Raw genomic sequence first — 57,671 nt, 5'->3', positions numbered from 1 at the left:
AGTGGTCACTGAGGATGCTTGCGTCTCGGAGCTAGATGCTATTGTTGACGCTTGCTGCAAACTAGAACCATCTGAAACTTGGCTTGAAGCACTAGAACTAGAACTCTCACCACCTTTTACCTGATTAGACTGACAAGCAGCTAATAGTACAACCGTGGACACTAACATCAGTTTACTAATAAATGTTTTCATAACTTCCTCCTGTGCTCTATCTTTGGTCTTAGTATAACATCTTTCCGAGGGCTTGTAAACGCCACCATATTTGGACAAAGCATCCGAGCCAGAAAAAGCCGAATGTTTCCATCCGACTTTTGTTGTTAATCTTTCTGATCAAGAGCACGCAACATTTGGTCAATTTTATTGCCGTACTCAATTGATTGGTCTTTTTCAAAGACCAAATCCGGAATTTTATAAAGAGTTAACTTACGACCAAGTTCTCTCTTAATGGTTCCCGTCGCTTTTTCAAGACCCGTTTGTGCTTTTTGATTATCGGATGCCAAATTACTCATGATTGTGTAGTAAACCTTGGCCATTGACAAATCGCCGACCATCTGAACATCTGTAATGGTCACTCCCTGCACACGTGGATCACGAACTTTCTTTTGCAAAATCTCATTGACTTCGCGCTTGATTTCCATCCCGACACGGTCTGTACGAAAATGATTCGCCATATTCTTTCCTTTCTTAGATGATAGAAAAGCTGAGTTTCCCCAGCTTGAATAATCCAAGTAGATCAAAAACTATTGCTTTAAAACCTACTAAAATCTATTAAATTGTCACTTCCTCGACAAAATCACTTGTCTATGATTTTGACAATGAGCAAATATTATTTTTTGATTTCTTCCATGATGTAAGCTTCAATGGTATCATCAACTTTCAAGTCATTGTAGTTCTCAATCATCAAACCACCCTCTTGGGCATTACCAACTTCTTTCACGTCATCTTTATAGCGTTTCAAACTAGCTAGTTTACCATCAAATACTACAACACCATCACGGATAACTCGAACACTTGAATCACGGGTAACCTTACCACGTACGACCATAAATCCACCGATCGTTCCAACTTTGGATACCTTGAAGGTTTCACGAATGATTGCCTCACCAATGATTTTTTCTTCATATTCTGGATCAAGCATACCTTTCATGGCATCTTCCATCTCTTCGATAACCTTGTAAATGATGCTGTGAAGACGTACTTCAACATCATCTGCTTCAGCTTGGCTACGCGCTTCAGCTGTTGGACGAACGTTGAAACCAATCACAAGAGCATTTGAAGCTTCCGCAAGAGTAATATCTGATTCATTGATAGCACCAACTGCAGAGTGGACGATATTGACACGTACTCCCTCTACTTCAATCTTTTGAAGCGATGATGCAAGAGCTTCAACTGAACCTTGTACGTCAGCCTTGATAATCACATTAACTGACTTAACCTCACCTGCTTTAAGGGTATCAAAGAGGTTTTCAAGACTAACTCGTTGCGTTGCTTGACGCTGTTTGAGAAGGGCACGTTTAGCACGTTCTTCACCTGCTGCACGCGCAGATTTTTCATCTTCATAAACCGCAAAATGATCACCAGCCATTGGCGTTTCGTTCAAACCAGTAATCGAAACCGGTGTAGATGGACCAGCCACCTTGACACGACGACCAAGGTCGTTTGTCATGGCACGAACACGTCCGAAGGTATTTCCGACAACGATTGGGTCTTGAACATTAAGTGTCCCTTGTTGAACGAGGAGGGTTGCAACCGCACCTTTCCCTTTATCCAAATGCGCTTCGATAACTGTACCAATCGCACGAACAGTTGGGTCTGCCTTCAGTTCTTGGATTTCAGCAACCAAAAGAACAGTTTCCAACAATTCATCAATGTTTTGGTTAAACTTAGCTGAGATTTCTACAAATTCAGATTCTCCACCCCAAGCGGTTGAGATAACACCGTGCTCAGCCAATTCACCGATGACACGCTCTGGGTTTGCACCTGGCTTGTCAATCTTGTTGATAGCTACAATGATTGGCACATTAGCTGCTTTCGAGTGGTTGATAGCCTCAATCGTTTGCGGCATGACACCATCATCTGCTGCAACGACTAGGATGGTCAAGTCGGTAACAGATGCACCACGTGCACGCATAGAAGTAAAGGCCGCGTGTCCTGGAGTATCCAAGAAGGTAATTTTCTTACCAGCTTCCTCAATTTGGTAGGCACCGATATGCTGTGTGATACCACCAGCTTCCCCAGTAGCAACACGAGAATTACGTAGGGTATCCAACAAGGTTGTTTTACCATGGTCAACGTGTCCCATGATAGTCACAACAGGTGGGCGTTCTGTCATCTCTTCTTCATTGAGGTAGCCCTCTTCTACGAAGAAACGCTCAATATCTGCGTTATCGACCTCTACCTTTTCTTTCGCTTCAATACCATAATCAACCATGAGGAGTTCGATAGTATCTCCATCCAAAGATTGGTTTTGAGTCGCCATAACTCCCATAAGGAAGAGTTTTTTCACAATTTCAGCAGGTTCACGTTTGATCCGTTTTGCAATTTCTGCGACGGTCATGCCAGCAGTGTATTCAAATTCAGTTGGCAATTCGTGGAACTTGCGTTCTGTGACAGGTTTGGCAGGTTGGTTAGCCTTGCCTTTTTTATTTTTCTTGTTGTTATTCCAGTTACTTGTTCTTTGATTTCTCACTTGATTTTGACTATTTCGATTTCTTTGTTGTTTCCGTGGACCATCTTCTTCGTCACTATTAAAGTCACGTTTTTTATCTGGTCGAGCTTGTTTCTTACGACGGGTATCTACAGTAGTTTCTGCAACTTGCTCTGGTACCGATGCAACAGGTGCAGGCTTCACAAATGGTTTGCTTTCCACAACCGGTTCTTCAAACTTAATTTCTTTTGGCTTCTTAGGTTGCTTTTTAGCTTCCTGAGCCTGACGAAAACGTTCTTCACTGGTACGAGCATACTCCGCATTTTGTTCTGCTTTCAAAGCAGCAGCACGCGCTTTGAAGTCAATTTTAGGTCCTGCTGGTTTTGCAACCTCTCTTTGTTCAAAGCGAGCTGACTGACCTGAACGGTTGTCCTGACGACGGCTGGCACGATTATCGCGACGGTCCCCAAAACGATTGTCCTTTCGTTTATCTGACCCCTGTTCACGTCTATTATCGCGACGGTCATTGCGGTCGTTATTTGGACGACTTTGACCTTGTTGACGGTTGTCACGACGGTCCTGACCAGATTTAGCTTGACCACCTTTACCTTGTGCTCGCTTAGCAGCCTGCTCTTTGGCCCGTGCTTCACGCTCTGCCTTAAAGTTTCGACTCTGTGGACGATGTGGAGCTGATTGTACCGCACTTGCCGCAACTTCTTCTTTTATTACTGGCTGTGTTTCCTTAGCTTTTTCTACCTTAGCTGTTTCCACTTTTGGAGTTTCATCAACCTTCTCAGGTTTGCTAACTTTTGCCGCAACTTTAGTTGCCTCTGATTTTTGTCCCCCAAAGCTTTCTGCAAGGCGTTTAGCACTTGCTTCATCTACGCTTGAAGCATGACTTTTGACTTCAAAACCCAATTCTTGAGCCTTAGCAACAACTTCCTTACTGCTTACGCCTAATTCACGGGCTATTTCATTCAATCTCTTCTTAGACAATGCCTTGTCCTCCTGTTCTATTCCATAATAGACCTCATCTTCTTTGTAAATCCAGCGTCTGTCACTGCAAGAACTTTTCTAGCCTTGCCGACAGCTGCACTCAATTCCAGTGTTGAAAACACTGTTACAACTTCTACTTGATAGGTATGACTTTTATCTGTTACTTTTTTACTTAAATTTCCAGCAGCATCTCCGGCTAAAAACACCAACTTTGCCTGCCCTTTTTGAATAGCTTCAACAACCAGGTCCTCACCCGAAACCAGGCGACCAGCTCGCTGGGCTAAACCTAATAAATTTAAGATTTTCTGTCTCTTATTCGAGTCCAAGTTCTCTCCTCTTGATCTTATGATCAACATAGGCAATTAATTCATCGTAAAATTCTTCGGCCACTTCCATACTAAAGGAACGATCGAAGACACGACGTTTCTTAGCTTGGCTTGCCTCATCATTGTCAAGCTTGATGTAAGCTCCACGACCATTTGCCTTGCCTGTTGGATCGATAAATACTTGACCTTCTTTATTTTTTACAATACGGAGCAAATCCCGTTTGTCGATGATTTCACCGGACACCACAGACTTGCGCAAGGGTATTTTTCTAGCTTTTGCCATGGTTGCTCCTTTTGCCTTATTCTTGTTCTTCTGCGACTTCTTCTACAACTTCGTCTGTTGCATATTGAGTTGCTTCAAAAGCTTCATACTCCGATGCTGACTTGATGTCGATACGGAATCCTGTCAAATGCGCTGCCAAACGAACGTTTTGACCACGACGACCAATTGCCAATGATAACTTATCATCTGGTACAACGACTGTAGCATGCTTACCATCTTCTGTATCAAACAATACTTGGTCAACTTCAGCAGGAGCGAGAGCATTGTAGATAAATTCTGCTTCATCTGCTACCCACTCGATGACATCAATATTTTCCTCAGTCGGAATCATGCGGTCATTCTTAGCATCATAACGAGCTGGGTGGAACTTGCTGGTGATTTTCTTAATATTTGAACCACCACGACCAACGATAGTACCAATAGCATCTACGTTTGGATTATGGCTACGAACAGCCACTTTCGTACGGTCTCCAGCTTCACGGGCAACACTCATGATCTCAACTGTTCCATCGTATACTTCTGGAATTTCCTGTTCCATGAGACGTTTGATCATTTCTGGATGGCTACGGCTGACAAATACATTCACCCCACGACCATTGTCTTCTACCTTGTAGACATAGACTTCGATGCGATCATGAGATTGGAAAACCTCACCAGGAATTTGGTCTTGTTTTGACAATTGTGCTTCAATCGTACCAAGGTTGACATAGATAAAGCGATTATCAAAACGCTCTACCGTACCTGACATAATCTCATTTTCATGTTGCTTGTAGGTATTGAAGGTAATGGCACGCTTTTGTTTACGCATCTTTTCCATGATGGTCTGTTTAGCTGATTGAGCAGCTACACGTCCAAATTCCGCTGGGTCTTCTTGGAATTTAATTTTGTCACCCATTTCATAAGCTGATGAAATAGCCAAGGCATCTTTTAGACTAATTTCTAGTCGGCTATCAAATACTTCATCTACTACTTCACGAACAGTAAATACATGGAAATCACCTTTTTTCTCGTCAAATTCAATCACTGCTGATTCTGATTGACCATAACGGCGTTTATAAGCTGAACGAAGCGACTCTGTAACTGCATCAATGATATCCGCTTTGTTAATACCCATGTCTTCCTCTAAAATACGGAAGGCTTCTAGCATTTCTTTACTCATGTTGTTTTCCTTTTGCGCTCAAAAGGTCCTTTCTTAAAGTCTAATATCTTTATAAAATACTCATGAAAGAGCATTATAACTTAACAGCCAAACGGGCCTTAGCCACCGTCTGGTAAGGAATAGTCACTTCCTTCTTACGAGTTTTATCCATATACTCCATAATCAGGTCTGTTCCATCAAAGGAGAGCAACGTTCCTTCAAAAACCTTGATTTTATCAATTGCCTGATAGAGCTTGACATGGATGTACTTTCCAACCGCCTTCTCAACAGCATCTGCCGTTTTTAAAGGACGTTCCAAACCTGGACTTGTTACCTCCAGCATGTATTGGTCTGGAAATGGGTCTGGCTTGATAGTGTCCAAAATCGGACTGATCTTTTCGGATAAATCTGCTGTATCTTGAAGGGAAATTCCACCCTCCTTATCGACAAAAATCGATAGGACATAGTCACCGCCCATTTTACCATATTCCACATCTACCAACTCGTAAGGAGTTTGAATAGCGGGGGTAATTGCTGCTGTGACCAATTCAATAATTGATGACATAGGCACCTCCTTTTACAATTCTAACCTGCTGCAATCTGCATACAGGGAAAGGGTTGACTGACGTCAACCCCCGTTTCTCTTTATTTCTACTCTGTATTCTATCATAATTTTGAACACCTGTAAAGGAAAACGATAAGACCAAACATTGTAAACGTTATCCATTTTTAATTTCATCTTCTATAACTTGAAATTGGGGAATCTTTCAGTTATACTATCCTTGGAGGTGCATCATGAAAAAAGAAAGTATATTATTCACACTTTGTCTAGTGTTTCTCACCATTACCCTCGCTGTCTTTCTCTTTGTTGATAGCCATTTAACATATGGTTTAGAGTTTCTGAAACCAGTAGCCTATTTACTCGTAGGCTCAGCCATTACCGCCTGCATCATTTATCTGATTCATTTTACCAAAGAAAAATAAGGAGTCCAAATGGATTCCTTATTTGCTTTTCTAATTAAAATCTTGCTTCCACACGATAGATGACTTGACCCTTGTTTGAGAATTTCTCCTCATACTCTGTCATAACGTTGCCTTCCAAACCATCAGCATGCAAATCTAGCCAAACTTGCTTCAAGACCATACCATATTGAGAAAAACTAGCCAGGCTATACTCAAACAGACCACGATTATCTGTTTTGAAGTGGATTTCTCCCTTCTCAGGTAGGATTTCCTTGTAGGTATCCAAGAATGACTTGTAGGTCAAACGGCGTTTCTCATGACGTTTCTTAGGCCATGGATCTGAAAAATTCAGATAAAGCTGATCTATTTCTGCCGGTGCAAAATAGTTGGTCAAACTCGAACCATCCACCTGCAATAATTTTATATTTGGTAAGCCAGCTTCAAGCACACGGTCCAAGGCATAGCTTAACACGGTCATCTGAATATCAATACCTATATAGTTGATATCTGGATTTTGCGCAGCCATACCAGTGACAAAGCGACCTTTACCAGAACCAACTTCTATGTGGATAGGATTATTGTTTCCAAAAATCTCTGCCCATTTCCCCTTACACTCCTCTGGATTGGAGATAACATACTGGGGATTGTTTGCTAGAAGCTCACTCGCTCCCTTACGATTTCTAACTCTCATACTTCCTTATAGAAACTCTGACGGAATTGCCGTAGAGCATAAATTTCTTTATTTGCAGCCAAAACATTGTAGCTTTCTACATGCTTAGCAATTTGGTTTAGATAGCCAAGCTGGCCATACCAATAAACCTTATTTAATACTGTGCTGTTATATTTGTAGCCATAAGCCCGAAGCCACTCTTCCCAGGACTGACGAGGAATATAATGCGTCAAAATATAGGCAACATCCAACATCCGATCCGTTACACAAGCGGTCTCCCAATCTGTCAAATACACCAAACCAGACGTCGTTTCTACCCAGTTACTATGATGCAAATCTCCGTGAACAAATGTTGCCACCTCTTGACGGAATCTTGGTAGATTATTCAATAAATCTTGACAGATAGATTGCAGATAAGAATTCTGTCCCAATCTAGTTGGCGCCTCTTTTTGCCAACGATAAACCAAATCCTGAGGTTCCATATAGGTATAATTCATCTGCAAAGCCTGATTGAGCAAAATGCGAGAATAGTGCATTCTCACCAGTATTTGACGAATCTGTTTACTAGTCATATCTTGACGCTCCAAGGTACGACCATTCAACCACTCCTGCTCTACACGATGCCCCATTCCTACTTCACGATTTGCTGACAAAACGGGTGGTGTAATTTGCTCACGCGCAAGAGCAGACACTATCGGAGGCATCTCATACTTCACAAAGACTGGCGTTCCGTCTGACCGTAGGCCTTTAAACGCTTTGCCACTATTTCCTGCAATAGACTGTAATTGTAGCCCACTGGTATCAAACTGCATGCCTTTCCTCCTTTAAAAATTCCTTACTATTTTACTAATTTTCGTCTATTTAGTCAATCAATTTTTTTAATTTTAGAGGCAAATATATTTCATGCAAGAAAATCCCCACAAGAAGTAAGACGACTACCATCGTATTCTCTTTAGAAAATAGCAGAGCAAAGCCTAATTCCACCAGTAATAGACTGTATAAAATCACTCTAAGCAAATTCTGAAGACCGATTTTCTTGGAATCTTTCTCCAAAGGATACAGTTGTGTTACATATTGATAATCATAGTGCTTGTAAAGCCCCAACAACTGGAAGACAAGCAAATAATGAAAGACTAAAACTAGGCCGATGGATAACCACGATTCTTCGATGGCAAATAGGGACAAAATCGCCAACAACAGTAGACGTATCGTCAAGCCCAAGTAGTCTCCTGAACGCAAGAAAGCCCGTAAGTAGAGATAAAACCAAGTCTGTCTCGACTTGACAAGACGCAAGATTCCATTGAGATAGCTTCTCGGTTTAACAGTCGTGCTGATGCCTTTAACCGTCGTAAACAAGGCAAAGAAACGTAAAATAGACTGTTTCCTTTTTTGTTCATCTTGAATAGCCTTAGACCAGTCCAATACTCCCTGTGACTGATAAGCCACTAATTGGCGCTTGACAAGAAGACATTTTAAAACCAACAAAGCAAGAAGACCAGCTACAATCATCCACACCGGTAAACCCAGTTTCAAATAGATTGGTAACAAAACAAGCTGAACCACCACCTGTATAGAGGACCAAAACAAGACCGTGCGTCTGGCTGCAACCTCGAGTCCTTGCAGAATGTCTTTTTCCTTGGTCAATAAGAAGATTTGATCAGCTTCTTCTAAATAAGTCGCAATTCTTCCAGACAATAGCACCAGTAGACTGATTGCAATAACCACCAAAACAACCGGCAACGGATTCTCAGGGAATGACAACAATAATTGACGGTATTGCAAACTCAAAAAGCCTAATAAAACCATGAGAACCAAAACAAAATGGTCATTCAGAACATAGCGCAGATACTTGGAACAACGATTTAAAAAATCTAGTCGGCGTTGTTGAAACAATTCTTTCATCCAGCCACTCCTTCTTGCGTCAAGGCCAGATAAATTTCATTCAGACTTGCACCATCCATACCAAATGCGCTTTGTAGCTCCTCCAAATTTCCAGTTGCACGGACCTGTCCCTGATGTAAAATCACAAAAGAGTCGCACATTTTCTCAGCTGAGTCAAGAACGTGAGTGGACATGAGGATTGAAGTGCCCTTAGATTTTTCTTCCTCCAAAAGAGCGATTAAATCAGAGATAGCCACAGGGTCTAATCCCAGAAAAGGCTCATCAACAATCAACAGACTCGGCTCCACCATAAAAGCACAAATAATCATGACCTTCTGCTTCATTCCCTTTGAAAAATTGACAGGAAACCAGTCCAATTTCTCATCCAAGCGAAACAGTTTTAACAAGTGCTCAATACGTCCCCAAGCTTGCTCCCAAGATAAATCATAGGCCATTGCTACCACTTCCAAGTGCTCTTTGAGGGTTAGTTCTTCATACAAACTTGGTGTTTCAGGGATAAACCCAATCTTCTTCCGATAATTTTCAGCCCCTTGTAGCAAAGTTAGGCCGTCAATTGCAATCTGTCCTTGATAAGGTGTCAAAAGACCGATAATTTCCTTAATAGTCGTTGATTTCCCTGCACCATTTAAACCAATTAGACCAACTAATTGACCATCCTCAACGGTAAAAGATACATCTTTCAAAACTGGGATATTGACATATCCTCCAGTTACATTTTTTACTTCTAACATACATTTCTTCCTACAATTTGATATAATTATTATAACAAAAATCCTAGAAAGAGGTTGCCATTATGTCGGATTGTATTTTTTGCAAAATTATCTCTGGAGAAATACCAGCTTCAAAAGTCTACGAAGATGACCAAGTATTAGCCTTTTTAGACATCACTCAGGTCACAAAAGGACACACATTGGTTGTCCCTAAAAAACACTACCGAAACGTGCTTGATATGGATAAAGACGCTGCAGCCACACTCTTTTCTGTTGTGCCAACCATCGCTCGTCAGTTAAAAGAAAAACTTGGAGCTAGTGGTCTAAACATCGTTAATAATAACGAGGAGGCCGCTGGGCAAACCGTCTTTCATACACACATCCATCTCTTACCACGCTTTAACAATCAAGATGGATTGAGCATTCAATTTAAAGCCAACGACCCTGACTTCCCAGCCCTGGCTCAACTGGCACAAGAGCTCTATCTAGGAGAATAATATGAAACTTCGTAATATCATTTTAGCCGCAAGCGCCGCTACCGCCAGCTTCCTTGCAGTCACGCATCGGGATAAAATCGCTAAAGAAGTACAGGAAACCAAACAACTTCTATCAGATATTCAACTGAGCAAGAACAATATTCAGGAACAACTTGCCATTATCCAAAGTTTTCAAGAACCCTTGCAGGAAATGGCTTCTGACTTACAATATAAGACTCGAGTCTATCAGCAAAGTATTGCAGGAAACTTGGAAGAAATCCAACAGATTCTCAAAAAATACCAGAATGAGAATAGCACGAGACTAGGCAAAAAAAACAGCGCCACTTCTTAGAGTTCGTGTCAACGTCTCAGCGCAGTGGTTGATTGGGTTTAACAGTCCAGTGGACTATTCGTACCTGAGCCTGAAAACAAAAAAGCGAAGTACATCAGCTGGTCACCTAGAAATAAGAAAGCATTGAGTTATGCCTGCGGCTCATTGCCTCATACTAAAAGCCCATAAAAATAGAGGTTGTTTCCAACCTCTATTTTTATAGGCTTTTATACTCGCTCGTCAAAGTATAGTCGAATGAATTAGCTTTCAGACAAGGAACTGAGGTGCAGGCTGCTAGAACAGCCTAGAGGCTGTTCTAGGTTGGAGATAAGACTTGCGAAGCTAGTTACTTTCGTAGAGTACGGCAAGCCGAAAGTGACGATGTATCAAAGTTAATTCAAATGACTATAATAAAAGAAAAACTGAATGACTACATTATTGTGACCCATTTTCATCACCGAGTACTGGCTCTGTTGAAAAATCGGTTACCTGCTCTTCTGTTGTCACAGTCGTAGTAGCCGATGGACTCCCTATTTCTGGATCCAAGCTTTCTGCCCATGGACTTGCTTCTAACAGCAAGAGATTTGTATATACATCATAAACGTTTATTGGACTTGGCAATCCCATCTGTCCTTCGTAGACCTTCACGTTTGTGACTAAGTCGGTCTTTTCTTCTAAGCCGATAGATTTTTTCAGAATATTTTGCATTTCCAATAGATGTTCACTGGTTGGTAATTGATAATAGATTTCATCAACCATTTGGTCCACACCGCGCAACTGATAGGAATTCAACTTAGAGACCGAGTCTTTATACCCCAAGAGGCTTGGAATTGTCGCAGGACTAATCTCAATGTTGGTTCGCATATTATTGGAGATGGCGGTCAGAATCTTCTTATACTGGGTCAAACCATCTAACTGAAGGAGTTTTTTTATAATAGCCGTGATAACTTCTCGTTGGCGTCTCTGACGTCCGATATCCCCCTCAGGATCATCATAGCGCATCCGAGCATAAACCAGCGCCTGATCCCCATTTACCAACTGTTTCCCCGGCTGGACAATAGAGGTGTAGGCAGGCTCATGTTCTGAAATGGATATAGGGAAGCCAAGAGTATTGTTTACCTCAATACCTCCAACCGCATCAACAAGCTCAACCAGACCATCCATATTTATTTCGATATAGCGGTCAATGGTAATATCCATCATCTTTTCGATCGTGGCAATGGCCATCGGTGCCTGTCCGTAGCTATAAGAATGATTTAGTTTTTCAACCGTTCCTGAAGACTCCCCATTCGCTTCTGCAATCTCAACCATAATATCACGAGTCAAGCTCATCATATTGGTTTCCTTAGTCTTGGGATTAACAGTTACCAAAATCATCGAATCACTACGGCCACCCTCCCAATCTCCCCCGCGGGTCGCTTGGTCCATATCCACCCCCATCAGTAGGATGGTTAGGGGCTCTATCGCATCAATAGGAGTGATTTCTTTTTCTCCATCTAGCTGCTTATAGGTTTTTGAAATAGTACCTGTAGAAAAATTTAACAAGCTGGCCCCATATATTAAGCCGGCACCTAGTGTTAAACCAACAATAGCCAAAGACATTAAGAATATTTTTTTTCCAAGTGTCATCATTCACCAATTAGCTTGCCCATATAATAGAGATCAAGCCACTCTCCTTCATCTGTTCTTGCTCCTCTTACTTGAGTGCCTTCAATTGTAAAACCCATCTTCTGATAGAGATGGACTGCCGCTTGATTGCGAACCTGAACCGTCAATTCCAATCGTTTCAAGATACCCATTTCTTCTGCCCAATGAATCACTTCATCTAGTAAAATGGTCCCCAAACCATGTCCCCAATACTCTTTCCTAATCGCAATAAAAATATTTCCGATATGGCTAATGCGAAACTGCTTAGAGGACTTAACAGAAATTGCGCCGACGACTTCCGAACCAACCTTAGCCAACAGGCACAATTCACGAGGATTTTCAATTCCTGATTCGAAGATGGTCTCCATTTCATCAACACTAAATCGAAAACCAGTCTCATCCATGACCAGATAATCCGTTTCTCTAGCAACTTGATTCATAAAATCAATAAAAACTGCTGCATCAGCTGGTTCAGCTTCACTAAAATACACTTCTTTTTCAGACATTTTGGAACTCCTTCGCTAAATCGCTACTTTGAGCCCCATGAGATTCGACTGTCAATCGTCGACCATCTCCCTCTTTCTCTATACGAATGAGCAAATAGTCATCAAATAGACTGACATCCAGTAATTCTCCCCACTCGATAACCGTTAGACCTCCTCCATAGAGAAAATCATCCAAATCAATCGAGTCAGGGTCATCTCCAATTCGATAAACATCTAAGTGATAGAGTGGCATGGTCCCCTCATACTCTCGCACAATCGTATAAGTAGGACTCTTAATCATCTGTTCAATTTTTAAACCCTTGGCCAAACCCTTGGTCAGAGTTGTTTTCCCAGCACCCAAATCCCCTGATAATACTAGAACTTGATTTGGCTTACAGGCTTTTCCAATTCTCTCACCAATGGCAATCAATTCATTTTCATTCTGACTATACATGTCTTTAATTATACCATAGGCCCAGTAGTTTGTCATAGGTCTACTGGAAATTGTAGACAAATCAACAAAAAAAATCGCAAGCCAGAGCCTGCGATTTTGTTTATTCTACGCTGAAAAGATATGGGTAGACTGGTTGATTTCCTTGATGGATTTCAACCTCAACATCTTCAAATTGTTCTTCTAGCTGCTCAGCAAGAGTTTGAGCGAGTTCCTCATTACCATCTTCACCGATATAGATCGTTACGATTTCACTATCTTCATCGAGCATTTTCTCAAATGTAGCGACAAGTGTTTCCATCATATCTGGATTAGAAACCACAATCTTGCCATCAACCATACCAAGGTTGTCATTCTCATGGATTTCAAGACCATCGATGGTTGTATCGCGGACTGCAGTTGTCACGCTACCACTTTTCACCTCTGCGAGAGATGCCGTCATCGCTTCAAAGTTGCTTTCCAAATCACGACTTGGATCAAAAGCAAGCAAGCTAGTAAAACCTTGTGGTAGGGTCTTAGTTTCCACAACCTTAACCGCAACTTCTGCAACCTCAGCAGCCGTCTGAGCAGCCATCAAGATATTTTTGTTGTTTGGCAACAAGATGACATTGCGGGCATTGACCAATTCAATAGCATTAACAAAATCTTCTGTTGATGGGTTCATGGTCTGACCACCTGAAATCACATAGTCAACACCTTGTGATTTGAAGATTTCTGTCAAACCTTCCCCAGCAGCTACCGCAATAATAGCATACTCTTTTTGTTCAGCCGGTTTTTGGAAACTTTCTTCTTTCTCAACCTGAGCTTCATGTTGCTCACGCATATTGTCCACTTTTACCTTGACCAAGCTACCGTATTGAAGACCTGCCTGCATGACCAAACCTGGATCTTCTGTATGGACATGGACTTTAACGATTTCATCATCGTTGACCACAAGGAGGGAATCTCCAAGGTCGTTGAGGTAGGTACGGAATTCTTCATAATCAAAGTCCTTGACATAAGTAGGACCCTGGCGAAGAGCTACCATGATTTCTGTACAGTAACCAAAGGTAATATCTTCAGTCGCTACATGACCTGCAACTGACTTGTGGTGCTCAGCATTGATCATTTCAGACATAACAGCAGGTGTCGCCTCAAAATCTTCCGAAGCAATATACTCACCCGTCAAAGCTGACAAGAAGCCTTCATAAATGTAAACAAGACCTTGTCCACCTGAATCGACAACACCTACCTCCTTCAAGACTGGAAGCATCTCTGGCGTTTTCTTAAGAGCACGATTAGCACCATCAAGAGTAGCACGCATGATCTCAACCGCATCATCAGTCTCTTCTGCCTTTTTCAAAGCGGCAGTGGCTGCCCCACGCGAAACAGTAAGAATTGTACCTTCAACTGGCTTCATAACGGCTTTATAAGCCACTTCTACACCATGTTGAAAGGCTTGCGCCAAATCCTTACCGTCCAATTCAACCTTGCCTTTAACAGATTGCCCAAAACCACGGAACAATTGCGACGTAATAACACCTGAGTTTCCACGAGCTCCCATCAACAAGCCCTTAGAAAGAATTTGCGCAACTTCTCCAACAGTAGAAGCAGACTTATCTGCTACTTCTTTAGCACCATTGGTAATAGTCATCCCCATGTTGGTACCAGTATCCCCATCTGGAACTGGGAAAACATTGAGTGAGTTCACATATTCGGCTTGTTTATTCAGACGAGTTGATGCTGCCTGCACCATTTCTTGAAATAAACTAGTTGTAATTTTAGACACAATTATTCTCCTACGACTTTGATATTTTGGATAAAGACATTGACGGCATCTACAGAGATACCTAGTTGATTTTCCAAGTTGAACTTAACGCGTTCTTGGATGTTACGAGATACTTCACTGATTTTTACACCGTAGCTCATCACAGTATAAACATCGACTGCAATGCGACCATCTTCCAAGGTCTTAATCACAACACCTTTAGAATAATTTTCTTTTCTCAAAAGTGCTTGAAAATTATCCTTGATCGCAGACTTACTAGCCATCCCAACAACACCGAAAATCTCAGTCGTAGCACCGCCAACAACTGTGGCAATCACGTCATCAGTCAATTCAATCTGGCCGTCTTTTGTATTGATTTTTACAGTCATAATTCCTTACCTCAAATAGTTTTATCACTCCATTTTACCATATTTTCTAAATTCTGTAAAAAACAAGCTTGTGACAGCTGAAATGTACAGAAAAAGGGAGCGGGAAAGAACTCGACTAGTCTAAAAAAGAGTTCGTTTTCCCACCCCCGCACAGTTGATTAGGTCAGATTTGGAGTGTGAAACACGAACAAATCTGCCAATCAACCACTGCGCTGAGATGTTGACACGAACTCTGAGTAGTGGTCCTGGGCTTGAGCCCAGCCCCTTTTCGCAATTAACCTAAACGCTGCTTAGCATCTGCTGCACGTTGGAAAGCTTGTCCGACATAGTTGATACAGAGCATCATCACAAGGATGAAGATAGCTGCTGGCAACCAAATCCATGTCTTGTTTTCCAAAATATCTGCATTGCGGGCATTGGCAATCAAGGTACCCAAACTTGGTACTGTTGATGGTAGACCGAAACCAAGATAAGTCAGCGAAGTCTCGATACCGATATTTCCCGCAAAGTTCAAGGTCAAGTTAACGATAATCAATGAACTTAAGTTTGGTAAAATTTCACGGAACATAATCATGAAGTCGCTTGTTCCCAATGTTTTTGATGCATTGACATAATCCAAGCTTGCCTCTGACAAAGTCCTTGTACGGAATAGACGAGCCTTGGCCGTCCAATAAAAGGCACTCATGATGAGAATGAAGTGATAGATCGTATAGTTCTTGATAACTGTTACGAACACAATGATCAACATAGTCACCGGCAAAATCATGATGAAATCGACAATACGCATCAAGAATCCGTCCAAACGACCACCGTAATAACCAGAAATCAGACCGATAGAGATACCAACAATACTAGTAATAATCGTAATGGTAAAACCGATAACGATCGAGTTACGAGCACCGATAATCAGCTGACCAAAGATATCTTTACCACCTTCATCTGTCCCCAAGATATAGCCGTTAACACCTGGTTCCAAGTAACGTCCCAAAAGGTTGACTTTCATAACTTGTTCTTGATCCAACAGAAGCGCTCCGATAAAGACTGCCAAGAGAACCGTCACTAAGATAATTAATGAGGTCAATGCAAGTCGATCCTTCATAAACTCCCGCGCGATGACACGGAAGCCACCTGGAGGAGTTGAAGCTGATTGTACTTGTTTTTTATTTTCTTTACTCACCTTACTCCTCCTTCTATTTCACACGGATACGTGGGTCTACAATGCTCATGATAATATCTGAAATCAAGGTTCCCAACAAAGTTCCCATACCAAAGATTAACAAGAGGGCCAAGATGACACTGTAATCACGGCTTGAGATAGAGTTGAAGAACAATTGACCAATACCAGGATAGGTAAAGATATTTTCGATGAAGATCGATCCACCAATCAATCCTGTCAATTCATAGCCCAAGAAAGATGCAATTGGCAAGATAGAATTCCGGAAGATATGACGGTTATAAACAACTCTCTCAGGAACACCTTTGGCACGAGCTGTACGAACATAGTCCTGGCTCTTCGCATCGATAATCCCCGTACGAAGATATTGAATAGTGACTGTTGTTGACAAAATTGCCATTGTAATCGCTGGAAGAATCATATGGTGTAAGCGACTGAGAATAGCTGCAAATCCTTCTACACCACCGTCAATCGACCCACGCGTTGGGAACCAACCCAAACTAAAGCCAAACATCCAAAGCATAAGGATGGCAAAAACGAAAGTTGGAGTTGAAAATGTCAAGAAGTTATACACGCCAATGATTTTATCTGCAAGCGAGTTTTGGTAACGACCTGCAATCATACCTAAAGGAAGGGCAATCAAATAAGTCGACACCATCGTCAATAAAGACAACCAAATAGTGTTGTTTAAACGTTGCATGATGACATCAACAACTGGTTGTTTAAAAATAACACTCTGACCAAAATCTCCTTGCAAAAGATTGCCTACCCAGCGGAAATACTGAACAGGGATTGGGTCATAGTAACCTGCCGCAATCCGTTTTTGTTCAATGATTGCTGGATCAATATTGGGGTCAATCAATCCTGTAAAGGGATCCCCCGGCATCATCTTCGCAACAAAGAATGCAATGACACTCAGAATGATAATCTGAGGAATCATCATGAGCAAACGTCGTAATACTGTTTTCCACATCTTAGTTCTTACCTCCTTCTGGAAGGGCTACTTGATGAGTTGCTGAAAAAGCTTTCAAATCGTACACACGACCGTTTTCATCATAGTACTGACCTTGTTTTTCTTGGTACTCCTTCTCTGCAGCCAAACGTTTTTCCTTATTTTTCAAACGATTTACTGGATCAATTGATGGAATCGCAGACAACAAACGTTTAGTGTAAATATGTTGTGGATTATTATAAATATCGTTCTTATTTCCTGTCTCTACGAAACGTCCGCGATACATGATAAACAATTCATCACACATGTGTTGTACAACACCGAGGTCATGGGAAATAAAGAGATAGCTAAGTTTGAACTCATCTTGGATACGTTTCATATAGTTCAAGACCTGTGCCTGAACAGACAAATCCAAGGCAGAAACCGGCTCATCAGCAATAATCAAACGAGGGTTACTAGCCAAGGCACGAGCAACACCGATACGTTGGCGCTGACCACCTGAGAATTCATGAGGATATTTAATCAGGGCTTCTTCATTTAGACCGATTGTATCCAAGAGATGAAGAACCTTTTTCTTTTCTTCATCTGGAGATAAGCGGTCAAAGTTACGAATTGGTTCTGCAATGATGTCCAAAATACGTTTTTTCGGGTTAAAACTTGAAAGAGAATCTTGGAAAATCATTTGAACATCACGATTAAAGTTTCCTTTTTTACCACGTGATTTGTTGGTTACATTTTGTCCTTCATAGATAATCTGACCAGAAGTGGCACGCTCTAAACCGATAATTGCCTTACCAATGGTCGATTTCCCAGAACCTGACTCACCTACCAAACCATAGGTTTTTCCTTCTTCAAACTCAATATTAACGCCATCGACAGCATAGACATGATCCGTCACACGGTTAAAGAAGCCACTACGAATTGGATAATGGACTTTTAAATCTTTTACTTCAATAAATCCCACTATTAGGCCTCCCCTTCAAAATAGAATGTCTCATGGCAGGTACAACGAACAAAGTGATTTGGACCTACCTCGTGCATGCTCGGATTCTCTTCATGAGCCTCTGCTCCAATCCACGGAATACGTGGAGCAAAACGGCAACCCTTACGAACCATTTTTGTAATCGGCGGCACAATACCTTCAATAACATGAAGATTGCCTCCTTCGCTACCTGATTGAGGATTTGACTTCAAGAGCGAACGTGTATATGGATGTTTTGGATTGGTAAAGAGTTCTTCTACTGGCGCTACTTCGACAAACTGACCACCGTACATGACAGCCACACGATCAGCAGTCTCTGCAACTACTCCCAAGTCATGGGTAATCAAAATAATACCCGAACCTGTCTCCGCTTGAATATCATTTAAGAGATCCAAGATTTGTGCTTGAATTGTAACATCCAAGGCTGTTGTCGGTTCGTCCGCAATAATAATTGGGGGTTTACAAGACAAGGCCATCGCAATAATGATACGCTGACGCATACCACCTGAAAGCTCATGTGGATACTGTTTAAATGTCCGCTTAGGATTTGGAATACCTACCTGAGCCAAGAGTTCCAAAACTCGCTCTGTACGAGCATTGGCATCCAAATCAGTGTGATAGAACAGCGCCTCATCAATCTGTGCACCAATCGTCATCAATGGATTCAGAGAAGCCAAGGGATCTTGGAAAATCATACCAATATCATTACCACGTACCGTATTGTACTTAGCTTCATCCATACCAATCAATTCCATATCATTGTACTGGATGCTTCCTGTGATTTTGGTATTCAAAGGGTTATGCAAGCCCATAATGGTCGTTGCCAAAGTTGATTTACCACAACCAGATTCCCCTACAATTGCCAAAATTTCATTTTTTTGCAATGAGATGTCAACACCGTCAACAGCGTCAAAATAATCATCTCCAATACGGAAACCGACGTGTAAATCTTTAATGTCTAAAAGCGGTTTTTCGGTAGCCACGCTTTTTCCTCCTTTATGTGCCAGCTAATCAAGCTCAATCAATTCAATATCCTTATGATTATCAAGTTCATATAATGTTTGATTAACTGACTTTATATAACTACTCTAGAATAACATATTTCTATCAATTATCGTTTGATAGCGGTTACCCAGAAGTAAAAAAAGTACTATATCCAATCATAAATCAAGACCATCCCTATTACTGACTCAATTAGAAATTGAGTAGGTTAATGTGATCCATCTTGAGTTTTTGTTAGTAGTGACTCATTTTTTGTGTACTGAGTCTACTATACCATAATTATCAGAAAATTCCAATAGCAATCTGAAAAAAGCCAAGCAAGTTGGCTTTTTCAGATTCTATTATCTTCTTTATAAAACTATTCTGCCGCTACACCTTTATCAGCTGTAAGTTCGATATTTTCAAAAGCGATACCTTTTTCTGAAGCTGAACCATAGTTAGAATCATAGTTTTTCACACGTTTGTTAAGTGCTGTGATTGACTCAGATTCAAATGTTGGAATAGCAAATGCTTGCTCGTGAGCATATTTTTGCCAAGCCTTATAGTTCTCAACATTTTTCTTATCGTCAAATGATTCTGTTGAGCTGATTGCATTCAACAACTTAGTATTTTCATCAGACACGAAACGTGACATGTTGAAGGCTGCGATTGGACCCCAAAGTCCTGTTGGGTTTGGATCGTAACCTGTTGACCATCCACCAGCATACATATCAATAGCAGCATCATTAGCCTGAACTGAGTTATAGAACGACTTACCTTCAACTGTACGTCCTGTGTAAAGTTCGACATTCAAGCCAACTTCTTTCCACCAAGCAATGTATTGTTGTACGAGCGCTTCGTTAGCTTCCGTACGTTTACGAGCAGCAAAGGTAATCTTGAATTCCTTACCGTCTTTGCCTTCACGGATACCATCGCCATCTACGTCTTTGTAGCCAGCTTCTTCCAAGAGTTTTTTCGCTTTTTCAGGATCGTATGAATAGCCTTCCAACTCTGAATCATGAATATCGCCGAAGAATGAGATAATCAATGAGTTTGCAGGGTGGTAAAGACCATTGTACAATGACTCACCAGCTGTCTTAGTATCAATCGCATAGGCAATTGCTTGACGAAGTTTCACATCATTCATCTTAGCATTTTCATCCATGACGTTTTTCTTAGCAGACTCGTCATATTTACCAAAATTAAATGAAATGTATTCATAAGCTGAGTCCAAAGAACCAACGATATTCAAGTTAGAAGCATCCTTGTATGAATCCAACTGGTCAACAGGCATATCTGCGATGTCATAGTTACCAGCTTTCATTTCAGAAACAATAGTATCTGGAGATACGATGTCAATCTTCAATGAGCTTGTTTTTGGCGTTGTACCTTTGAAGAAGTATTCGTTTGGTACATAAGTGATAGACTCACCGTTTACGATTTCCTTGATTTTCCAAGGTCCCATACCAACAAGTTTAGCTGTACGTGAGTACTCGCTCTTTTCCCAATCTGCAACAGGGATGTCTTTATAGATATGTTCTGGTTGGATATAGGCAGGTACATCACCACCGGCATACATCATAGAAGGTGACATTTCTTTTACAGTCAATTCTACTGTGTAGTCATCAATTTTCTTAAGACCTGAGATATCTGAAGCTGTTCCAGCAACAAATTCATCCATACCCACAATGTTCAAGAATTTATCGTCAAAACGAACACCTGTATAGTCTTTGCTTGCCATTGACTTGATAGTAAAGATGTAGTCATTGATTGTAAATGGCTCACCATCTGACCACTTGTAATCTTTACCTGTCAAACTAACAGTGATTTTCTTACCTTTTACATCAAATTCAGCTTTAGCAAGACCAGAATCATCTAACTTACGATCTCCATCGTAACCAAACATTGAAATATCAACCATTCCACCAAATGTTGAGTCAGTTGTGTTTTCAGTCAACTCGTCAATCAAGAGACCTGATGAAGTTGTAGCTGAAACAAATGCATATTTCAATTGAGCATCTGCGACTGCTGTTCCATCTTGTTTTACTTCAGATGGGAATGACAATTCCTGTTTTGCTGCACCTGATTGTTTTGAACCACAAGCAGCAAGAACTGCTGTCGACAGCAGAGAAATTCCTGCTAAAGCAAAGAGTTTTGTTGTCTTTTTCATAAAACACCTCTGTTTTTCTTTTTCTTTGACACATAATCATATGTCGTTATAGAATTTATTATATCATAAATTTTTCTTAAATAAAGTCTTTTTGTCAGAAAATTTTGTAAAAACATAAATTTTCAGCATTTTCTTATTTTTTACATATTTTTTCCAAATTTTTCTCACATTTCTTGTGATATAATAGAATAAAATAACAGCCAAAGGAATGATTATGCGTAAATTTTTACTAACACTCACTACCGTTATTGCTCTTTTTTTCACTTCCACACCTATTTTGGCAGAAGATTTTTCTGTTGCAGCTAAGCATGCTATCGCAGTTGAAGTAAGTAGCGGCAAAATCTTGTATGAGCAAGATGCCGAAACCAAAGCAAGCATTGCTTCTATCAGTAAGACATTGAGCCTTTACCTGGTCTACGAAGCACTGGCAAAGGGTGAGATCACTTTAGATACTATGGTAGATATTTCTGATTATCCCTATAGTCTCACTTCTAATACAGAATTAAGCAACGTCAACCTTGATGAACGGTCCTATTCGGTAAGAGACCTATTAAACGCTTCTTTAATAACATCATCCAATAGTGCTATTATTGCTCTGGCAGAAAAAATAGCCGGTAGCGAAGCTGCATTCGTGGATCGAATGAAAGCAAAAGTCCAAGAATGGGGAATTACCGACGCAAAGATTGTCAATGTATCCGGACTAGACAATACCGACTTAGGTGAAAATATTTATCCAGGCTCCAGTCCTGAAGATGTAAATATGTTTTCAGCCCTAGATGTTGCTATCATTGCAAGACGATTAATACTCGACTATCCTCAGGTACTCGACATTACCTCACTAAACGCCTACGATTTTGGTGGCTACACTTACTATAGCACCAACCAAATGCTAAGCGATGGTACTCACGCTCGTGGAGGGGTTGACGGCTTAAAAACAGGGACCTCAAACTCAGCAGGTTCAAGTTTTCTTGCAACAACTCAACAAGCTGGTATGCGTATTATCACAGTAGTATTGAATGCCACTGATGGGCTGACCTCTCCAGAAAATCGATTTGTCGCGACAAATGATTTAATGAACTATGTTTATTCTAACTTTTCGCTTGTTACGCTAGTAAAAAAAGGTGAAGCTTTTGAAGATAGTAAAATAAATGTTTTCAATGGCGAAAAAGAAACAAGTCCTGTTGTTGCAGCAGCAGATTTAACTGTTGTTCAACGAAATCAAACTGATAATGTCCCCACTGCAACTTTCACAACGGATATAAAAGAAATTGATGCTCCCCTCAAAGCAGGGACCCTGGTTGGCAAACTGCAACTGAAAGATCAAGATCTCATTGGAAAAGGTTATATTTCCGAGCAAGCTAGTGTCGATATGATTATCCCTAGCGATATGAAAGAAGCATCCTGGCCATTCTCTTGGTGGAATCAATTTGTCCGCTATGTCAATGAAAAATTATAAAAAAATAGTATGTCGAACGATTTTCGACATACTATTTTTTATAGCAGAGTGACATCCGCTATTCCTTATCTACTACTTCAGTGGGGAGTTTGACAGGTTTGAATGGCTTTAAAGCTATTTGAGTCACAAGGTTATCTGAATTACAAAGAAGAGGCTGGGCAAAAAGCTCAACCTCGGTTGGAGAGAGCTTCTACGAAACCCCTAGCTACATATCGTTTTCTTACAGAAAACGACGAGCGTGGAAGGTACGAAATTGTTATAAGGTTATAAAGAAGAGCGACTGCCGTCGCTCCTCATCTCCTACTTCAGTGGGGAGTTTGACGGGCTTGAACAGCTTTAAAGCTGTTCAAGTTCGCGGCAAACTATCCCACTGAACCCTCCATCTCATAGGCAATCAGTCTGTTGAGTTCGACTGCGTATTCCATTGGGAGTTCTTTTGTGAATGGTTCGACAAAGCCCATGACAATCATCTCTGTAGCTTCGGATTCGGATAGGCCACGGCTCATGAGGTAGTAGAGCTGTTCTTCTGAGATTTTTGATACTTTGGCTTCATGTTCGAGGGCCACTTGTGAGTTGTGGATTTCATTAAATGGAATGGTGTCTGATTTGGAAATATCATCCATGATAATGGTGTCACACTCGATGTGGCTGATTGACTTGGCCGAGTTTTTAGCAAAGGTTACTTGACCACGGTAGTTAACTTCTCCACCACCACGGGCAATAGATTTGGACACGATAGATGATGAGGTGTGCGGGGCGTTGTGAATCATCTTGGCACCGGTATCTTGGACCTGACCCTTGTTGGCAAAGGCAATGGACAACATGGTTCCACGTGCCCCTTCACCTTCTAGGTAAACCGCAGGGTATTTCATGGTCGTCTTAGCACCAAGGTTGCCGTCAATCCACTCAACTGTGGCATTTTTCTCGGCACGGGCACGCTTGGTTACCAAGTTATAAACGTTGTCAGACCAGTTTTGAATGGTGGTATAACGCATATAGGCACCCTCGTGGGCAATGATTTCTACAATCGCTGCATGGAGACTTGCTGTTGAGTAGGTCGGAGCTGTACAGCCTTCTACGTAGTGAACGCTTGCTCCTTCATCTACGATGATGAGGGTGCGTTCAAACTGCCCTGTTCCTTCATTGTTGATACGGAAGTAGGTTTGAAGCGGAATATCCAGCTTGACACCTTTTGGTACGTAGATAAAGGTGCCCCCTGACCAAACCGCTGAGTTGAGGGCAGCCAGTTTGTTATCTGACGGCGGAACGAGTTTTCCAAAGTATTTTTTGAAAAGCTCTGGGTGTTCCTTGAGAGCCGTGTCGGTATCCGTAAAGATAATGCCATGCTTGTCGTACTCTTCCTTCATGTTGTGGTAGACCACTTCTGATTCGTACTGGGCAGAAGCTCCTGCCAGGTAAGCACGCTCAGCTTCTGGAATCCCGATGCGTTCAAAGGTTTCTTTGATTTTGTCTGGCACATCGTCCCAGCTACGTGCTGGCTTATCCGACGGTTTTTGATAGTAAACAATATCATCAAAATCCAGTTCAGACAAGTCGGCTCCCCAAGTCTGCATAGGCATTTTCTTAAAGGTTTCGTAGGATTTCAAACGGAATTCCAACATCCATTCAGGCTCGCCTTTGATACGGGACATCTCACGAATGACTTCTTCACTCAAGCCCTTACCAGTCGAAGCCACCAGTTCCACGTTCTCATCATGGAAACCGAATTTGTATTCCCCAAGGTCAATCGGGGTTGGTTCAATTCTTTCTTCTGACATAATATAAGATACTAAGCCCAAAAAGTATGAAAATAGCAGTTACGCTCTCTTAAATACTTGCTGGGCGAGTTCAATTTCATTTCCAATCAGAAACTGAACAATCCTTTCTGTATGATTTTCATTTTTTGTTTATTTATAGTCTTTTAGTTTACTTTTAGTACTAGCTCTAGCTGTCTGGGAGACAGTTAGAGGTTGGAAATGGAGCGAACTAAGTTCGCATCAAAAGCTGCAAGCAATTTCAATCGTCCAGTGGGCTGTTGAAGGTTGGAAATAAGGAAACAGAGTTTCCTCTTGCGTCGAAGTAATAAAAGAAAAACTAAATGACTATATTGATGCTCAGTCAGCACTCTCACTATGTTCGATTGCTTTCTTCAAGACACTAAACTTGGTTGGGACTTGCTATTTGAATTCATGTTTCGCAAAGCGAATGCTAAGTTCTATCAATGACACGAACTACGTTCGCTTCATTTCCAACCTCCAAAGGTTCCCCAAACCTTTGAAGCTAATTCGCTGATTTTGGTATTATCGACCAAAATCGCTCATGTCGCTGTCCCCCTTCATTCAGCACTTTCACTGCGTTCTAGTGCTTTCTTCAGGGCATTCCATGGAAGTGTAGCACACTTGATGCGTTGGGGGAATTTGGCAACACCTGCGAGGAGGGAGGCGTCTCCTAGTTCCTTCTGCCGTGCATCTTCCTGCCCTTGGACCATTTGTGAGAAGATTTCTGCTAGTTCTTGAATCTGACGGATTTCTTTTCCAAGGACAGCCTCGGTCATCATGGAAGCCGACGCGGTTGAAATGGTACACCCAACTCCGTCGAAGGCAATGTCGGCAATCCGACCATTTTCAATCTTGACTGACAGTTCAATCACATCGCCGCAGGTTGGGTTGTGGAGTTCTAACTTTTCCACTCCGTCCAAGCTCCCGCGGTGACGAGGCGACTTGGAGTGTTCAGACACAACTGCCATATAGAGAGAATCTAATCTAGATAGGGCCATTGAAAAACTCCTTTGTCTTGATAATTGCCTCGACCAACTTGTCGCAGTCAGACTTGGTATTGTAGATGTAAAAACTTGCTCGCACAGTGGCTGGTACCTGCAAGTACCTGAGAAGCGGTTGGGCACAATGGTGACCTGCCCGCACAGCAACACCTTCATAGTCCAGAGCAGTTGCCACGTCGTGTGGATGCAAGTCATCCAAGTTAAAGGCGATAACTCCCGTCCGCTTGGACAGGTCCTGACTGCCATAAATGGTCAAACCTGGAATAGCCTGCAATTTTGGAAAGACATAGTCAACCAGCTCTGCCTCGTGGGCCTGGATAGCGTCCATGCCAATTTCCGTCAGGTAATCAATCGCCGCTCCCAGACCAATGGCACCTGCAATATTAGGCGTTCCTGCTTCAAACTTCCAAGGCAATTCCTTCCAAGTGGCTGACTGCTCATAGACAAAGTCAATCATCTCACCACCGAATTCAACAGGCGACATGAGATTGAGCAATTCTTCCTTGCCGTAGAGAACGCCGATTCCTGTCGGTCCCAACATTTTATGACCTGAAAAGGCATAGAAGTCCACGTCTAATTCTTGCACGTTGACGGCCATGTGGGGAACGGACTGGGCTCCGTCCACCACCAAGTAGGCACCGACTTCATGCACCAGCTCTGCTATTTCCCCAATAGGAGCCACGCTGCCTAGGACATTGGATACGTGGGCCAGGGAGACGAACTTGGTCTTGGAAGACAGTAGCGACCGCAGGTGGTCCATGTCTAGCTCGCCGTCTTTTAGGGTCACATAGCGGAGCTTAGCACCTGTTTGCTGACAGGCTTGCTGCCAAGGGATGATATTGGAGTGGTGCTCTTGAACTGAGATTATCACTTCCTGGTCTGGCTGGAGAATTTCCTTTGCAAACTGAGCCACCCAGTTAAGACCGGTTGTCGTTCCTCTGGTAAAGAGAATTTCCTTACTAGACTTGGCCTGGATAAAATCTGCCACCTTCTGCCGAGCCGCCTCGTAGCGAGCCGTTGCCCGTTCCGAAAGGGTGTGAACGCCACGGTGAACATTGGCATTATCCTTCTGGTAATAATCCGCCAGCACATCTAGTACCTGCTGCGGTTTTTGAGTAGTCGCCGCATTGTCCAAATAGACCAGCGGCTCATCGTTAACAACTTGGTCTAGGATTGAAAAATCCTTGCGAATGCGTTCCAAATCCATATCTTATCTCTTTGTTAGTTTTTCTTCAATCACGGCAATCAGTTGGTCACGAACTTCCCTGACAGGAATTTCGGTAATGACTGCGCCAAGGAAACCGCGAACAACCAAGCGTTCAGCAGTTGCTCGGTCCAGACCACGACTCATGAGGTAGTACATGTCTTCTGGATCCACTTGACCGATTGAGGCTGCGTGTCCAGCTGTGACCTCATTCTCATCAATGAGGAGAATTGGGTTGGCATCGGAGCGAGCCTTGTCAGACAGCATGAGGACACGACTTTCCTGCTGGGCATCCGCGCCTTTGGCACCACGAACAATGTGTCCGATACCATTAAAAGTCAAGGTTCCACTTTCTAAGATAACCCCATGTTGCAGGATGTGACCAACCGAATTATGACCATAGTTGGTCACGCGCGTATCCACACCTTGGACCTGACGACCAGATGAAAGGCCGACAACTTTGAGGTTGGCATGACTGCCGTTTCCTTTTAATTCGCTGTCCAAATCGGCAACCACATTTCCTTCGTTGAGCAGACCAATCGCCCAGTCAATCGTTGCATCGTTTCCGAGATAGCCACGACGATTGAGGTAAGTATCCAAATGCTTACCAAGTCGGTCAATAGCCGCAAACTTGATTTGGCTACCAGCAAGAGCAATGACTTCCACGACAATATTGGCTGAAGTTGCAACTGCTCCGTTACCTAGACTTTCAAAACGTTCTAGGTAGTTTAGTTTGGTATTTTTTCCAGCGATGATGAGGACACGTTTGTTAAAGGCAACTGGACTAGTGCTGTCTTGGTAGAAAAGGGCCTCAACTGGCTGGTCGATTTCAACATTATCTGGTACGTAGAGGACCGCTGTTGCGTTAAAATAAGCTGTGTTGTAAGCCGCTAATTTGTGCTCGTCGTAGGCTACAGCAGCGCCGATGTATTTTTCAAGCACATCTGGAATGATGTCCATGGCTGAGGCAAAGTCTGTAAAGACTACACCTTTCTCCACAAGGTCAACCGGCAACTGTTCTAGAACAGTTTGGCTGCCAACTTGGACCAACATAGGATTGTCACCGATAGCTGTAAAATCTGGTACTGCTCCGATTTCATCATTTGTGGCTAGGCTTCCGTCACCAAGGTTCCAGCGGTGAAACTTGACCCGCTCAATAACTGGCAAGTCCAGCTCTGCTATTTTGTCAAAAGCCTTAAGGCGCAGGTCTGTCAACCAAGTTGGTTCTGCCTGCAAGGCTGAAAATTCTTGAATCTTTTCTTTGGTCATGGCTTCCTCCAAAGACTTAAATGTCATCTTCTTTGTAGTCGATGCCAAGCTCAGCTGCAACTTGGACATAACCTTCTTTTTCCAAGCGTTGCGCCAATTCTGGTCCGCCTGAAAGCACGACACGGCCTTCCATCATGACATGGACAACGTCTGGCGTGATGTAGTTGAGCAAGCGTTGGTAGTGGGTGATAATCATGGCACCGAAGCCTTCACCACGCATAGCATTGATTCCTTTTGACACGACTTTAAGTGCATCAATATCCAAACCTGAGTCAATCTCATCAAGAAGGGCAAAAGTTGGTTCCAACATGAGTAATTGCAGAATTTCATTGCGTTTTTTCTCACCACCTGAGAAACCTTCGTTGAGGTAACGCTCTGCCATTTCCTCTTTCATGTTGAGGAGTTCCATTTTTTCATCCAATTTAGTGATGAAATCGCGGACTGAGATTTTGTCTTCATCTTCCTTACCAGCGTTCATTGCGGCACGAAGGAACTCTGCGTTGGTAATGCCTGGAATTTCTGACGGGTATTGCATAGCCAAGAAGAGTCCCATGCGGGCACGTTCATCGACTTCTAATTCTAAAACATTGACACCGTCAAACAGAATCTCACCTTGGGTCACTTCATAACTTGGATTGCCCATGATGGCTGCTGAAAGGGTGGATTTCCCTGTTCCGTTCGGTCCCATGATAGCTGCAATTTCACCTGTTTTAAGGGTCAAATTCACACCCTTCAAGATTTCTTTGCCTTCAATTTCCACATGAAGGTCTTTGATTTCTAATACTGACATGCTGTGCTCCTTTTCATTTTTTCCTCTTCAAAAACCACATTAACTGACCAAGCTAACTAGATACACCGACAAGACTCAACTTTGGCAGTGGGAAAGAACCCGACCATTCATAGAAGAGTTCGTCAACAAGTCTTTATTTCTAGTTGTTGAGCTGTTAACCACTACTGCGCTGAGATATTGACGCCAACTTTGAGAAGCGGTGCTGGGCTTGAGCCCAGCCTCTTTTCTTGTTAATGATGATTTTCAGAGAGTGTTAATCTATAAAATAGTCTTTTCTGACGATTTTATACTCTTCGAAAATCAAAATTATCCGTTGTCAACTTACCTTGATGAGTGAAAAGCTCCAGTGGAGGTTTTCAGCCTGTTACCTTGAAATAAGATAGTAACAGAGTTCTATCTTCGGCTTCGTTTCCTAGGCTACTTTTGATTTTCATTGAGTATTAATTAACCATATCCACTATATTATATCAAAAAAAGAGCCTGACGGCTCTTATCTTGTTTAGAAAGATTCTTATTTTCTTTTTTTCTCTTCGTAGCACTTTTTATACTTTGCGATTTTTTCTTGACGGTAACTACTATTACCAATAAACCGAAGAAGATTGAGCAATGGAGTTCTATTGATACCAAAGATGCCAATCAATTCACAGAGAATCTCAATCCCCAGTCCCATGGTCACCAATAGGAGAATCCCCCCTATTCGACTCGAAACATTGAGCAAAAGAGAGGTCAGGGAGAATAAGAAAGAGATGGCGTAAATCACCAATACAGTGCCACGATGAGTAAGTCCCAGAGAGAGCAATCTATGATGCAGATGCATCTTATCTGCTTCATAGATTTTTTGCCCAGACAATTTTCGACGAATGATGGCTACTACAGTATCCGTAATAGGCACTCCAAGAATAATCATCGGAGTAACCACTGCAACAGCTGTCGAATTTTTCAGTCCTTGAAGGGACAAGACTCCAATCATAAACCCAATGAAAAGGGCTCCTGTATCGCCAAGATAAATGATGGCGGGATTATAGTTATAGGGTAAAAATCCTACAATCGCCGCAACCAAAACAAAGATGGTTAAGGTCAAAAAAATATTGCTATCATGCAAAAAGAAATAAGACACAATTCCCATCGTTGTCAAGGAAATAATCGATACTCCCGAAACCAGACCATCCAGACCATCAATCAAGTTGACTGCATTCGTAATGGAAACAATCCAAAGGACCGTTAATAGAAAAGATAGCCAGACAGGAAATTGAAGGAAAGGTCCTCCAAAAGGAATCTTAAAGCTATCAAAACGAAATTCCGTAAAAATCCAAATGATCGTCGCTGCAGCTAGAATACCAAACATTTTAGGAGCAGGCTTTAGCTCCTTGACATCATCAATGAATCCCGTAAGAACGATAATGCTGGATGCTAGGACCAGGGGCCAGATATAATGCAAGTAAGTGCCATGGTAATTGACACGGGTAACAATTCCTGGTAAAAACCATAGGACAGAAATGGTAAATGCCACAAAGATGGCCAGACCTCCCGCTGAAGGCATGGGTACCTTATTTATCCGCCGTGCATTGGGATTATCGACTGCTCCAACCCTCAGGGACATAAAACGAACCAAGGGGGTCGCAATGGCTGATATGACCATGGTTGTAATAATGACCATTATGTATTTTAGAGCAAAAGGAATCATACTGTCGGAACCTTCCTAAGCTCCTCGATTGCCGCAAGCGGAAGCATCAAAGTTCCGTGTTCTTGTAAAGCAGGTCTGGTCAACTTCGTATCATTGGTAAATTCCAACATTCGTGAGAGAATGTAGCCTGGATACTGCTTGGAACGATTTTCTACATTGATAAGAACGGTCAAGTAGTAGTGACCATCCATTTTATATAATTCCGATTCTTCTACTGGATAATCAACCGTACCAACAAAAGTAAACAGATCCTCTATCGTTGGAAATTCCAAAATATAGTAAATATAGCGCTCCTGCTCCTCTTCACCTGCTTCTTCCTCTTGCTCTACCTCTTCCAAATGACGAACGGCTGTTGCATCCGGTGCACTTTTCTCACGAACGGTTTGCTCCAAACTCTTGAAAAACTCATCTGGAGTCATACTTGCGACATCACCAAGTTCCGACAAATCTGTAAATTCATCGAAATTCAAGCTCTGATCCAAATCAGACTTGGTAACAAAGATGTCCACCCGATCTGGCTTCGGAGTCACACGAAAACTCAGCATACCGCTTTCTCGGAAAGTCATTGGTAAATCCAATTCATCCAAAACTGTATAGAAGAACTCCTCTGTCTTTTCTTGCGGAATGAGAAAGTCCGAAAGTTCCATTCCTCTCTCTTCCAAATCATCTAATTTTATAGTGATTTTCAAGGTTGAATCACTAATTTGCTTTACTTTCATAACTACCTCATTCATTGATTCATCAATTTCTTAAAATTGATTGATCATTTTCAATACTCATACATATCTTCCACCATTATACTAAAACCAAGCTCGAAAGACAAAAGAAAAGCAGGTCTCCCTGCTCTTAAAATAAAAATGTGATAAAGGCATAAACCAATAAAATCGCCCCTAAAATGATGCGGTAGTAACCAAAAACCGTGAAATCATGTTTTTTAACAAAGTCTGTCAAGAAACGAATAACAACTAAGGATACCAAGTAAGCCGTCACACTAGCGACTAACAAGAGCCATACCTGCTCCATATTCAGGCTATTGCCATCTAAGAAATATTTAACAGCCTTCAAGCCACTATAACCAAACATGGTTGGAATCCCAAGGAAGAAGGTAAAATCTGCCGCCACAGATCGGCTGGTCCCTAAAATGATTGCTCCCAGAATGGTCGCACCTGAGCGACTAGTCCCCGGAACGATGCTTAAGACCTGGAAACACCCAATCAACAAGGCAGTTTTATAAGACATTTTCGCTAAGTCCGTCACCTGTGGCTCTACACCTCTGTTACGGTTCTCAATCCAAATAAAGGCAATACCGTAGACAATCAAAGCAATCGCAATCGGTACCATAAAATTGAAGTGCGCTTCAAACCAATTATCCAACGGGACTGCAATTAGGATGGACGGAATACAGGCAATGACAACCTTGGCCCATAATTGCCAAGTCAACTGAATATCACGCTTGGTTTTTCCAGGCTGAAATGGATTCAATTTTTTAAAGTAAATGGTCATAACTGCTAGAATTGCTCCTAGCTGAATGACAATATTAAACATTTCTAAGAAGTTCTTACTTTGATTTAATTTCACGAACTCTTGAACCAAAATTAAATGCCCAGTTGAAGAAACTGGCAACCATTCCGTTACCCCTTCAATGATTCCTAAAAAAATGGCTTTCAACAATTCCAATAGCATAAAAAGCTCCTTTTCATCAATTCTCTACATTATATCATAAAAAAACCCCAAATTTCAAGTTGAAGTTAGCCACCCAAAAGAAATTCACTTGGCGACTTGTAGTCCAAGCATTTTTTAGGGTAGTTGTTAATCCAATTTTCGATAAAAGCGACTTCTTTCGGAGTCGTTTTCTTGGTTCCTTTAGGTAACCATCTCCGAATTAATCGATTATGATTTTCATTTGAACCTCTCTCCCATGAAGAGTAAGCATGTGCGTAGTAGATATGTTCCTCAGGAAATACCTCAGACAATCGTTTGAATTCCGAACCATTATCTGCAGTAATGGACAGAATACGATGCTCCCCTAATAGTAACGTAAGCGCCTGATTGACAGATTCAGCAGTTTTATTTGGAATTAACCTTATAATTTGGTGTCTGCTCCGCCGGTCGGTTAAGACTAACAGGCAATAATTTTTCATCTTAGTCAGTAGGACGGTATCAATCTCATAATGACCGTTTTCCAAGCGCAGATTAATAACGTCAGGACGTTCTTCGATTGATTTACCAGCCGGCTTAAAGTTCGGACTGGCTTGCTTCTTGACACCTTTTCTTTTTCTGGGATAAAGCATGTCGGCCTTCGTCAATCCTAAATGACCATTATGAAACCAGTAGTAAATAGTTGAAATCCCTACTTTCACTTGCTTCTTCATAACCATCATTTCAGGTGAAAATTTTTGCTTATGATAGTGTAAAATCTTCTCTTTCATTTCTTTCGTTAGGATTATCTTTTTAACCGACCGTTTTCGATTGGATTGGTAAACAGTTTGTGCGTAATCGGCAGAATAGACCTTTTTGTATAGCCCTTTTCTCACTTGTTGTAAAGTTGTACCTCTTTTGACTTCATTATGAATCGTTTGAGGCGCCTTTCCTAACAAGCCTGCAATTTCACGATTGGACTTATTTTCATTCTTCCACCGCTCAATCAAGCGACGGTTATCTATTGTCAAATGTTTCCCTTTTGGGGTATAATGTTCTTGCATCTCTGTGCCTTTCCTTGTGTTTGTGGTGAACAACAAGTATAGCACAGAGGTGTTTTCTTATACCTTAAATCACATTTCATTTGACAACAGGAACCCTTGAAGCTGTTTTTTCAGCTAAACCAAGGCTATAATTAGCCTTGGGCAACTAGCCTAACAGCTTCAAGCCTGTTATCAAATGAAATCATCAACTTACTCACATATAGTGAAGCATCTAATTCTTGACTAAGGTAAGGTGGCTAACTTCATTATAGAACTTTCAATCATAAAAAAACTCCCTATTCATAGTACAAGGATATTGAAATTTGTCAGAATTTTTAATAAAATGGTGTAATAGCATTTTAAAGGAGACATTATGAAACGTAAACTCAGTATATTTCTGCTGACCCTAATCGCTGTTTTTTCTGTAACAACAGGGATTCGGGCAGACGAATACCTGCGGGTCGGTATGGAAGCCGCCTACGCACCATTTAACTGGACCCAAGAAGATGATAGCAACGGTGCCGTTCCTATTGAGGGAACCAATCAATTTGCCAACGGATATGATGTTCAGGTCGCAAAAAAAATCGCTGCATCCATGGACAAAGAACTCTTGGTTGTTAAAACCAAGTGGGAAGGCTTGGTCCCTGCTCTTACATCTGGTAAAATCGATATGATTATCGCCGGTATGAGCCCTACAGAAGAGCGCAAGAAAGAAATCGCCTTCTCAGATAGCTACTACACCTCAATTCCTACCCTGGTTGTTCGTTCTGATAGTCAGTACACAAATGCAACCAGCTTGGAAGATTTTGCTGGCGCAAAAATCACTGCCCAGCAAGGGGTTTACCTCTATGATTTGATTGACCAAATTGAAGGGGCTAACAAACAGACTGCCATGGGAGATTTCTCCCAAATCCGTCAAGCTTTAGAATCTGGCATTATAGACGCCTATGTTTCTGAACGTCCAGAAGGTCGTACAGCAGAAGCTGCAAATAAAGCTTTCAAAATGGTTGAATTGGCAGACAGTTTTGAAACCAATGCCGAAGACGTGACCATTGCTGTCGGTATGCGCAAAGATGACGAGCGTATCACTCAGGTCAACGAAGTCTTAGCAACTATTTCAGAAGAAGAGCAAATCGCACTTATGGATGATATGATTGAAAACCAGCCCGTTGAAGAAGCCAGCGAGGGCGAAACACCTAGTTTCTTCGCCCAAGTTTGGAATATTGTTGTTAACAACTGGCAACAACTTCTGCGTGGAACTGGGATGACATTACTCATTTCCATCCTCGGTACAATTATCGGTACTGCTATCGGCCTCCTCATCGGTGTCTTCCGTACAGCTCCAAAAGCAGCAAACAAGGCACTTGCTATTGGTCAAAAAGTGCTCGGTTGGATTATCAATATCTACATCGAAATTTTCCGTGGTACACCGATGATTGTACAATCCATGGTTATTTACTATGGTACCGCCCAAGCATTCGGACTCAATCTTGACCGCACACTTGCCGCTATCTTCATTGTATCCATCAACACAGGTGCCTACATGAGTGAGATTGTCCGCGGTGGTATCTTTGCCGTCGATAAGGGCCAATTTGAAGCTGCTACTGCTCTCGGATTTACCCACAATCAGACCATGCGTAAGATTGTCCTTCCACAGGTTATTCGTAACATCTTACCAGCGACTGGTAATGAATTTGTCATCAATATCAAAGATACTTCTGTATTGAACGTTATCTCAGTTGTTGAACTCTATTTCTCAGGAAATACTGTCGCAACCCAAACCTATCAATATTTCCAAACCTTTACGGTTATTGCTATTATCTACTTCATCCTAACCTTTACTGTGACACGTATCTTACGCGCAGTTGAAAAGCATTTTGATACAGATACATACACAACAGGTGCAAACCAAATGCAAGTCGAGGTGCCACATGACTAAAAATGTAATTCTTGAAATCAATAATCTAAAGAAATCATACGGACAAAATCAAGTCCTCAAAGACATCTCTATTAGCGTTGAAAAGGGCGAGGTTATCTCAATCATCGGTTCATCTGGTTCGGGAAAATCAACCTTCCTCCGATCTATCAACCTTTTGGAAACACCAACAGAAGGACAGATTCTATACCACGGACAAGATGTTTTGGCTAAAGGATATGATTTGACGACTTACCGTGAAAAACTAGGTATGGTATTCCAATCCTTCAACCTTTTCAACAATCTAAATGTATTGGAAAATGCCATTGTAGCACAAACTACGGTACTGAAACGAGATCGAGCTGAGGCAGAGAAAATCGCCAAGGAAAATCTCAACAAGGTTGGCATGACCGAACAGTACTGGCAAGCCAAACCAAGTCAACTCTCTGGTGGACAGAAACAACGTGTGGCCATTGCACGCGCCCTATCTGTTGACCCAGAAGTTATCCTCTTTGATGAGCCGACTTCTGCTCTCGATCCAGAGATGGTTGGGGAAGTTCTCAAAACCATGCAAGATTTGGCAAAATCAGGATTGACGATGCTTATCGTAACTCACGAAATGGAATTTGCCCGTGACGTATCTGACCGCGTTATCTTTATGGATAAGGGTGTCATCGCCGAAGAAGGCAGCCCTCAACAAATCTTTGAAAATCCACAGGAAGAACGCACACGTGAATTCCTTCAGCGTTTTCTTGGATAAACTCAATCTGTTCCATAGAAGACTATTACTTACCAGTTTCAAAGCTGGTAAGTTTTTTAGACTAAAAAAAGAGGAATTCGCAGAATTCCCCTCCTTTTTGGACATCTCTAAATGAAACCATTTAGATTAGTTTTCAAATTTCTTGTGGTTTTTGTCGTAAAAATCAATCAAACCCAAGGCAGTTGCAAATGAAATATTGTCAATCTTAGCGCGACCTTGTGCAAGAGCGATAACTGACATTTCACGAGCATTTGTTTCCTTACTGATACGGTAACCTGTGATTTTCTTTTCACGAACCCAGCCAACAACTGCGGCTACTTTTTCGTAACTTGTCATGAGAAACCCCTTTCCTTTTTATTCGTGCAATTAAGTATAATACAGTTAAACCTATTTTGTCAAGTAAATTGTTCGGTTTTTACCATCATTTTGCCCTAAGTGATGATAGTATTTGCGTCCTTATGTCTTCGACCCCCTCCGGATTCCCTGGAAGGAAGATAGTTTGATTACCTCCTTGTGCAAAATTATTGAGAGTATCCAAGTATTGGTTGGTCAGCAAGATAGACATAATCTGCTCTTCAGATAGGCTAACATTTGATTCTTTCAGTTCACGAATCGAATCTGCCAGTCCGTCTACAATCGCCTTACGTTGTTGTGCAATACCTACACCATGCAAGCGATCCTTTTCAGCTTCCGCTTCTGCTGCTGTGACAATTTTAATCTTGTCAGCTTCTGCCAATTCCTGGGCCGCAACCCGTTTCCGCTGAGCTGCGTTAATTTCATTCATAGATTGTTTAACCTCGGCGTCTGGCTCTACCTTGGTAATTAAGGTTTTGACAATAACATAACCGTAGGTTGACATTTCTTCTGCTACTTGTTTTTGTACCTCAAGTGCAATCTCATCCTTTTTCTCGAAGAGCTCATCCAGGGTCAATTTAGGCACAGATGAACGCAGGGCATCTTCAATATAGGACTTAATCTGTGCTTCTGGGTGCATGAGTTTGTAATAGGCATCCGTCACATTATTTTCATTTACTCGATATTGAGTTGCCACATTCATTGTGACAAAAACGTTATCCTGCGTCTTGGTTTCTACCACAATTTCACTTTGCAACATCCGCAATTGAATGCGGGCTGCGATGACATCGACTCCAAATGGTATTTTAAAGTTTATACCTGAAGTAGATGTTTTTTGGTATTTCCCAAAGCGCTCAATAATAGCGACCGTCTGCTGCTTAACAACGTATAGCCCTGAAGCAATCAAAATCAAAGCAATCAGTACAAAAAACAAGAAACTACCAATAAAAACAATTGGACCAAGCACCATAATGACCTCCTAAACTAGCATTTTATAAAGCGAATCATTTTCATGAAGATTGATGTACTGGGGATCAAATTCTTCCAAGCGAGAAATAAACTGCGCATAATCTTTTTTATCTCCTAGGGCAATACCGATTAGAACCGGTCCTGTTCCCTTATTGGCACGTTTGATATATTCAAAACGAGTAATATCATCATTTGGCCCTAGAATTTCATTTACAAATTCACGAAGAGCCCCTGGACGTTGTGGAAAATTAACAACAAAGTAGTGTTTAATTCCCTCGTAGATAAGCGCACGTTCCTCCATTTCCGGCATCCTGTTGATGTCGTTATTACCACCAGAAATGATACAACAAATGGTTTGCCCCTTGATTTGGTCCTTGACTACCTCAAGAGCTGCAATCGTTGCTGCTCCTGCTGGCTCAGCAACAATACCCAGCTTAGAATAGAGGTCTAAAATAGTCCCGGAAATCCATCCTTCATCCACACCAATCAGCCGATCTACGTATTTCCGAGCCACTTCGTAGGTCGACTTACCGACTTTCTGTACCGCAATACCGTCAGCAAATTTATCAATTTGGTCTAATTTAACCGGACGACCTTTATCAAAAGCCGCTTTCATTGACCGTGCCCCACTTGCTTCAACACCAACAATCTTAATTTCAGGTGCATGTTCTTTCAGATAGGCCGAAACGCCTGCAACCAGACCACCTCCTCCTATGGGAACTAAAATCTGGTCAAAACTAATGGTTTGCTCTTCCGTTTCTTCCAAGATTTCATAAGCTACTGTTCCCTGACCAGCCTGCACATTTTCATCATCGAATGGGTCTATAAAGGTTTTCCCACTTTCCAGAGTATAATCTTGTGCCGCCTTAGCTGACTCATCGAAGGTATCTCCTACGAGCCGAATCTCTACGTAGTCTCCTCCGAAAAATTTAACCTGCCCTATTTTTTGTTGCGGAGTTGTAATGGGCATGAAAATCGTAGCAGGAATTTGCATTTCCTGACAGGTGTAGGCCACACCTTGAGCATGGTTTCCGGCCGAAGCACAGACCACTCCGCGTGACTTCTCATCATCTGTCAATTGTGAAATAGCATAATAGGCTCCTCGAATTTTAAAAGAGCGAACACGCTGTTCATTTTCTCTTTTTAAATAAATAGTTGCACCATATTTTTCCGACAAGTATCGACTATAATCCAAGGGGGTACGTACTACCACGCGCTTAAGAACGGAGTATGCTTGTTCTACATTTTTTGCTGTAATCATAGTTCCATTAATTTCTTTCTATATTTATTGTACCAATATTCCCTGAAAAATCCTAGCAATTAGACTTATATTCAAGCTACTAGCATGTTGTTCAACAGAAAACGAATGTTTATTTTTGTAAAGGTCTATTTATGAACAAAATGGGCAAAAGAGCTGGGAAAACCAGCTCTTTTATTCATTTTCGGAGATAGGGGAAAAAGGGAATGACATCCCCTCATCTGCCAACTCAAACCTTAAATGTATTGCCATCACTCAAAGTAAAGCTGACTATCATCCTATCTACCATGATAGTGTTTAATTATAGATTTTGAATGCGTCGTCATCATTGCGTCCGACAAATGGCATTGCTTTGCGGAGTTCTGCACCAACTTTTTCAATTTCAAGATTTTCTGCTTCTTTACGGTATGCTTCCATACGTGGGCGACCTGCTTTATAGTCATTTACAAAGTCATTTGCAAATTTACCAGATTGAATATCCGCAAGAACTGCTTTCATATTTTCTTTGACTTGATCAGTAATCACACGTGGACCTGATACATAGTCACCAAACTCAGCAGTGTTTGAAATAGATTGGCGCATTTTCTTAAAGCCACCTTCGTAGACAAGGTCAACGATAAGTTTCATCTCGTGGAGAACTTCGAAATAAGCCAATTCTGGTGCATAACCTGCTTCTGTCAAGACTTCAAAACCTGCCTGCATAAGGGCTGTCAAACCACCGCAGAGAACAGCTTGCTCACCAAACAAGTCTTCTTCCGTTTCTTCCTTGAAAGTTGTTTCCAAAAGACCAACACGGGCTGAACCAACACCTTTTGCCCAGTCCATTGCAATATGTTTTGCATTGCCAGTTGCATCTTGGTAAACAGCATAGAGGGCTGGTACTCCAAAACCTTCTTCAAAGGTACGGCGGACCAAGTGACCTGGACCTTTTGGTGCACACATGAAGACATCCACATCTGCTGGTACCTTGATAAATTCAAAGTGAACGTTGAAACCATGGGCAAAACCAAGGGCATTCCCTGCTTCCAAGTTTGGAGCGATTTCTTCATTGTAAAGGTCTGCTTGGATTTCGTCTGGAGCCAAGATCATGATAACATCGGCTTGTTTTGCTGCTTCTGCCACTTCAAAAGTTTCAAAACCGTCTTCTTTTGCCTTGTCAAATGACTTGCCGGCACGCACACCGATGATAACATCATGGCCTGTATCACGCAAGTTTTGCGCATGGGCGTGCCCCTGTGAACCATAACCGATAACGGCGATACGTTTACCGTCAAGCGCTGCTACTGTTACATCTTTTTCATATTGCATTGTTACTGTCATAAGATTCTCTTTTCTATTTTTTTATTTATAAGGTTGGATGCTCAAAGAAAATGAAGGCTAGACTAGGCGATGCAGACGAAGATAGAACTAACGTTCATCAAGCCAAGTCAACGCAGTATAGGATTGATTATCGAAGAGGATTAGTCTCTACTAAAGCCAGTCGCACCCGTTCTTGCGATATTCTTAATGCCGTAAGGCTGAATCACGCGCAGGAGGGCGTCAATCTTATCTCCGTCACCTGTCATTTGGATGGTAATAGAGTGAGGTGCCACATCGACAACATTTGCTCTAAAGGGTTGGATAATCGCTAAAATTTCTGCTCGTTTTGTTGGCGGAGCTGAAATTTTGACAAGAATCACCTCACGCTCTAAGTGGGGTATGTCCGTTAAGTCACGTACTCGAACCACATCAATCAAGCGGTTCAGCTGTTTGATGATTTGTTCGACCTCATCGTGACTAGCCACGTCTACAATCACCGTCACACGTGAGATGCCATCTACTTCTGTTGGGCCGACGGAGATGGACTCAATATTGATTTGGCGACGAGATAGGACACCTGTAAAACGATTCAGAACACCAGATGAATTTCGCAATTTAGCTGTTAACATTCTACGCATTGAACTTCACCCCCAACATTTCTGCATTGCTCTTACCTGCTGGCACCATCGGTTGAACATGTTCACGATTAGAAATATGAACCTCTATGAGCATTGGTTTATCTTCTAAGATAACTTTCATGTCTTCACTTAGAGTCGCTGGATTGTCAAAACTATAATGACTAATTCCATAAGCCTCCGCCAACAATTGGAAATTCGGTTCATCGTCAAATACAGATTGGCTACGACGCTTTTCATAGAAGGATTCCTGCCATTGACGAACCATGCCAAGAGAGTGGTTATTAATCAATACGACCTTAATCGGTACACCATAGCCATTCAAAATAGCCAATTCTTGGTTGGTCATTTGGAAGCCGCCATCACCAACAAAGATGATTACTTCTTTATCTGGATTGGCTAATTTGGCGCCGATAGCCGCAGGAATACCAAAGCCCATGGTCCCCATGCCACCAGATGTTACAAGTTGACGTGCATGTTTGTAGGGGTAGAATTGGGCAGCCCACATTTGATGCTGACCAACATCTGTCACGACAATGGCATCCCCTTGCGTCAACTGACCAATTAATTCAATTGCCGCCTGTGGCTTAATAACCTTTTCATCTTCATCATACCAAAATGGCGCCCGACGTTTGTTTTCCAATACTTGTGCCGTCCAATCAGCATAGCCTGTTTCGACTGTTTCTAAAGCAAGCAGAGCTTTCAAGGTTGCCTTAGCATCGCCCACTACTGGAATAGCCGTTTTGACAACTTTACCAATTTCTGCGGGGTCAATATCAATATGTGCTACCGTCGCATTTGGCGCATAGGTTGTTGGATTTCCTGTTAGGCGGTCATCGAATCGCGCTCCAATATTAATAATGTAATCAGCCTGATCCATAGCCATATTGGCAGCGTATGAACCGTGCATCCCCCCCATAGCCAAGGATAATTCATGCTCAATGGGCATTGCACCTAATCCAAGGAGGGTTGAAACTACTGGAATACGGTAGCGCTCTGCAAAGGCAACTAATTCTTTATTGGCATCTGCATAATTGACACCACCACCAGCCAATATAACTGGTTTTTGAGCTTGGCTAAGCTGTTTCAAAATTTTCTTAACCTGCAAACCATTTGGTTCAATCGTTGGCTGATAACTTGGTAGGTGTAGAGTTGGGTCATGATAAAAATCAACAACTCTTTCTTGGATGTCTTTTGGAACATCAATAACAACGGGACCCGGTCTCCCCGTTGTTGCAATATGGAGAGCTTCTGTGATGACTCTAGGAATATCTGCCGTATCCCGAATTTGGTAATTGTACTTGGTAATCGGCATTGTCATCCCTAGGACATCAGCTTCCTGAAAAGCATCTTTACCGATACCACGTGTTGCGACTTGACCAGTAAAAACTAAAAGAGGAACACTATCGCCCATTGCGTCCGCAATTCCAGTAATGGCATTGGTAGCTCCTGGCCCAGAGGTTACAATGGCTACGCCCACCTTTCCTGATGATTTAGCGTATCCTTCGGCCTCGTGGACCGCTCCTTGTTCATGACGAGCCAAAATATGCTGGATTCCCTCATATTGATAGATAGCATCATATAGAGGCAAAACTGCCCCACCAGGATAACCAAAAACAAGGTCTACTCCTAGCTGATGCAGGGTGTCCAAAATGAGATAGGACCCCGAACGCGGTTGGTCTAGTTGAATTTCTTGCACGAATATTCCTCCTCTCTGCAAATTTGTTATCTACTATAATATCACAAGGAAGTAGAATGTCAAGGAATTTTCTGAAAATTCCTACATTTGTTCGTTTTCTTAACTATTTCCTAACATTTTCTTAAGCAAAACTTAAGCAACCCCCTTGACTGGCTTGGTTTCAGCTTGATTTTAGAAAACTTCAGTATAGTAGTCCCAACAAGAAAAATAAATGAGGTTTAGGATATGTATTATGTAGTGATACCGGCTTACCAGCCAGATGAAAAATTAATCCAACTATTAGAAATAATGAAAAACAGGCTAAATTGTCAGGTCATCGTTGTGGATGATGGTAGTACTGGCGCATCCAAAAATATTCTTGAAATCGCCAAAACCTATGCAATTGTTCTACACCATGATGTCAACAAAGGAAAAGGCCAAGCCTTGCGAACAGCCTTTAGTTTCATCCAAGATTTGAGAAAACCAGGTGTTATCGTAACTGCTGACGCAGATGGTCAACACGCTGTAAATGATATTGACCGTGTCGCACGCGCCGCCATGAATCTACCAAGCCGCCTCATCCTTGGCGTCCGTCAATTTACTAAGGACATCCCGCTCCGTAGCCGATTTGGTAACAAACTAACCAGAGTATTGTTTAGATTGCAAACTGGTGTCAATGTCTCCGATACACAAACCGGATTACGTGGTTTCCATACTGACTTAATTCCATTCATGTTAGATATTGAAGGCGACCGCTATGAGTACGAGATGAACATGTTAACTCAGGCAAGTCAACGCTATAAAATTACGGAAGTCCCAATCCAAACCATTTATATCGATGATAATGCCAGTTCGCATTTTCGTCCCATAAAAGATGGACTGCTCATTTACAAAAATCTCTTCAAATTTGCCCTGGCATCTTTTGGTGGATTTCTAGTTGACTACGGAGTATATGCACTTGCCTTATTGCTACTCACTAGCTTACCAACTGCTGTACGCTTATTGGTCGCAAACACGATTGCTCGCATTTGTAGCGCTACCTGTAATTTTGCACTTAATAAGAAATTAGTCTTTAAAAATAAAGAAAGCGTCACTCGTACTGGAGCCGGCTACTTTACTTTAGCCCTTATCCTCTTCCTTTGTGACACTGCGCTTCTTTATCTCTTCCACCAAATTCTAGGACTCAACCTCTACATAGTCAAACTAGCAGTTGGTCTCTTCCTATTCCTAGCTTCATGGTTTGTTCAAAAAAATATCATTTTTAAAGAAAGGAAATCATTTTCCCATGAAATTGCTTAAAAAACCCTTTGCCTACGCCTCGATTTTCGGAATGCTCTTAACCAGTGGATTTACCTACTCTATGTTGAAAACCTTTGTCATCTCAGAGGCCATCTCAACAGTAGCTGCAAGCAATACCACAGCAAGTAGCCAAGATACAACTACCTCATCTTCATCAACAGCTGCCACCACCGCAACAAACGTATCCACAACAGATACCAGCTATACGGATGACAATATCCAAATTAACTTGGAAACCATCACAACCAACAATACAACTGTCTATGTAGCGGATATCCAAGTTAGCTCGCCAGAGTATTTAAAAACAGCCTTGGCTCAAAACACTTATGGTACAAACGTAACTGCCAAAACCTCAGAAACAGCTGCTGCCAATAATGCCATTCTAGCGGTTAACGGTGACTACTATGGCGCCAACTCAACTGGTTATGTTATTAAAAACGGCGTTCTCTACCGTGATACTGTTCGCGACAATGCATCTTATGGTGACTTGGCTATCTACGCAGACGGCTCATTTGAAATTATTTATGAAAATGAGATTACTGCCCAAGAATTGATTGACAAGGGCGTTGTCAACCTCTTAGCCTTCGGACCATCATTGGTAGAAAACGGTGAAATTGTCGTAGATACTTCTACTGAAGTCGGTCGAGCTATGTCATCTAACCCACGCTCTGCTATCGGTATCATTGACGAAAACCACTACATTATCGTCGTCGCCGATGGACGTACATCAGAAAGTGAGGGACTCTCACTCTATCAAATGGCCGAAGTCATGAAACAGTATGGCGTGCAAACAGCCTATAACCTTGACGGTGGGGGGTCATCTACGCTTTACTTCAACGGTCAAGTTATTAACAATCCAACAACAAACGGAAATACTATCTCAGAAAGGGCGGTGAGTGACATTGTCTACATCGGTTACTAATTCAACTACAAGAGTTTCAAGAACATTTATATCCTACTTAGCAATAACAGCTTTCCTGTTTATTTTCAGTCGAATCTATGAAAGTCTCAGCTATGGCGAAGTCTCTGTCTTTATGCATTATATGTTCTGTGTACCATTAATAGGCGGAGCTGTGCTACTCGGTCTGCTACAACTTATACCTACTCTTTCACGTCTCTCCTATAATTTGTGGAATTCTGGCGTTGCAACTATTACAGCTGGTTGCCTTCTCCGTGGTATCATTAACCTGTCTGGTCGTTCCACAACCTTGGACCAACCCTATTGGTTTGTCGGTGCAGGTTTCCTAGTCCTATCGTTAGTCGGTCTTTTCATCAATCCATCCGCAAACAATCGCCGAAAAACAACCACTTAATCTACAAATAAATTATAAGGGCACTTAAAATTCTTAGGTGCCTTTTACTGTAGAATGAATTGTTGAAAAATTCGGAAATTTCCAATTATTTATCAAATCTTTTATCGTTTCTTTCATATCTATGATATAATGGGTAAAATAAGATAGGGAGAAGAAAATTATGACCGATACAAACAAACTTAAAGACTTTCGACATCGCAGTTCTGTCTACGATTCGATGGTCAAATCACCTAACCGTGCCATGTTACGAGCAACAGGCATGACCGACGATAGTTTTGAAAAACCGATTGTTGGGGTTATTTCGACATGGGCTGAAAATACACCTTGTAACATGCACCTTCATGACTTTGGAAAATTAGCCAAAGAAGGGGTAAAAGATGCAGGTGCCTGGCCTGTTCAATATGGTACCATCACCGTTGCAGACGGAATCGCCATGGGAACTCCTGGTATGCGCTTCTCCTTGACTTCACGTGATATCATTGCTGATTCTATCGAGGCAGCTATGGGAGGGCATAACGTGGATGCCTTTGTCGCAATCGGTGGCTGTGATAAAAACATGCCTGGCTCTATGATTGCTATCGCCAATATGGACATTCCTGCCGTGTTTGCCTACGGTGGAACTATCGCACCAGGTAACCTCAATGGTAAAGATATTGACCTCGTTTCTGTCTTCGAAGGAATCGGAAAATGGAACAATGGCGACTTAACTGCTGAAGAAGTTCGTCAGATTGAGTGTAATGCCTGTCCTGGACCTGGTGGTTGTGGTGGTATGTACACTGCCAATACCATGGCTACTGCCATTGAGGTAATGGGTATGTCCATTCCTGGCTCTTCTTCTCACCCTGCTGAATCTCCTGAGAAGAAGGCTGATATCGAAGAAGCTGGTCGTGCTGTTGTACGCATGCTAGAACTTGGCATCAAACCATCTGACATTATGACGCGTGAAGCCTTTGAAGATGCTATCACTGTAACCATGGCACTCGGTGGCTCAACCAACGCTACGCTCCATCTTCTAGCCATCGCCCATGCTGCTAATGTTGAATTAACACTGGAAGACTTCAACGATTTCCAAGAGCGCGTACCTCACTTGGCAGACCTAAAACCATCTGGTAAATATGTTTTCCAAGACCTCTATAATGTCGGCGGTGTCCCTGCGGTTATGAAATACTTGCTCAAAAACGGCTTCCTTCATGGCGACCGCATCACATGTACAGGTAAAACCGTTGCTGAAAACCTAGAGAATTTTGCAGACTTGACTCCAGGTCAAGATGTCATCATGCCACTCGAAAATCCAAAACGTGCAGATGGCCCACTCATCATCCTCAAAGGTAACCTTGCTCCTGAAGGTGCCGTTGCCAAGGTTTCTGGTGTGAAAGTCCGCAACCATACAGGTCCAGCCAAGGTCTTTGATTCTGAAGAAGAAGCAATCGAAGCCGTCTTGACCGATGAAATCGTAGATGGCGATGTAGTCGTTGTCCGCTATGTTGGACCAAAAGGCGGTCCTGGTATGCCTGAAATGCTATCCCTTTCTTCTATGATTGTCGGAAAAGGCCAAGGTGACAAGGTTGCCCTTCTAACAGACGGTCGTTTCTCTGGTGGTACCTATGGACTGGTTGTTGGACACATCGCACCTGAAGCTCAGGATGGTGGACCAATTGCCTACCTCCGTACAGGTGATTTGGTGACGGTTGACCAAGATACCAAAGAAATCACCATGCATGTTTCTGACCAAGAAATCGAAGAACGCAAGAAAACTACTGTTATCCCACCACTCTACTCTCGTGGTGTTCTCGGTAAATATGCCCATACCGTATCATCTGCCTCTAAAGGAGCCGTTACCGACTTCTGGAGACCAGAACGTACAGGGAAAAAATAAGGAACTCAACGACCCTGTCCTCGCGGCAGGGTTTTCCAAAAGGAGAAAAATGAAACTAAACGTCGAACTATCCCGCTTTCGAGTCAAAGAAGGGAAATCAGCTCAAGTTGATGAATGGATGACCTTCCTTAATGACCATTTGGAAGATACCCTGCTCACCCTAGAAGGCGAGAAAATGTATGTCGAAACCATCTTCCGTGAAGTGCTGGACGGTCGCGAATACCTCTACTGGTACTCTGTCCAAGCCGAAGGAGGGATTGAAGTCGAAGATTCAGAATCCTATATCGACAAAAAACATTTAGAATACTGGGAAGAATGCACCGACCCGAGCTATGGCATGGTAGATTTATCTCCTCAGGTTGTCATGATTCCTAAGCCTGTTTATGAAACTCTGGAAGAATTAGACAGACAATACAACGACACATATAAAAACTGAGTTGCAAACTCTTGCAACTCAGTTTCTTTTTATTTCGGACTGATACCAAGCGTAATACGTCCAAGACGGCTGATGCGGGTCATCTTCCAAGCAGGAGACCAGACAATCTCTACCTGTGCATCGTTTATACCATCAATCGTTTTCAAGGCTGCAACTAATTCTCCTGGCATGGTATCTGCACAGGAACAACCTGCATCTGTAAAGGTCATGACAACCTTGCAAAAACCAGCTTCATCTAAATGAATCTCATAAATCAAACCCAAATTGTAGATGTCTAGTTCAATTTCAGGATCGTAAATGGATTCCAAAACCTCTATCAACTGTTCTGATACAGTTAACGCTCGTTCATTAATCTGAATATCTTCTCTCATTTATCCAAACACTCCTAAAACATTTATAAAAAGTATTGTATCATAATTATTTGAAATATACTTGTCTTATCAGATGTTTTCATCTAGTTTTCAAAGTGTACGAACCTCTGAATTCTCACCTTGACCAATAGAAAAGATATACTTATGACCTTGAGTCAAGCTATGATAGAAGCCATGACCAGCATAAATCTGAAATACTTGCATTGTATCACTAGACTCATCTTTATAGATATGTTGATAATAAGGATTATCCGCAAAAACTGTCTTTAGATAGTCGTTCTCCACAGGTCTGGCAGTCCCTTCTACACGCACTACCTGGATAAGGTACCCTTCCTCAGAAATAGCCGTCATCGCAACTCTTTGATCCCCCATCAATTGATCATAGAAATGCGTTTCTGGGCTTGTCATAAAGAAAATCCCTTCTTCGTTTGCTGCAGTGATATGAGCATGACGAGCATGTGGATTTCCATACTCATCCAGAGTTGCAAAAACTCCAACCTTCATATCTTCCAAAATATGCATAATATCTTTTAGTTCCATGGTATCACCCCTTGAAAACACCTATTTTCTAAAGTATATCAAAAACAAGCGAAAATGTTAAGTGGGATATTGATAGAAATGGTGAAAGTGTTTCATGAACAACTCCCTACTGACAGAACCATTAAAGAAGGTAACTATGTTTGCCTCATTTTCAACCTTCAAAGGTTCCTCAACCCTTTTGATTTCCAATTGGTATGGATTTGACTCTGAACCGATTATGACATCAATCAAAATCCGTTGTAACTATAAAAACTACCTAATTATAAAAAAGCGACTCTTGAGTGCTTTGAAACGTTGATATATCGCTGATAATTAACGTTTTGAGAAATATACACCGATATTTTATGCAATCTTATCCGTAACTATGTAGGAATATACAGAATAATTGCTTATAAACCTGTATAAATATTGACTAAAATGGATAACTCTCCATATCAGTTGAACCAATTTGAACCAAAATACTTAATGATTGATAGCTAAAATTGAATGATTTAGAAGAGCTGATTGGCTCTTCTTTTTTGTCTATTCTCTTGGGATAATAGCTATATTTATCCAGGAGGAAACTTATGCGTTACGGTTATATCAGAGTCTCTACAAAGGAGCAACACATTGACAGACAAATGACAGCAATTTTGCAAGAAGAGATTGCCACAAGCAATATTTTTATTGATAAAGCTTCTGGCAAAGATTTCGATAGAAGGAATTATAAGCGATTGTTAAGAAAACTTCGAACTGGTGATGAACTTGTCATAAAATCCATTGACAGACTAGGAAGAAATTACGATGAAATCATAGAACAATGGAGATTATTGGTCAAAAAGAAACAAGTCGATATCTCTGTGCTAGATTTTCCACTCCTAAATACTCGAAACGGAATCGAAAATGTCACAGGAAAACTAATCTCAGACCTTGTTCTCCAAATTCTTTCCTATGTATCACAGATTGAACGGGAGCAAATTCAACAAAGACAAAAAGAAGGAATCGCGGAGGCTATGAAAAAAGGGGTGAGGTTTGGAAGACCGAAATTAGAGAAACCTTTTCTGTTTGACGACATCGCTCAAGCCTATCAAAGTGGAGAAATAAGTGTTCGAGAGGGAGCAAAAGTATTAAATGTTCCAAAGAGCACCTTTCATAATTGGCTAAAAGATGAAAATTATTGTCCAAAAGAGTAGGAGTTTTTAGACATCAGCTGTATCTGTTATTTCTAACTCAGATGACTTCAAGAAATATCTAAAAAACATTATAAGAGTAAGCTTTTCTGTCAACAAGTATATTTTACCAAAACCGTCCCAAATAGTCTGCTTTTTGGGACAAGTCAAGTCTATTTCTGTTTAAATTATCTAGGAGGGTCATGATATGACTAAGAATTTCACAACCAAGGCCGCAAAGGTCTTAACAATTGCCACTCTTTCTGCGGGAACACTCATTGGAGCAATCGCATTAGATACTACTACCGTTTCAGCTTCATCTGTATCACAAATTTCGGGAGATGAAACAAAAGGCAAAATTCAAGCTGTCACTAATCTATTTCCGACATTCGAGTCTGCTCAAGCATTCGTAAACGGTCAAATGTCTCAAATTTTGTACGGTAAAGCTTCACATCGTGCAGTTGTGATTCCTGAAAATTCTTCTTACATCGTTGAAGTCACAATCAATTATAATGCATTGACCTCAAAAGATGAAGCAATCGCATTAGCTAATCAAGTTGTTGCAGCTGCAGATTCTGCAATCGGTGGAGCTGCACCTGTGACTCCAACTGAACCAGTTACACCGACTGAACCAGTAGTTCCAGAAGAACCAACTACTCCAACTGAGCCTGAAACACCTGTAACTTCGGTTGAACCTACTATTCCAACTGAGCCTGAAACGCCTGTGACTCCAGTAGAGCCAACTACTCCGACTGAGCCTGAAACACCTGTAACTCCGGTTGAGCCAACTGCACCGACTGAACCAGAAACACCTGTAACTCCGGTTGAACCAACTACACCGACTGAACCAGAAACACCTGTGACTCCAGTAGAGCCAACTACACCGACTGAACCAGTAGTTCCAGAAGAACCAACTACTCCAACTGAGCCAGAAACACCTGTAACTCCGGTTGAACCAACTACTCCAACTGAGCCAGAAGCACCAGTAACTCCAGTTGAACCTACTGCTCCGACCGAGCCTGAAACTCCTGTAACCCCTACAGAACCTACGACTCCAACTGAGCCTGAAACTCCTGTAACCCCTACAGAACCTACGACTCCTACTGAGCCAGAAACACCAGTAACTCCGGTTGAACCTACTACCCCTATTGAAGTTTCGAAAAACCAAAAATCTTCTACGACAAAAGAAGAAATCAAAAAAGTTATCCCTGATAATTCAACAGAAGCAATCAAGAAAGATGTTAAAACATTGCCAAATACAGGCGATGCAGGTAGCGTACTGAGTATTATTGGTAACGGTTTGCTTTCACTGGGTGGATATGTAGCCCTAAAACGAAAATAGAGTTAAAAGGATTTGTATAAAATTATTAAAATTGAACCAGACAAAATATATGTCTGAAAGGAGACAGATCAATAATTTACTGCTATTCCAAAAATAAATTTTGGTTTTGAGCCTCGACTTGGGGACTATGTAGAGTTTTATAAAAATGGAACTGAGTATATTGTATCTCAAGTAGATAATTTATCAAACTTTACCGGAAACCATACATCTGGAGTTCAAAGCAATAAATCAAAAATGACTGCCGGTCTATTAGCGCTATTTCTAGGTGCTTTTGGAGTATACCATTTTTATATCGGCGATACAAAACAAGGAATTACCCGTATTATTACTTTGCTCGCATTAATTCCCTTCATTACCCCAGCTATTGTTCTTATTAACCTTGTTTGGAATTTGATAATTGGTATTCAAGTACTTACATCTTCAACTGGAAGCAAATGGCATAAAACTTATATCCACAAGTACCTAAAAACTGTCTCACACTTCTCACATATTTGAGAAGTGTTTTTGCGAAAGGATAACACGATGAACTTTACAAACTACCTCTATAAACAGATTGGAAGCCGTATCAAGCAGTTAAGGAAGAGCCACAAATTCTCTATTAAAAAAGACTTTTTACAAAAATTAGATGAAGAAAATCCAAATAAGCAAAAATTAAATGGAGAGCAAATAATAAGCTCTAGTGCATTTTCTAATTTAGAAAACGGAAATACCAAAACATCTAAATATCTTATGTCTATAGGAACATATCGTATATTAAAAGAATATTTTGATTTAGAAACTGAATATTTTATTTTTGGTACAGAGCAGGAACAATTAGATGTTATCAAATTTTTTCTTCTTCTACTTCTAACGAACAGATTTCCTGCTAATATCGGTAAGCCATTTAATCCCTTCTCAGTAGATTTAACTACTGATATATTCTTCAGTAGTGAAGACAATCAAAAACTATTTGAAGAAAGTTTCCAGCCATTAAAAGATCTTAATAGAAATGCTGGTAAACTATTCTCCCAACTAATTGCTTCAGATAGCAATTTACAGGAGAACTATTTTAGTGTCTTGTTTAGAAGATATAAAACAAACTATGATACTTTTCGTGCCAATATAGAATTGTTAATGTATCAAAATTTCCCATTCCCTTTAGAACTATTCGATTGGAAGAACAGTCGGTCGTACTATCATATGTTTACAACCGCTTTTAACCATTTTGTGGATACCCATAGATATATCTTGTTAGAGTTTTTCAAGAACCACATTATTCAAATAGCAATTCAATCGGAAGACAATGATAAAAATCCATTACGAGCTATCAACAACGACTACCTTGTTAATTTATTTTCTGGGGAAGCATTTTATCAATTACTGAATACCTTTGATAAAACACTTCCCTATGGAGAGCTCACTAACAGGTTAAATCAATCAGAAGTAAATAATAGGGAGAGGGACTGCCTGACTAGTCATTACTATACCGAAAGACAATACTTGGAAGACCAAAATAAACTGGAGGCTTTTTACAAGGAGCATAAAGATGAATCGATTATAGAATCTCAACTTCTATCACTGAATATTTTCAAATATCTTGCGGGAATTGATACCCTCCTATTAGAAGAACTAGACGAATCATTCTAAATAGCCTGCGGGCTATTTTTTTTTACAATAAATTATAATTTGAAAAATATAAAATAATAAATTTTAAACGGATATTCATTATTGACTTACTACTATATAAAATAATCTTATAAACGGTTGGCCAATACGTTTTAAGAAATATAGAAAGATAGCTTTTCCTAGGTAGGCTGAAAGAGGTAATATATGACTTTTAAATTCAAAACCAAATCAGGTTACTCAAATCAACTTTTTATTGATATATTCGGTAACGTTCAAACTGCGATTGCTCTATCGCCTCAAGCAGAAATACGTATGAAATATATCGATAATGCTCCGACTAACGATATTGATTCCTATCGATACTGGTTCGTTATCGAAGGTCAACAACCGTTTGAAGTTAAATTCTCAAATCCACAAAATATTGAGCAGTTCGACGAGATTGAGTTTGAGAACCCTGAAGCCTGCAATGTCAGGGGAAATATCTATTTTCGTGCCAACTCTGCCAATGTCATTAAGAAAGGAGGCAAGTAGCCTATGGCTTTCTCGTTTAGTATTCATTCTGCTGAACGGGAATTTGTAGATACTGAGTATCTAACTCAGTGCGTGGAGATAGGACTAGGAAATAGTTCTATTTCCGCAACTACAAATTCCTTTCAATTTATCTATGGCGATAACTATTTGGATTTCATTCCTCGGTTTCCCTGTGCCTATATATTAGACAATCATTTATACCAGCATATTTTCCAAATCCTATCTACAAGTGCTTACCCTATGTTGACATTTCTCAAACAACCATCTGCTTATATCGTTAAGCGTGATAGCCAAACTATTAACACCAGTCGTGCCTTCCGTTTCCCATTCTTCAAAGGAATACCCGAAAGACTTATCTATCAAAAGCTATCTGACATCCGAGTACAAAATGAACGTTTTGAACTGATGAAGAATTATCAAATTGATTTTAATCGTATTGTTCATTGTCTGATTGCTGGTTCGTCTGGATCTGGCAAAAGCTACGCATTGACCTATCTCATATCTGCTATCCAGCAATTTGCTCATGTAATAGTTGTAGACCCTAAATGCGACTCTATCACTCGTTATTGCTTAAAACATAAGCTATCTGTCCTCTATCAAGAAAGAGATTTTTCAGCAGATGAGTTTGTTTCGAAAGTCAACGGATTACTTAAAACAGAACTAGACACAATCTATCAGAGACAGGCAGAGCTTCTTGAGAACCCTTCAAAAAAATTTCAACATCGTTGCCTTATTATCGACGAACTACTAGCTCTAACCTCCCTAACTTCAAAAAATGTTAAAGATACCTTTTTTGCACTTCTGTCCAATATCGCACTACTAGGACGAGCAACTTCCATCCACCTCATCTTAGTTAGTCAGCGTATGGATACTAATGCGTTACCGATTGCCGTGAGAGAGCAATGCAATCTTCTAATTCAGTTAGGGCTCATCAACCGCAAAACAACAACATTCTTGTTTCCAGACTTAGAGTCAGAAACAGGCTTGGTCATTCCGAATGGAAAAGGTACAGGAATTGTTCAAGTCATTGATGGGATAACAGCGCCAAATGTTATGCCTCTTCTCATACCAACTACAACGGAGGAAATGATATGAAAAATTTGAATCAAAAAATTATCCAATATACTACAACCATTACAGATACGCTATATTACCTTCTACCTTTAGAATTATTCTTAGGCCTTCTGTGGAGCTTTTCATGGGGAAGTATATGGATTATTGACCGAGTACACTCTGTGTTTTCTTGGGGGCCCTCAATGAACATTAGAAACGTTTTTCAGACAGGTCATTCTGTACTATCTCAAATAATAATCATTGTGTTCAGTATCTATCTGCTTGCTCATTTTACATTGTTACTTATCTGGATTAAAGAAGATAAGATTTTGAATTTTTTCCGTACAGTAAGTCAATTGCGAAAGATACGGAAACAAATGCAGAATCAAACTAGTAATGAAATGTCAAGAGAGTACGAGTCTATTATTTGCTCTATCCGATGCTTCATAACTGATAAATATATCTGTATCATTATACCATCAGCAAAGTCCTCAGAAGTTGACACAATTTTACAAGATAAAGTAGCTTTTTTATACAACTACCTGAACAAGAAGTACCGTAAACTATATGTGTTCTCTGTTCCAGACGATTCTTCATTTGACATTGTTATACACGGAGAGAGAATTACAGATGACTAAAACTTCAACGGAGCTTGCCGAAAGGCAAGAGCTCCGATTGGTTATGGTTTCATCACCATTCTACAGTATAGTTATCTGACAAGGGCTTGTTATTTGTCAGATAAATTTTTGTTCCATTGTTCCAAGTTCTGAAAGGAGGATTTATTTGTGAAAGCGAGAAATGTGATGTTCACCCAACAGGTCAGCTATCTGACGAGTGGCAATTTAACAGACATCATCGAGGAAATAAGAGAGAAAATGAAACCAAAAAGGATTGCGGGTATCATTCACGACAAGGATTTAGATGAGAATGGACAATTTGTCAAACCACATATTCACATTGTATTGCAATTTGATTCTGCTAGAAGCTTAAACAATCTCGCAAAGCTACTCAACCAACCCGTACAGTGCCTAGAAGCTTGGCGAGGGAGTGTAAACAACGCTTACTCTTACTTAGTACATCATACACAATCTGCTTCTAACAAACACATCTACGACCCAAAAGAAGTTGTGGCAGACTTTGACTATATCGAACTACTGGAAAAAATCCGTCAAAATGTTACGAAACAGTCTAAAATCAACGATAGCGTCATCATCAACAATTTGTTGGACCTATTATATGAAGGGGCTATCAGCAAGAAAGAAATCGAACAGAAACTAAGTGGCTCGCAGTATGCCAAAGCAAAGGCTAAAATCGAAGCTGTATATTTGAAGCAGTTGGAAAATAGAGCTAGTGAGTGGCAGAAAGAAATGCGTGAAAAAAATGAGAAGTCTATTGTTATTTGGTTGTTTGGAAAAGCAGGAACAGGAAAGACACGGCTAGCTCGACACTATGCCAAGCAGTTCAATGAAATATATTTTATAACTGGCTCTATCCGAGACCCTTTTCAAAACTATCATCTCGAACCAGTTATCATACTAGATGAATTGCGACCCCATCAGTTTGATTATACAGACTTACTAAAACTTTTTGACCCTTACAACGAACAAGTGATGGCTAGTAGTCGCTATTTCGATAAGCCTATAATGGCTAATATCTTTGTCATCACAAGCCCATACTCCCCTTATGACTTTTTTCTAGAGTTGAGAAAAAGTCGCCACATCAACGCACAAGTGGATTCTTATCAACAATTAATGAGAAGATTAACGCTCGTTTTAGAGGTCTCTAAACAGTTTATAGAGATGTACAACTATGATAAACACTTGGGATTGTTTTTGAAAAATGGCAAACAGAAACTTCCAAACCCCTATTATCAAGAAGAGGCACAAAACCACAACGAAACGAACCAGTTTGAACTCTTTAAGGATTTAACCGAGAAAGGAATACAGGATGAAAAAATCTAGTATGTACACTTATCTACTAAATAGAGAAGAGGCTGCGGACTATTTAGGAATTGACCCGAAATCATTTGATAAATATTTCAGAGCCAATGACGCTCTTAAGCGATTTATGATAGGAAAACGTGAACGATTTACTCGTTCTGCTCTTATGGATTTTATATCAAAAAATCTAGTCTAATGATGTCCAAGATTGATAGTCAACCAAAAACCATATATAATAGCAGTGTATTCAATGGTAGGCTATCAATCTTTTAATTTTTAGAAAGGATTGATTACTCATGGCAAGCATCGTAAAGGTAGGTAAAAAATATAAGGCACAAATTTCACTTTATAAACATGGAACACATAAGAAACTTGTTAAAAACTTTAAAACCAAGGCAGAAGCTGAACTCTGGGCATTGGAAATGGAACTTGAAAAAGGGAAAGGGAAACAACTGGCACATCGCGAGATGTACTTCGCAGATTTCTTTTCCAACTGGCTCTATATCGTAAAGAAAAATGATATTAGAGAAACCACTTTTCAAAATTATACAAAAGCTCTAAGAATTATATAGGAATTATTTTCAGGAATAAAGCTGAAAGATTTGAATGATATTCTTGTACAACAGAAAATCGACAAGTATGCAGAAACTCATTCAAAGAAAACAACTCACGAATTGCTGTTAAAAATAAAAACTTCATTGCGTGATGCTTATGCTCGTGGCTATATCTCAACAGATTTTCTTTACTTAGTTAAGGCAAGGGGGCATATTCCCCAAAAACGAAACAAGTCTTTATCTGTCACCAATTTTCAAAAACTACGTACTTATCTTTTGAACAATCCAAAAGATGAGTTCCATATTCTCGTACTTTTAGCACTTGAAACAGGTATGCGTAGAGGAGAATTATTAGGCATTCGACCTGAACATCTGTTTGATTACGGAATCAAAGTCAGAGAATCTATTAGTCCAACCTCTAGTGATACTTCGTTAAAAACTGAAAATTCAAGACGAGAGGTCACAATCAATAAAGAAGTCTATGACTTACTCCTATCAGTTCCAGTAAAAGAAAATGGATATTTCTTCGACCCTGATGGATTTCATCAATCTCGAAAGTTAGCCAAGTTACTGGAAGAACTAGGAATCCCAAAAACCACATTTCACGGTCTTCGAGATACTCATGCTTCATTTTTATTCTCAAAGGACATTGACATCGTCTATGTTTCAAAAAGACTTGGTCATGTCAATATTCAAACTACACAGAACTATTATCTGGAGCTAATGCCTGAAAAAAGACACCAGCAAGATGCTGATGCCTTAAATTTATTAAATTCATTAAGCGAGTAAACATTTGAACCGATTTGAACCAAAAAGTCGGCACAAATGTTGTCCCCATAACGTTTGGATTAACGTTTTGAGAATTGTGAAGCTTTACGAGCTTTCTTAAGACCTGGTTGGAGCATTGTTTATTTCAACTAATTTCAAAAGCCTTTAGAATCAACGTTTTCACGAATTTTCAAAACCCAAAATTTCATCCAATTTCAACTAATTTCATCAAAATAAGGTAAATTTTCAAGTAAAATAAGCAAAATCGAACCAGAAAATACAAAAGTTTACCTTATCATGATTCTAGAAAATGAGAGCAGCTAGAAGTATTCACTTTTAATTTTCACACGTACCATGTATAATATGGTTAAAAAAATCGAGAGGTATGTCCAATGAATTTTCCATTGAAAAACAGTACCATGCAAGTTTGTAAAGAGGATTCGAGTGTAGAAACCATTATTCTCAAATCTGAGACAACTTTTGACTTTGACACAGAATTAAAAAGTGCTATGAACCAATACGATGAATTATTGAAAGAATTAGCGGATAAATGAAATACTCCCCTAAACGAATTTGACATATTCGCAGCCGATTCTTGAAATAATGTCTATAGTGAAAAAAAGTGGTTATCGACCTGATTGTTGATAACCGCTTTTTCTGTATTCTACTGTATTCTACTGTATTCTACTGTATTCTACTGTATTCTACTGTATTCTACTGTATTCTACTGTATTCTACTGTATT

58 protein-coding genes and 1 pseudogene (1 of these 59 running past the window's edge) are annotated in these 57,671 nt (G+C 40.9%); 21 read left to right on the top strand and 38 right to left on the bottom strand.

Features of this window, described 5'->3' with window-relative positions:
* The 7 genes from P7J49_RS02555 to rimP all read right to left on the bottom strand — a co-directional run.
* Positions 1 to 192: the beginning of a colicin lysis protein gene (locus P7J49_RS02555; RefSeq protein ID WP_099810392.1), read on the bottom strand. 480 nt of this gene lie to the left of the window's left edge; the window shows 192 of its 672 coding nt (coding positions 1–192); its start codon is at positions 190 to 192; its stop codon lies off the left edge, out of view.
* 125 nt (positions 193 to 317) lie between these two features.
* Positions 318 to 671 carry a 30S ribosome-binding factor RbfA gene (rbfA, locus tag P7J49_RS02550; RefSeq protein ID WP_002942382.1) on the bottom strand — a complete coding sequence of 118 codons (354 nt, stop codon included), beginning with the start codon at positions 669 to 671 and terminating at the stop codon, positions 318 to 320.
* A gap of 155 nt (positions 672 to 826) precedes the next feature.
* Positions 827 to 3,643 carry a translation initiation factor IF-2 gene (gene infB, locus P7J49_RS02545; protein ID WP_408569205.1) on the bottom strand — a complete coding sequence of 939 codons (2,817 nt, stop codon included), beginning with the start codon at positions 3,641 to 3,643 and terminating at the stop codon, positions 827 to 829.
* Positions 3,644 to 3,660: 17 nt separating this feature from the next.
* The gene (locus tag P7J49_RS02540) at positions 3,661 to 3,999 is read right to left on the bottom strand and encodes a YlxQ-related RNA-binding protein (RefSeq protein WP_044776986.1); all 339 of its coding nucleotides are present in this window, start codon (positions 3,997 to 3,999) and stop codon (positions 3,661 to 3,663) included.
* Positions 3,956 to 4,252 (bottom strand): RNase P modulator RnpM, encoded by a 297-nt coding sequence (gene rnpM / locus P7J49_RS02535; RefSeq protein WP_002942375.1) that lies wholly within the window; start codon positions 4,250 to 4,252, stop codon positions 3,956 to 3,958. Before rnpM ends, P7J49_RS02540 begins: the two co-directional genes overlap by 44 nt.
* 16 nt (positions 4,253 to 4,268) lie before the next feature.
* Positions 4,269 to 5,411 carry a transcription termination factor NusA gene (gene nusA, locus P7J49_RS02530; protein ID WP_004194726.1) on the bottom strand — a complete coding sequence of 381 codons (1,143 nt, stop codon included), beginning with the start codon at positions 5,409 to 5,411 and terminating at the stop codon, positions 4,269 to 4,271.
* A gap of 73 nt (positions 5,412 to 5,484) precedes the next feature.
* Positions 5,485 to 5,955 (bottom strand): ribosome maturation factor RimP, encoded by a 471-nt coding sequence (gene rimP, locus P7J49_RS02525; RefSeq protein WP_002942369.1) that lies wholly within the window; start codon positions 5,953 to 5,955, stop codon positions 5,485 to 5,487.
* Between the two features lie 230 nt (positions 5,956 to 6,185).
* On the opposite strand from rimP, the gene P7J49_RS02520 reads away from it, so the two are divergent.
* Complete coding sequence (locus P7J49_RS02520) at positions 6,186 to 6,374, top strand: hypothetical protein (RefSeq protein ID WP_002942363.1); 189 nt, start codon at positions 6,186 to 6,188, stop codon at positions 6,372 to 6,374.
* A 34-nt stretch (positions 6,375 to 6,408) separates the two neighbouring features.
* Here P7J49_RS02520 and trmB read toward each other — a convergent pair whose 3' ends face one another.
* The 4 genes from trmB to P7J49_RS02500 are packed head-to-tail and all read right to left on the bottom strand — an operon-like array spanning position 6,409 to position 9,656.
* The gene (gene trmB, locus P7J49_RS02515; RefSeq protein ID WP_002942362.1) at positions 6,409 to 7,044 is read right to left on the bottom strand and encodes a tRNA (guanosine(46)-N7)-methyltransferase TrmB; all 636 of its coding nucleotides are present in this window, start codon (positions 7,042 to 7,044) and stop codon (positions 6,409 to 6,411) included.
* Positions 7,041 to 7,835, bottom strand: a complete 795-nt coding sequence (gene ccrZ, locus P7J49_RS02510) for a cell cycle regulator CcrZ (protein WP_002942360.1) — start codon at positions 7,833 to 7,835, stop codon at positions 7,041 to 7,043. The genes trmB and ccrZ overlap by 4 nt, the downstream gene beginning before the upstream one ends.
* 49 nt (positions 7,836 to 7,884) lie before the next feature.
* The gene (locus P7J49_RS02505) at positions 7,885 to 8,925 is read right to left on the bottom strand and encodes an ABC transporter permease (protein WP_408569202.1); all 1,041 of its coding nucleotides are present in this window, start codon (positions 8,923 to 8,925) and stop codon (positions 7,885 to 7,887) included.
* Positions 8,922 to 9,656 (bottom strand): ABC transporter ATP-binding protein, encoded by a 735-nt coding sequence (locus P7J49_RS02500; protein WP_024409526.1) that lies wholly within the window; start codon positions 9,654 to 9,656, stop codon positions 8,922 to 8,924. Before P7J49_RS02500 ends, P7J49_RS02505 begins: the two co-directional genes overlap by 4 nt.
* 62 nt (positions 9,657 to 9,718) lie before the next feature.
* Between P7J49_RS02500 and P7J49_RS02495 the strand changes: the two genes are divergently transcribed.
* Together P7J49_RS02495 and P7J49_RS02490 are read left to right on the top strand one after the other, a co-directional pair.
* Positions 9,719 to 10,132, top strand: coding sequence for an HIT family protein (locus P7J49_RS02495; RefSeq protein ID WP_408569200.1), 414 nt, complete (start codon positions 9,719 to 9,721; stop codon positions 10,130 to 10,132).
* A gap of 1 nt (position 10,133) precedes the next feature.
* Positions 10,134 to 10,463 carry a hypothetical protein gene (locus tag P7J49_RS02490; protein WP_044691639.1) on the top strand — a complete coding sequence of 110 codons (330 nt, stop codon included), beginning with the start codon at positions 10,134 to 10,136 and terminating at the stop codon, positions 10,461 to 10,463.
* Between the two features lie 414 nt (positions 10,464 to 10,877).
* Here the strand turns inward: P7J49_RS02490 and P7J49_RS02485 are convergent, their stop codons facing one another.
* The 10 genes from P7J49_RS02485 to P7J49_RS02440 form a co-directional block, all read right to left on the bottom strand.
* Positions 10,878 to 12,071: an LCP family protein gene (locus tag P7J49_RS02485; RefSeq protein ID WP_408569198.1), complete on the bottom strand. Its 1,194-nt coding sequence runs from the start codon at positions 12,069 to 12,071 to the stop codon at positions 10,878 to 10,880.
* Entirely contained in the window at positions 12,071 to 12,595 is a 525-nt protein-coding gene (locus P7J49_RS02480) for a GNAT family N-acetyltransferase (protein WP_099778472.1), read from the bottom strand. The genes P7J49_RS02485 and P7J49_RS02480 overlap by 1 nt, the downstream gene beginning before the upstream one ends.
* Positions 12,588 to 13,028, bottom strand: coding sequence for a tRNA (adenosine(37)-N6)-threonylcarbamoyltransferase complex ATPase subunit type 1 TsaE (gene tsaE, locus P7J49_RS02475; protein WP_024376437.1), 441 nt, complete (start codon positions 13,026 to 13,028; stop codon positions 12,588 to 12,590). Before tsaE ends, P7J49_RS02480 begins: the two co-directional genes overlap by 8 nt.
* Before the next feature lie 100 nt (positions 13,029 to 13,128).
* A complete protein-coding gene (locus tag P7J49_RS02470) occupies positions 13,129 to 14,793 on the bottom strand; it encodes a DAK2 domain-containing protein (protein WP_408569197.1) in 1,665 nt (554 codons plus the stop codon).
* Between the two features lie 2 nt (positions 14,794 to 14,795).
* Complete coding sequence (locus P7J49_RS02465; RefSeq protein WP_002939192.1) at positions 14,796 to 15,161, bottom strand: Asp23/Gls24 family envelope stress response protein; 366 nt, start codon at positions 15,159 to 15,161, stop codon at positions 14,796 to 14,798.
* Between the two features lie 274 nt (positions 15,162 to 15,435).
* Positions 15,436 to 16,338 (bottom strand): ABC transporter permease, encoded by a 903-nt coding sequence (locus tag P7J49_RS02460; protein WP_408569195.1) that lies wholly within the window; start codon positions 16,336 to 16,338, stop codon positions 15,436 to 15,438.
* 13 nt (positions 16,339 to 16,351) lie between these two features.
* On the bottom strand, positions 16,352 to 17,308 hold the full coding sequence (gene opp4B / locus P7J49_RS02455; RefSeq protein ID WP_408569193.1) for an oligopeptide ABC transporter permease: 957 nt from the start codon (positions 17,306 to 17,308) through the stop codon (positions 16,352 to 16,354).
* Between the two features lies 1 nt (position 17,309).
* A complete protein-coding gene (locus P7J49_RS02450) occupies positions 17,310 to 18,251 on the bottom strand; it encodes an ATP-binding cassette domain-containing protein (protein WP_029750608.1) in 942 nt (313 codons plus the stop codon).
* A gap of 2 nt (positions 18,252 to 18,253) precedes the next feature.
* Entirely contained in the window at positions 18,254 to 19,252 is a 999-nt protein-coding gene (locus P7J49_RS02445) for an ABC transporter ATP-binding protein (protein ID WP_024379505.1), read from the bottom strand.
* A gap of 377 nt (positions 19,253 to 19,629) precedes the next feature.
* Positions 19,630 to 21,420, bottom strand: coding sequence for an oligopeptide ABC transporter substrate-binding protein (locus tag P7J49_RS02440; RefSeq protein ID WP_024376440.1), 1,791 nt, complete (start codon positions 21,418 to 21,420; stop codon positions 19,630 to 19,632).
* 214 nt (positions 21,421 to 21,634) lie between these two features.
* Between P7J49_RS02440 and pbp3 the strand changes: the two genes are divergently transcribed.
* Positions 21,635 to 22,876, top strand: coding sequence for a D-alanyl-D-alanine carboxypeptidase PBP3 (gene pbp3 / locus P7J49_RS02435; protein WP_332424643.1), 1,242 nt, complete (start codon positions 21,635 to 21,637; stop codon positions 22,874 to 22,876).
* A 362-nt stretch (positions 22,877 to 23,238) separates the two neighbouring features.
* On the opposite strand, the gene sufB is transcribed toward pbp3, so the two are convergent.
* The 9 genes from sufB to P7J49_RS02390 form a co-directional block, all read right to left on the bottom strand.
* Positions 23,239 to 24,654, bottom strand: a complete 1,416-nt coding sequence (sufB, locus tag P7J49_RS02430) for a Fe-S cluster assembly protein SufB (RefSeq protein WP_029171028.1) — start codon at positions 24,652 to 24,654, stop codon at positions 23,239 to 23,241.
* Positions 24,655 to 25,211: 557 nt separating this feature from the next.
* Positions 25,212 to 25,652 carry a Fe-S cluster assembly sulfur transfer protein SufU gene (sufU, locus tag P7J49_RS02425; RefSeq protein WP_029187381.1) on the bottom strand — a complete coding sequence of 147 codons (441 nt, stop codon included), beginning with the start codon at positions 25,650 to 25,652 and terminating at the stop codon, positions 25,212 to 25,214.
* Positions 25,639 to 26,862 carry a cysteine desulfurase gene (locus P7J49_RS02420; RefSeq protein ID WP_408569190.1) on the bottom strand — a complete coding sequence of 408 codons (1,224 nt, stop codon included), beginning with the start codon at positions 26,860 to 26,862 and terminating at the stop codon, positions 25,639 to 25,641. The genes sufU and P7J49_RS02420 overlap by 14 nt, the downstream gene beginning before the upstream one ends.
* Positions 26,863 to 26,865: 3 nt before the next feature.
* Positions 26,866 to 28,128 carry a Fe-S cluster assembly protein SufD gene (sufD, locus tag P7J49_RS02415; RefSeq protein ID WP_408569240.1) on the bottom strand — a complete coding sequence of 421 codons (1,263 nt, stop codon included), beginning with the start codon at positions 28,126 to 28,128 and terminating at the stop codon, positions 26,866 to 26,868.
* A 16-nt stretch (positions 28,129 to 28,144) separates the two neighbouring features.
* Positions 28,145 to 28,918: a Fe-S cluster assembly ATPase SufC gene (gene sufC / locus P7J49_RS02410; protein WP_408569188.1), complete on the bottom strand. Its 774-nt coding sequence runs from the start codon at positions 28,916 to 28,918 to the stop codon at positions 28,145 to 28,147.
* A gap of 511 nt (positions 28,919 to 29,429) precedes the next feature.
* Positions 29,430 to 30,602 (bottom strand): glycosyltransferase family 4 protein, encoded by a 1,173-nt coding sequence (locus P7J49_RS02405; RefSeq protein WP_024414291.1) that lies wholly within the window; start codon positions 30,600 to 30,602, stop codon positions 29,430 to 29,432.
* Positions 30,599 to 31,321 carry an adaptor protein MecA gene (gene mecA, locus P7J49_RS02400; protein WP_044759840.1) on the bottom strand — a complete coding sequence of 241 codons (723 nt, stop codon included), beginning with the start codon at positions 31,319 to 31,321 and terminating at the stop codon, positions 30,599 to 30,601. The genes P7J49_RS02405 and mecA overlap by 4 nt, the downstream gene beginning before the upstream one ends.
* A 127-nt stretch (positions 31,322 to 31,448) precedes the next feature.
* Positions 31,449 to 32,285, bottom strand: coding sequence for an undecaprenyl-diphosphate phosphatase (locus P7J49_RS02395; protein WP_014638628.1), 837 nt, complete (start codon positions 32,283 to 32,285; stop codon positions 31,449 to 31,451).
* Positions 32,286 to 32,350: 65 nt separating this feature from the next.
* The gene (locus P7J49_RS02390; protein ID WP_408569186.1) at positions 32,351 to 33,304 is read right to left on the bottom strand and encodes an IS30-like element ISSpn8 family transposase; all 954 of its coding nucleotides are present in this window, start codon (positions 33,302 to 33,304) and stop codon (positions 32,351 to 32,353) included.
* 352 nt (positions 33,305 to 33,656) lie between these two features.
* Between P7J49_RS02390 and P7J49_RS02385 the strand changes: the two genes are divergently transcribed.
* On the top strand, positions 33,657 to 35,222 hold the full coding sequence (locus P7J49_RS02385) for an ABC transporter substrate-binding protein/permease (protein ID WP_408569184.1): 1,566 nt from the start codon (positions 33,657 to 33,659) through the stop codon (positions 35,220 to 35,222).
* Positions 35,215 to 35,958 (top strand): amino acid ABC transporter ATP-binding protein, encoded by a 744-nt coding sequence (locus tag P7J49_RS02380; protein WP_024389055.1) that lies wholly within the window; start codon positions 35,215 to 35,217, stop codon positions 35,956 to 35,958. The genes P7J49_RS02385 and P7J49_RS02380 overlap by 8 nt, the downstream gene beginning before the upstream one ends.
* A gap of 126 nt (positions 35,959 to 36,084) precedes the next feature.
* On the opposite strand, the gene P7J49_RS02375 is transcribed toward P7J49_RS02380, so the two are convergent.
* The 6 genes from P7J49_RS02375 to P7J49_RS02350 all read right to left on the bottom strand — a co-directional run bounded on the left by P7J49_RS02375 (position 36,085) and on the right by P7J49_RS02350 (position 42,172).
* Complete coding sequence (locus P7J49_RS02375) at positions 36,085 to 36,294, bottom strand: hypothetical protein (protein WP_009910800.1); 210 nt, start codon at positions 36,292 to 36,294, stop codon at positions 36,085 to 36,087.
* Positions 36,295 to 36,379: 85 nt separating this feature from the next.
* The gene (locus tag P7J49_RS02370; protein ID WP_002942264.1) at positions 36,380 to 37,282 is read right to left on the bottom strand and encodes an SPFH domain-containing protein; all 903 of its coding nucleotides are present in this window, start codon (positions 37,280 to 37,282) and stop codon (positions 36,380 to 36,382) included.
* A gap of 9 nt (positions 37,283 to 37,291) precedes the next feature.
* Positions 37,292 to 38,542: a threonine ammonia-lyase IlvA gene (gene ilvA / locus P7J49_RS02365; RefSeq protein WP_408569182.1), complete on the bottom strand. Its 1,251-nt coding sequence runs from the start codon at positions 38,540 to 38,542 to the stop codon at positions 37,292 to 37,294.
* 294 nt (positions 38,543 to 38,836) lie between these two features.
* The gene (gene ilvC, locus P7J49_RS02360; RefSeq protein ID WP_009910803.1) at positions 38,837 to 39,859 is read right to left on the bottom strand and encodes a ketol-acid reductoisomerase; all 1,023 of its coding nucleotides are present in this window, start codon (positions 39,857 to 39,859) and stop codon (positions 38,837 to 38,839) included.
* A 140-nt stretch (positions 39,860 to 39,999) separates the two neighbouring features.
* Positions 40,000 to 40,476 carry an acetolactate synthase small subunit gene (gene ilvN / locus P7J49_RS02355; RefSeq protein ID WP_002942256.1) on the bottom strand — a complete coding sequence of 159 codons (477 nt, stop codon included), beginning with the start codon at positions 40,474 to 40,476 and terminating at the stop codon, positions 40,000 to 40,002.
* Complete coding sequence (locus P7J49_RS02350; RefSeq protein WP_024387508.1) at positions 40,469 to 42,172, bottom strand: acetolactate synthase large subunit; 1,704 nt, start codon at positions 42,170 to 42,172, stop codon at positions 40,469 to 40,471. Before P7J49_RS02350 ends, ilvN begins: the two co-directional genes overlap by 8 nt.
* 225 nt (positions 42,173 to 42,397) lie before the next feature.
* Between P7J49_RS02350 and P7J49_RS02345 the strand changes: the two genes are divergently transcribed.
* The 5 genes from P7J49_RS02345 (at position 42,398) to P7J49_RS02325 (ending at position 47,075) form a co-directional block, all read left to right on the top strand.
* On the top strand, positions 42,398 to 43,450 hold the full coding sequence (locus tag P7J49_RS02345; RefSeq protein WP_408569180.1) for a glycosyltransferase: 1,053 nt from the start codon (positions 42,398 to 42,400) through the stop codon (positions 43,448 to 43,450).
* Entirely contained in the window at positions 43,437 to 44,372 is a 936-nt protein-coding gene (locus tag P7J49_RS02340; protein WP_408569178.1) for a phosphodiester glycosidase family protein, read from the top strand. The genes P7J49_RS02345 and P7J49_RS02340 overlap by 14 nt, the downstream gene beginning before the upstream one ends.
* Positions 44,347 to 44,763, top strand: a complete 417-nt coding sequence (locus P7J49_RS02335) for a hypothetical protein (protein WP_408569176.1) — start codon at positions 44,347 to 44,349, stop codon at positions 44,761 to 44,763. Before P7J49_RS02340 ends, P7J49_RS02335 begins: the two co-directional genes overlap by 26 nt.
* A gap of 160 nt (positions 44,764 to 44,923) precedes the next feature.
* The gene (gene ilvD / locus P7J49_RS02330) at positions 44,924 to 46,639 is read left to right on the top strand and encodes a dihydroxy-acid dehydratase (protein ID WP_024401284.1); all 1,716 of its coding nucleotides are present in this window, start codon (positions 44,924 to 44,926) and stop codon (positions 46,637 to 46,639) included.
* A 49-nt stretch (positions 46,640 to 46,688) separates the two neighbouring features.
* Positions 46,689 to 47,075, top strand: a complete 387-nt coding sequence (locus P7J49_RS02325; protein WP_029187368.1) for a DUF6176 family protein — start codon at positions 46,689 to 46,691, stop codon at positions 47,073 to 47,075.
* Between the two features lie 29 nt (positions 47,076 to 47,104).
* Here P7J49_RS02325 and P7J49_RS02320 read toward each other — a convergent pair whose 3' ends face one another.
* Positions 47,105 to 47,446, bottom strand: a complete 342-nt coding sequence (locus P7J49_RS02320; RefSeq protein ID WP_029187367.1) for a metal-sulfur cluster assembly factor — start codon at positions 47,444 to 47,446, stop codon at positions 47,105 to 47,107.
* Between the two features lie 90 nt (positions 47,447 to 47,536).
* Complete coding sequence (locus tag P7J49_RS02315; protein WP_002942240.1) at positions 47,537 to 47,986, bottom strand: pyridoxamine 5'-phosphate oxidase family protein; 450 nt, start codon at positions 47,984 to 47,986, stop codon at positions 47,537 to 47,539.
* A 566-nt stretch (positions 47,987 to 48,552) separates the two neighbouring features.
* Between P7J49_RS02315 and P7J49_RS02310 the strand changes: the two genes are divergently transcribed.
* From P7J49_RS02310 to P7J49_RS02265, 10 genes and pseudogenes are all read left to right on the top strand, one after another.
* Positions 48,553 to 49,158: a recombinase family protein gene (locus P7J49_RS02310; protein WP_408569173.1), complete on the top strand. Its 606-nt coding sequence runs from the start codon at positions 48,553 to 48,555 to the stop codon at positions 49,156 to 49,158.
* A gap of 184 nt (positions 49,159 to 49,342) precedes the next feature.
* Entirely contained in the window at positions 49,343 to 50,476 is a 1,134-nt protein-coding gene (locus tag P7J49_RS02305; protein WP_408569171.1) for an LPXTG cell wall anchor domain-containing protein, read from the top strand.
* A gap of 234 nt (positions 50,477 to 50,710) precedes the next feature.
* Complete coding sequence (locus P7J49_RS02300; RefSeq protein ID WP_408569170.1) at positions 50,711 to 50,971, top strand: NINE protein; 261 nt, start codon at positions 50,711 to 50,713, stop codon at positions 50,969 to 50,971.
* Positions 50,972 to 50,998: 27 nt separating this feature from the next.
* Positions 50,999 to 52,102, top strand: a complete 1,104-nt coding sequence (locus P7J49_RS02295; protein WP_408569169.1) for a helix-turn-helix domain-containing protein — start codon at positions 50,999 to 51,001, stop codon at positions 52,100 to 52,102.
* A 183-nt stretch (positions 52,103 to 52,285) separates the two neighbouring features.
* Complete coding sequence (locus P7J49_RS02290) at positions 52,286 to 52,612, top strand: hypothetical protein (RefSeq protein WP_172032371.1); 327 nt, start codon at positions 52,286 to 52,288, stop codon at positions 52,610 to 52,612.
* Between the two features lie 3 nt (positions 52,613 to 52,615).
* On the top strand, positions 52,616 to 53,707 hold the full coding sequence (locus P7J49_RS02285; protein ID WP_408569167.1) for a helicase HerA domain-containing protein: 1,092 nt from the start codon (positions 52,616 to 52,618) through the stop codon (positions 53,705 to 53,707).
* A 743-nt stretch (positions 53,708 to 54,450) separates the two neighbouring features.
* A complete protein-coding gene (locus P7J49_RS02280) occupies positions 54,451 to 55,626 on the top strand; it encodes a Rep family protein (protein ID WP_332415086.1) in 1,176 nt (391 codons plus the stop codon).
* Position 55,627: 1 nt separating this feature from the next.
* On the top strand, positions 55,628 to 55,801 hold the full coding sequence (locus P7J49_RS02275; protein WP_408569164.1) for a helix-turn-helix domain-containing protein: 174 nt from the start codon (positions 55,628 to 55,630) through the stop codon (positions 55,799 to 55,801).
* Positions 55,802 to 55,901: 100 nt separating this feature from the next.
* Positions 55,902 to 56,948 (top strand): annotated as a pseudogene (locus P7J49_RS02270) (tyrosine-type recombinase/integrase).
* Positions 56,949 to 57,319: 371 nt separating this feature from the next.
* A complete protein-coding gene (locus tag P7J49_RS02265) occupies positions 57,320 to 57,481 on the top strand; it encodes a hypothetical protein (protein WP_408569162.1) in 162 nt (53 codons plus the stop codon).
* Positions 57,482 to 57,671: the final 190 nt, after the last annotated feature.

Origin of the sequence: Streptococcus suis (genome assembly GCF_046032515.1) — a bacterium.
Classification (GTDB): Bacteria; Bacillota; Bacilli; order Lactobacillales; family Streptococcaceae; genus Streptococcus; species Streptococcus suis_AL.
The sequence above is the reverse complement of the archived record's forward strand: the minus strand, read 5'-3'. Positions and strand labels throughout refer to the sequence as shown.

Excerpts from the sequence above, each read along its gene's own strand:
- rbfA (WP_002942382.1), bottom strand. The coding sequence starts at position 671 with ATGGCGAATCATTTTCGTACAGACCGTGTCGGGATGGAAATCAAGCGC.
- P7J49_RS02540 (WP_044776986.1), bottom strand. The coding sequence starts at position 3,999 with ATGTTGATCATAAGATCAAGAGGAGAGAACTTGGACTCGAATAAGAGA.
- rnpM (WP_002942375.1), bottom strand. The coding sequence starts at position 4,252 with ATGGCAAAAGCTAGAAAAATACCCTTGCGCAAGTCTGTGGTGTCCGGT.
- nusA (WP_004194726.1), bottom strand. The coding sequence starts at position 5,411 with ATGAGTAAAGAAATGCTAGAAGCCTTCCGTATTTTAGAGGAAGACATG.
- rimP (WP_002942369.1), bottom strand. The coding sequence starts at position 5,955 with ATGTCATCAATTATTGAATTGGTCACAGCAGCAATTACCCCCGCTATT.
- P7J49_RS02520 (WP_002942363.1), top strand. The coding sequence starts at position 6,186 with ATGAAAAAAGAAAGTATATTATTCACACTTTGTCTAGTGTTTCTCACC.
- trmB (WP_002942362.1), bottom strand. The coding sequence starts at position 7,044 with ATGAGAGTTAGAAATCGTAAGGGAGCGAGTGAGCTTCTAGCAAACAAT.
- ccrZ (WP_002942360.1), bottom strand. The coding sequence starts at position 7,835 with ATGCAGTTTGATACCAGTGGGCTACAATTACAGTCTATTGCAGGAAAT.
- P7J49_RS02505 (WP_408569202.1), bottom strand. The coding sequence starts at position 8,925 with ATGAAAGAATTGTTTCAACAACGCCGACTAGATTTTTTAAATCGTTGT.
- P7J49_RS02500 (WP_024409526.1), bottom strand. The coding sequence starts at position 9,656 with ATGTTAGAAGTAAAAAATGTAACTGGAGGATATGTCAATATCCCAGTT.
- P7J49_RS02495 (WP_408569200.1), top strand. The coding sequence starts at position 9,719 with ATGTCGGATTGTATTTTTTGCAAAATTATCTCTGGAGAAATACCAGCT.
- P7J49_RS02490 (WP_044691639.1), top strand. The coding sequence starts at position 10,134 with ATGAAACTTCGTAATATCATTTTAGCCGCAAGCGCCGCTACCGCCAGC.
- P7J49_RS02485 (WP_408569198.1), bottom strand. The coding sequence starts at position 12,071 with ATGACACTTGGAAAAAAAATATTCTTAATGTCTTTGGCTATTGTTGGT.
- P7J49_RS02480 (WP_099778472.1), bottom strand. The coding sequence starts at position 12,595 with ATGTCTGAAAAAGAAGTGTATTTTAGTGAAGCTGAACCAGCTGATGCA.
- tsaE (WP_024376437.1), bottom strand. The coding sequence starts at position 13,028 with ATGTATAGTCAGAATGAAAATGAATTGATTGCCATTGGTGAGAGAATT.
- P7J49_RS02465 (WP_002939192.1), bottom strand. The coding sequence starts at position 15,161 with ATGACTGTAAAAATCAATACAAAAGACGGCCAGATTGAATTGACTGAT.
- opp4B (WP_408569193.1), bottom strand. The coding sequence starts at position 17,308 with ATGTGGAAAACAGTATTACGACGTTTGCTCATGATGATTCCTCAGATT.
- P7J49_RS02440 (WP_024376440.1), bottom strand. The coding sequence starts at position 21,420 with ATGAAAAAGACAACAAAACTCTTTGCTTTAGCAGGAATTTCTCTGCTG.
- pbp3 (WP_332424643.1), top strand. The coding sequence starts at position 21,635 with ATGCGTAAATTTTTACTAACACTCACTACCGTTATTGCTCTTTTTTTC.
- sufB (WP_029171028.1), bottom strand. The coding sequence starts at position 24,654 with ATGTCAGAAGAAAGAATTGAACCAACCCCGATTGACCTTGGGGAATAC.
- sufU (WP_029187381.1), bottom strand. The coding sequence starts at position 25,652 with ATGGCCCTATCTAGATTAGATTCTCTCTATATGGCAGTTGTGTCTGAA.
- P7J49_RS02420 (WP_408569190.1), bottom strand. The coding sequence starts at position 26,862 with ATGGATTTGGAACGCATTCGCAAGGATTTTTCAATCCTAGACCAAGTT.
- sufD (WP_408569240.1), bottom strand. The coding sequence starts at position 28,128 with ATGACCAAAGAAAAGATTCAAGAATTTTCAGCCTTGCAGGCAGAACCA.
- sufC (WP_408569188.1), bottom strand. The coding sequence starts at position 28,918 with ATGTCAGTATTAGAAATCAAAGACCTTCATGTGGAAATTGAAGGCAAA.
- P7J49_RS02405 (WP_024414291.1), bottom strand. The coding sequence starts at position 30,602 with ATGATTCCTTTTGCTCTAAAATACATAATGGTCATTATTACAACCATG.
- mecA (WP_044759840.1), bottom strand. The coding sequence starts at position 31,321 with ATGAAAGTAAAGCAAATTAGTGATTCAACCTTGAAAATCACTATAAAA.
- P7J49_RS02395 (WP_014638628.1), bottom strand. The coding sequence starts at position 32,285 with ATGCTATTGGAATTGTTGAAAGCCATTTTTTTAGGAATCATTGAAGGG.
- P7J49_RS02390 (WP_408569186.1), bottom strand. The coding sequence starts at position 33,304 with ATGCAAGAACATTATACCCCAAAAGGGAAACATTTGACAATAGATAAC.
- P7J49_RS02385 (WP_408569184.1), top strand. The coding sequence starts at position 33,657 with ATGAAACGTAAACTCAGTATATTTCTGCTGACCCTAATCGCTGTTTTT.
- P7J49_RS02380 (WP_024389055.1), top strand. The coding sequence starts at position 35,215 with ATGACTAAAAATGTAATTCTTGAAATCAATAATCTAAAGAAATCATAC.
- P7J49_RS02375 (WP_009910800.1), bottom strand. The coding sequence starts at position 36,294 with ATGACAAGTTACGAAAAAGTAGCCGCAGTTGTTGGCTGGGTTCGTGAA.
- P7J49_RS02370 (WP_002942264.1), bottom strand. The coding sequence starts at position 37,282 with ATGGTGCTTGGTCCAATTGTTTTTATTGGTAGTTTCTTGTTTTTTGTA.
- ilvA (WP_408569182.1), bottom strand. The coding sequence starts at position 38,542 with ATGATTACAGCAAAAAATGTAGAACAAGCATACTCCGTTCTTAAGCGC.
- ilvC (WP_009910803.1), bottom strand. The coding sequence starts at position 39,859 with ATGACAGTAACAATGCAATATGAAAAAGATGTAACAGTAGCAGCGCTT.
- ilvN (WP_002942256.1), bottom strand. The coding sequence starts at position 40,476 with ATGCGTAGAATGTTAACAGCTAAATTGCGAAATTCATCTGGTGTTCTG.
- P7J49_RS02345 (WP_408569180.1), top strand. The coding sequence starts at position 42,398 with ATGTATTATGTAGTGATACCGGCTTACCAGCCAGATGAAAAATTAATC.
- P7J49_RS02340 (WP_408569178.1), top strand. The coding sequence starts at position 43,437 with ATGAAATTGCTTAAAAAACCCTTTGCCTACGCCTCGATTTTCGGAATG.
- ilvD (WP_024401284.1), top strand. The coding sequence starts at position 44,924 with ATGACCGATACAAACAAACTTAAAGACTTTCGACATCGCAGTTCTGTC.
- P7J49_RS02325 (WP_029187368.1), top strand. The coding sequence starts at position 46,689 with ATGAAACTAAACGTCGAACTATCCCGCTTTCGAGTCAAAGAAGGGAAA.
- P7J49_RS02320 (WP_029187367.1), bottom strand. The coding sequence starts at position 47,446 with ATGAGAGAAGATATTCAGATTAATGAACGAGCGTTAACTGTATCAGAA.
- P7J49_RS02315 (WP_002942240.1), bottom strand. The coding sequence starts at position 47,986 with ATGGAACTAAAAGATATTATGCATATTTTGGAAGATATGAAGGTTGGA.
- P7J49_RS02310 (WP_408569173.1), top strand. The coding sequence starts at position 48,553 with ATGCGTTACGGTTATATCAGAGTCTCTACAAAGGAGCAACACATTGAC.
- P7J49_RS02305 (WP_408569171.1), top strand. The coding sequence starts at position 49,343 with ATGACTAAGAATTTCACAACCAAGGCCGCAAAGGTCTTAACAATTGCC.
- P7J49_RS02300 (WP_408569170.1), top strand. The coding sequence starts at position 50,711 with ATGACTGCCGGTCTATTAGCGCTATTTCTAGGTGCTTTTGGAGTATAC.
- P7J49_RS02295 (WP_408569169.1), top strand. The coding sequence starts at position 50,999 with ATGAACTTTACAAACTACCTCTATAAACAGATTGGAAGCCGTATCAAG.
- P7J49_RS02290 (WP_172032371.1), top strand. The coding sequence starts at position 52,286 with ATGACTTTTAAATTCAAAACCAAATCAGGTTACTCAAATCAACTTTTT.
- P7J49_RS02285 (WP_408569167.1), top strand. The coding sequence starts at position 52,616 with ATGGCTTTCTCGTTTAGTATTCATTCTGCTGAACGGGAATTTGTAGAT.
- P7J49_RS02275 (WP_408569164.1), top strand. The coding sequence starts at position 55,628 with ATGTACACTTATCTACTAAATAGAGAAGAGGCTGCGGACTATTTAGGA.
- P7J49_RS02265 (WP_408569162.1), top strand. The coding sequence starts at position 57,320 with ATGAATTTTCCATTGAAAAACAGTACCATGCAAGTTTGTAAAGAGGAT.